This window comes from Corallococcus aberystwythensis (assembly GCF_003612165.1).
GTDB lineage: Bacteria > Myxococcota > Myxococcia > Myxococcales > Myxococcaceae > Corallococcus > Corallococcus aberystwythensis.
The window spans coordinates 1-49593 of sequence record NZ_RAWK01000027.1; the positions used below are offsets into that span (position 1 = coordinate 1).

A 49593-nucleotide genomic window follows, 5' to 3' on the forward strand; every position below is an offset into this window, starting at 1 on the left:
CACGGTGCAGAAGCTCTACAACCTCTACGGGCCCTCCGAGGACACCACCTACTCCACCGCCGCCCTCGTCGGCCGTGACGAAGTGCCTCTCATCGGCCGCCCGCTGCCCGCGACGCGCGCCTACGTGCTGGACGCTTCGTTGCAGCCGGTCCCTGTGGGCGTCGCCGGCGAGCTGTACCTCGCCGGCGAAGGCCAGGCGCGCGGCTACCTCCTGCGGCCGGAACTCACCGCGGAGCGCTTCCTCCCTGAGCCGTACGGTCCCCCGGGCGGTCGCATGTACCGCACGGGTGACCGCGTCCGGTACCGCATGGACGGACGGCTGGAGTATCTCGGCCGCATCGACTTCCAGGTGAAGGTGCGTGGCTTCCGCATCGAGCTGGGTGAAATCGAAGCGGCGCTCCGCCGCGCTCCGGGCCTCAAGGACGCCGTTGTCGTCGCCAAGGGCGAGGCCGCTGACAAGCGCCTCGTCGCGTACGTCACGCCCAAGGCGAATGCCTCGCTGGAAGTGGAAGCCCTCAGGACGCATCTGCGTCAGGGGCTCCCTGAGTACATGGTGCCCACCACCTTCGTGGTGTTGGACGCCCTGCCCCTCAACTCCAACGGCAAGGTGGACCGCAAGGCCCTCCCGGAGCCGGAGGCGCCGCAGTCGGGCAGCACCTACGAAGCACCTCGCACGGAAGCCGAGGCGAAGCTGGCGGCCATCTGGGCGGAGGTGCTGCGTCTGCCCCAGGTGGGCGTGAAGGACTCCTTCTTCGAGCTGGGCGGCCACTCGCTGCTGGCCACGCAGGTGGTTTCACGCGTGCGCTCGGAGTTCGGCGTGGAGTTGCCCCTGCGCGCCCTCTTCGAGTCCCCCACCGTGGAGGCGCTCGCCCACCGCCTGACGGGCCTCACCCGCGCCAGCGCTTCGGCCCTCACCCGCGTCGCGCATGACGGCCCGCTGCCGCTCTCCTTCGCGCAGCAGCGACTGTGGCTCATTGACCAACTGGAGCCGGGCAGCGCCCTCTACAACGTGCCCGTCGCCGTCCGGCTGGAAGGTGCCCTGCGTCCCGACGTGCTGGAGCGCGCCCTGCAGGAAGTCGTGCACCGCCACGACGCCCTGCGCACCACCTTCGTCCAGGTAGAAGGAGAGCCCGTCCAGCGCATCCACGCGGACAGCCCCCTGCCGCTGGGCCTCGTGGACCTCTCGGACGTACCCGAAGCCCACCGCGAGTCCGAGACACGGGCCCGTGTGGAAGCGGAGATGCGCAGGCCCTTCGACTTGCGCACCGGGCCCCTTATCCGCACGCTGCTCTTCAAGCTGTCTGGCGACGAGCACGTCCTCGTCGTCACCCTGCACCACATCGTCTCCGACGGCTGGTCGCTGGGGGTGCTGGTGCGGGAAGTCGCCGCCCTCTACACGACCTTCTCCGCAGGCCAGCCGTCGCCCCTGCCCGCCCTTCCCGTGCAGTACGCGGACTACGCGGACTGGCAGCGCCGCACGCTTTCGGGTGAGACGCTGCGGCAGGAAGTCACCTACTGGGAGGCGAAGCTCTCCGGCGCACCGGCCGTGCTGGAGTTGCCCACCGACTTCCCCCGTCCGGCCATCCGGAGCACCGCGGGCGCAACCCTCGGCTTCTCGCTGTCGCGAGAAGTAACGGAAGCCCTGCGCGGCTTGGCCCACCGGGAAGGCGGCTCGCTCTTCATGGTGCTGATGGCGGCCTGGCAGGGCTTGCTGTCGCGTTACACGGGGCAGCAGGACATCAGCGTGGGCTCGCCCATCGCGGGCCGTACGCGCGCGGAGACGGAAGGCCTCATCGGCTTCTTCGTCAACATGCTCGTCCTGCGAGCGAAGGTGGAGGAAGGCCAGTCCTTCCGTGCGCTTCTCCAGCAGGTGCGCACCACCGTGCTGGAGGCCTACGAGCACCAGGAGGTGCCCTTCGAGAAGCTGGTGGAGGCCTTGCAGCCCACGCGGAGCCTCAGCCACACGCCCCTCTTCCAGACGCTGCTGGCGCTCCAGAACGTTCCCACCGAGGACGTGCGCCTGCCGGGCCTTCGCATGCGAGGGCTGACGTCCACCCAGTCGACAGCCAAGTTCGACGTCAGCGTCTTCTTCACGGAAGGGACTGACGGCCTGCGCGGCACGCTGGAGTACAGCACCGCCCTCTTCCAGCGAAGCACGGTGGAGCGGATGGCCGGCCACCTGCGCACGCTGCTCGAGGCCGTGGCCGCGAAGCCCGAAGAGTCTCTGGCAGCACTGCCGTTGCTCTCCAGCGACGAGCGTCAACGCATCCTCGTGGACTGGAATGACACGGCCGTCGCCAGTCCCACGGACGTCCCCGTCCACGTCCACTTCGCCCGGCAGGCGCAGCGTGCGCCCGACGCGGTGGCCTTGGTGCTGGGAAACGCGGCACTGACGTACGCGCAACTGGACGCGCGCGCGAACCAGTTGGCCCACCACCTGCGCAACCTCGGCATCGCCCCGGGTGCGCGCATTGGCCTCGCCGTCGAGCGCTCCTTCGAGCTGGTGACGGCCCTGCTCGCCATCCTCAAGGTGGGCGCCACCTACGTCCCCGTGGACCGCAATGCCCCGGTGGAGCGCATCGCCTCCCTGCTGGAGGACGCGGACGTCCACTTCGTCGTCACCCACCAGCCCTTCGCCTCGCTGCTGCCCGCCAGCGGCACCCGCGTCTGGCTGGACGCACAGGCCGGTGACATCGCCGCGTGTCCCACCCATGCGCCCGACGTCCGCGTGGACGGCGAGGCGATGGCCTACGTCATGTTCACCTCGGGCTCCACGGGCCGTCCCAAGGGCGTCTGCGTGCCTCACCGGGGCATCATCCGGATGGTGCTCGGCAGCACCTTCATGCACTTCGGGCCTGAAGAAGTCTGGCTCCATGTCGCCCCGGTCGCCTTCGACGCCTCCACCCTCGAAATCTGGGGCGCGCTGCTCAATGGCTCGAAGCTCGTCCTCGCTCCGCCCCACTCCCTCTCCCTGGAGGAGTTGGCCGCCCTGCTGCGCCTCCACGGCGTGACGACGCTCTTCCTCACCACTGCCCTCTTCGAGCAGATGGCCCTGCACCAGGGCGAAGCGCTCGCAGGCGTGCGGCAGATTCTCTCCGGTGGCGACGTGCTTCCCGCCGACCGCGTGCGCGAGCACCTCGCTCGCATTCCCGAAGGCGCCAGCTTCCACAACGCCTACGGCCCCACGGAGAACACCACCCTCGCCACCACCTTCGCCATGCACCACGGCTCGCGCGTCGAGGGCGCGGTGCCCATTGGCCGGCCTCCCTCCAACTCCACCGTCTACGTGCTCGACGCGCACCAGCACCCCGTGCCCGTGGGCATCGCCGGTGAGGTGTACGTCGGTGGCCTCGGCCTCGCCTGGGGCTACCTGCACCGCCCCGAGCTGACCGCGGAGCGCTTCGTCCCCCACCCCTTCGCCTCCACTCCCGGCGAGCGCCTCTACCGCACGGGCGACAAGGCCCGCTGGCGGGAAGACGGCACGCTCGACTTCCTCGGCCGTGTCGACCTCCAGGTGAAGGTGCGTGGCTTCCGCATCGAGCTGGGTGAAATCGAAGTCGCGCTGCGCTCCGCCGCCGGCGTCAACGAAGCGGTCGTCGTGGCGCGTGGCACGGGCGTGGACAAGCGCCTCATCGGCTACGTCACCGCACGCGCGGGCCACTCGCTGAATGCGGACACCCTCAAGGCCAGCCTCAAGCAGCGGCTGCCCGAGTACATGGTGCCGTCGGCCTTCGTGGTGCTGGACGCCCTGCCCCTCAACGCCAACGGCAAGGTGGACCGCAAGGCCCTGCCTGAACCCGATGCCCACGCCATCGAGGCCAAGGACTTCGTCGCTCCCCGTGACGCGCTCGAGATGCAGCTCGCCCGCATCTGGGAGGACGTCCTCGGCGTCCGCTCCGTCGGCGTCCGCTCCAGCTTCTTCGAGTTGGGCGGCCACTCCCTCCTCGCGGTACGCATGGTCGCCGCCGTGCGTGAGCGCCTGGGCCAGTCCATTCCCCTCTCAGTCCTCTTCCAGCAGCCCACCATCGAGCAGCTTGCCCAAATCCTCCGCGATGACTCCCAGGCCTGGACGCCCCTCGTCCCGCTGGAGCGTGGAGAGCCCGGCCAGCGGCCTCTCTTCCTCGTCCACCCGGGCGGCGGCAACGTGCTCGCCTACTCGGAGCTGGCGCGCCGTCTGGGCCCCTCGCTGCCCGTCTACGGCCTCCAGTCGCGCGGCCTCGACGGACGCCCTGTCGCGGAATCCATCGAGGAGATGGCGGGCCTCTACATCGAAGCCATCCGCACGGTGCAACCGCACGGCCCCTACCAGTTGGGAGGCTGGTCCCTGGGCGGGCTCATCGCCTATGAGATGGCCCAGCGGCTGCGCGAAGCGGGTGAAGGGGTGGACGTGCTTGCCTTCATCGACAGCCAGGTGCCGGGCCTGACGAGGCCCTCACAGGTCGTCGCGCACCTCAACGCCGAGGCTCGCGCGAGGATCTCCTTCGCCCACGCCACCGCGACGGCTTTCGGGCAGGAACTCTCCATCTCGGACGACGTCCTGGCACAAGGCGACGACGCCATGCTGGACCACCTGCTCCAGCAAGGCCTCCGGGCGCGCATCCTTGATGCGCAGTCGGGCCCTGCCCAGCTGCGCGCCCTCTTCCACGTCTTCCGAGCCAACCTCTTCGCCCAGGAGAAGTACGTGCCCCGGCCCTACGACGGCACAGCCCTGCTCCTGAGCGCCAGTGAAGCCCCCACGGAGCTTCCGCGTCACCGCGGCTGGGAGCCCCTGATCCGCGGTGGCCTGGAAGTGCACACCGTGCCCGGAAGCCACCACGCGTTGATGCAGGATCCGCACGTCGAGGCTGTCGCCGAGCAACTGCGCGATGCGCTTTCGCGGGCGTCGGGCATCGCGCCCCGACAGACCACGGCAAGCTGACCCGGGTGGAGTGAAACAGGAGACCCACCGTCGTGGTTCATCGCGACGGTGGGTCCGTTTCGCGCGGCGCCGCCCTCGATACATGTTTCAAGGCGTGAGCCCTCCCGCCTCGACAGTGGATCGCGGCCTTCTTGAGGCGCGGAGCCTGGAGCCCGCCCCCTCCCCGACGGGGGGAGGAGACGCTGGGAGCAGGTCTTACCGTGGAGGACATCTGACGTCCTTCCGTCTCAAGGCTCAAGGAACGAGAATAATCCCCAAATGCCTGGATTCATTCGAGTGGGTGTCCAGTCGTCCCCATGACAGGGCCTCCGTAGGCAGAATAATCTCACCTACATGAATTTGACCCACCCTCGCGCTTCTCCCCGGGAGGCGATGCAGGGTGTCAATCCGGCACCAGCAACAAGCCCGAGTTCTCGCGAGCGCCACCGCCCCCAGTGGTGCTCGCACGCCATGACGTCCCTGAGTGCGGAGTACATGAGATGAGCAACGAGCTGTCGAAGCGGATCGCCAACCTCTCACCGGAGAAGCGCGCCGAGCTGCTCAAGAAGATGGCCGCGCAGAAGGCCGCCGCCGGCAACTCCGCTCAGGGCCTCATCCCCGTACAGGACCGCTCGCGCCCGCTGCCCCTGTCCTTCGCCCAGCAGCGCCTCTGGTTCATTGATCAGCTGCAACCCGGCACCTCCCTCTTCAACGTGCCCATGGCGGTGCGCCTGGAGGGCGCGCTGGACGTGGCCGTGCTGGAGCGCGCGCTGCGCGAGGTGGTGCGCCGTCACGAAGTCCTTCGCACCACCTTCCGCGAGGACGCCTCGGGCCCCGTGCAGGTGGTGGCACCGGAGCCGCTGCTCACCCTGGAGCGCAAGGACCTCACGGGCTCGCCGCCCGAGGAAGCGTGGCGCCTGGCGCGCGAAGCGGCGGCCCAGCCCTTCAACCTCGCGACGGGGCCGCTGCTGCGGGCGCTGCTGCTGACGTCCGGCCCGGCGGAGCACCTGCTCGTCGTGGTGGTGCACCACATCGTCTCCGACGGCTGGTCCATGACGCTGCTGGTGCGCGAAGTCGCGCTGCTCTACGGGGCGCTCGCACGAGGCCAGGCCGCCCCCCTGCCGCCCTTGGGCGTGCAGTACGCGGACTTCGGCGTCTGGCAGCGTGAGTGGTTGCAGGGCCCCCGCCTGGAGAAGCAGCTCGGGTACTGGAAGCAGCAGCTGGCCGGAGTGCCCTCCGCGCTGGAGCTGCCCACCGACTTCCCCCGCCCCGCCACCCGTGACGGCCGCGGCGCCCGGCATGACGTCCTGCTGCCTCGCGAGTTGACGGACGCGCTCAAGGCCCTGGCGCAGCAGGAAGGCGCCTCCCTCTACATGGCGCTCCTGACGGGCTGGCAGATGCTGATGGCCCGCTACTCCGGCCAGGAGGACGTCACCGTCGGCTCCCCCATGGCGGGCCGTACGCGCGGCGAGGTGGAGGGCCTCATCGGCCTCTTCGTCAACGCCCAGGTGCTTCGCACGCGGGTGACGCCCGACGCCTCCTTCCGCACGCTGCTGCGTCAGGTGCGGGAGACGGTGCTGGGTGCCCAGGAGCACCAGGAGCTGCCCATCGAGCGGCTCGTGGAGGAGTTGAAGCCCGAGCGCATCCCGGGGCGCACTCCCTTCTTCCAGGTGATGCTCACCTACCAGGCCTCCTTCCGCGGCGCCGCTACCGTCGAGGGCGTGAAGCTCGAAGCCCTGGAGCTCGACACCTTCTCCGCCAAGTTCGACCTCACCCTCCAGGTGCTCGAGACGGACGCGGGCCTCAAGGGCTACCTCGAATACACCACCGACCTCTTCTCCCCTTCCACCGCCGCTCGCATGGCCGAGCACCTCCGCGTGCTCCTGCACGAGGCCGCCTCGAAGCCTGACACTCGCGTGTCGTCACTGCAGTTGCTCGCGGGAGATGAACGCCAGCAGGTGCTGGTGGAGTGGAACGCCACGAAGGCCCCGTTCCCCGAAGCGTGCATGCACGCGCTGTTCGAGGCCCAGGTGCGCCGTGCGCCGGAAGCACTGGCTGCCGTGTTTGAAGGAACGCAGCTGACGTACGCGCAGCTGGATGCGCGCGCCAATCAGCTCGCCCATGCCCTTCGCCGTCGCGGTGTCGGGCCGGAGGTCCGCGTCGCACTCAGTGTCGAGCGCTCTCTCGATGTCGTCATCGGGCTCCTCGGCATCCTGAAGGCCGGTGGCGCCTGGGTGCCCGTGGATCCGCTCCTGCCCCGGGAGCGCCTGGCCTTCATGTTGGAGGACAGCGCCGCCCAGGTGCTCGTTACCCAGCAGCCGCTGGTGGACCGCTTTCCGGAGGCGCTGCATGCGCGCGCCCTCTGCTTGGACACCGAACGGGAGTCGCTGGCGGACGAGCCGACGGATGCGCCCGTGACGGGCGTGATGCCCGCGAACATGGCGTACCTGCTCTACACCTCGGGCAGCACGGGCACGCCGAAGGGCACGGCAGTGGAGCACCGCAGTGTCGCCAACCTCGTCACCCACGAAGCGGTGGCCTACGGCATCGGCCCTGGCAGCCGCGTGCTGCAGTTCGCCAGCCTCAGCTTCGACCTGTCCGTGGAGGAAATCTTCACGACGCTCTGCAACGGCGCGGCGCTGGTGCTCGCGCCGCTGGAGAAGCTGATGCCGGGCGCACCGCTGCCCGTGCTGCTGCGTGAGCAGGAATTGAGTGTCATCAGCCTCACCCCCGCGGCACTCGCGGCCACGTCCTCCGAGGGGCTGCCCAAGGTGCGCACCGTCATTTCCGGCGGTGAGGCCCTGCCCGCGGATGTCGTCGCGCGTTGGGCGCCGGGGCGGCGCTTGCTCAACACCTACGGTCCCACCGAGGCCACCGTCATCGCCACGTTCGGCGAGGTGGTCCCGGACGGGAGCGTGCCGTCCATCGGCAAGCCGCTGGCGAACGTGCACGTCTACGTGCTGGACCCGCAAGGTCAGCCGGTGCCGGTGGGCGTGCACGGTGAGCTGCACATCGGTGGCGTGGGCGTCGCGCGTGGATACGCCGGACGGACGGGCCTCACCGCGGAGCGATTCATCCCGGATGCCTTCTCCGGTGAGGAAGGGGCTCGCCTCTACCGCACGGGTGACGTGGTGCGCTGGCGCGCGGACGGACAGCTGGACTTCGTCGGCCGCATCGACGCCCAGGTGAAGGTGCGTGGCTTCCGCATCGAGCTGGGCGAAGTCGAGAACGCCCTGCGTGCCGCCCCCGCCGTGAAGGATGCCGTCGTCCTCGCCCGCGAGGATTCCCCGGGTGACAAGCGCTTGGTCGCCTACGTCGTGGGCGAAGCGCTTGACGTCACCGCGCTCCGCGCCCACCTCAAGCAGCACCTGCCTGAGTACATGGTGCCTGCGGCCTTCGTGGCACTGGAGACGCTGCCGCTGACGTCCAACGGCAAGGTGGACCGCAAGGCTCTGCCCGTTCCTGATGCGGGCCTGCTTCGTGCCTCGCACGCCTACGAAGCCCCGGCGACACCGCTGGAGGAGCAGCTCGCGGCCCTCTGGGCTGAAGTGCTGCGCATCCCCACCGTGGGCCGCACGGACAACTTCTTCGAACTGGGCGGTCACTCACTGCTCGCCACCCAGTTGGTGGCCCGCTTGCGCGGTGCGCTCAACGTGGAACTGCCCCTCCGCGCGCTCTTCGAGGCGCCCACCATCGGGGCACTCGCCGAGAGGTTGCAACGGGCCTCCACCGGCACGCGCCTGCCGCCGCTGACGCGTACGCGCACCGAAGGCCCCCTGCCGCTCTCCTTCGCCCAGCAGCGCCTCTGGTTCCTGGACCAGCTGGCGCCGGACGACGCCTCCTACAACCTCCCCGTCACGCTGCGCCTCTTGGGCCGCCTGGATGTGGAGGCCCTGCGCCGCGCTTTCGAGGCACTCGTGGCGCGTCATGAGGCGCTGCGCACCACCTTCTTCGAAGAGGAGGGCCAGCCCTTCCAGCGCATCCATGCTCCGGCCGGGTGGGCACTCCCAGTGCAGGATCTGTCTTCCCTGGACGGGTCTTCTCAAGACGACGAGACGCTGCGGCTTGCCACCCGGGAAGCGCGGCAGCCCTTCGACCTCGTCCACGGTCCGCTGCTGCGCACCGCCCTCCTCAAGCTCTCCGAGGACGCTCACGTCCTCCTGGTGACGATGCACCACATCGTTTCCGACGGCTGGTCCATGGGCGTCCTCGTCCGCGAGCTGGCGAGCCTCTACGAAGCTTTCAGTGGCGGCCGCGCCCCCTCGCTCCCGCCGTTGCCGGTGCAGTACGCGGACTTCGCGCTCTGGCAGCGCCAGTGGCTGCAGGGCGAGACGCTGGACGCACAGCTGGGTTACTGGAAGCGGCAGCTGGCCGGTGCGCCTTCCGCGCTGGAGCTGCCCACGGACCGGCCGCGCCCGCCCGTGCAGTCCCGGCGTGGCGCAACGGTGCCCGTGCACTTCCCCTCGGAGCTGACGGACTCCCTGCGAAGCCTGGCTCAGCGTGAAGGCGCCACGCCCTTCATGCTGCTGCTCTCCGCCTTCCAGCTGCTTCTCTCGCGCTACTCCGGCCAGGACGACATCAGCGTCGGCTCTCCCATCGCCGGCCGCACCCACGCTGAAGCCGAAAGCCTTATCGGCTTCTTCGTCAATACGCTCGTCCTGCGCACGCAGGTCCAGCCTCAAGCAACGTTCCGCCAGCTGCTCTCCCAGGTGAAGGCCACCACGCTCGCCGCCTATGAGCATCAGCACGTGCCCTTCGAGAAGCTGGTGGAAGTCCTCCAGCCCTCGCGCGACTTGAGCCGCAGCCCCCTCTTCCAGGTGATGCTCGTCCTGCAGAATGCCCCCGCCGAGGCGCTGCGCGTGCCAGGCATGGCCTTCCAGCCCATCCCCCTGGAGGGCAACTCCTCCCGCTTCGATTTGGCCCTCACCCTCTTCGAGGTACCCCAGGGCCTCACCGGCTTCCTCGAGTACAGCACCGACCTCTTCGACGCGGCGTCCGTCCAGCGTCTCATGGGCCACTTCGGCGTCCTCCTCGCCTCCCTCACCGCCCAGCCGGATGCACGCGTCTCCGCCCTGGAGATGTTGAGCGTCGCGGAGCGGCAGCAGCTTCTCCTCGAGTGGAATGAGACGGACGTCGCCTTCCCCCGCGACACCTGCATCCACCACGTCGTCGCCGAGCAGGCCCGACGTGCTCCGGACGCCGTTGCCGTGCGCATGGGGGAGCGCAGCGTTTCGTACTCAGGCCTCGACGCCTGGGCCCACGCGCTTGCCGCCCAACTGCATGCGGCGGGTGTCTCCCGAGGCGACCGCGTCGCCGTCCTCGCAGAGCGCTCTCCTGAGTTGGTGGCGGGCCTGCTGGCCGTCCTCAAGGGGGGTGCGGCCTACGTCCCCATCGCACCGGGTGTTCCGCCTGAGCGCCTCGCCTTCATGCTGGAGGACAGCCGTGCTTCCGTCCTCCTCACTCAGCAGCACCTCCGTTCCTCTTTGCCTTCGCTCTCCGCTCGCGTCCTCGCACTGGAAGCAGAGGAGGAGGTAACGCGGCAGCCGCTGCCAGTGCCCCCCGTGGGCCCGGAGGATTTGGCCTACGTCATCTACACTTCCGGAAGCACCGGCCGTCCCAAGGGCGTTGCCGTCCACCACCGCGCGTTGATGAACCTCGTCTCCTGGCACCAGCGCACCTACTCGCTGACCCCCCAGGACTCCACCGCCCTCACCGCGGGCGTCGCCTTCGACGCTTCCACCTGGGAGGTGTGGCCGTCGCTTGCTTCCGGCGCCAGCCTCGTCGTTCCGCCGGACGCCGTGCGTGCGGAGCCCTCCCAGCTGCTGCGGTGGATGGCCCGCGAAGCCATCACCACCTGCTTCATGCCGACGCCGCTGGCCGAGGCCGTGTTGCGCGAGGAGTGGCCTCGCCCCATGGCCCTGCGTGCCCTGCTGACGGGGGGAGACGCCCTGCACCACGGCCCACCGCCCTCCGTGCCCGCAACCCTCTTCAACCACTACGGGCCCACCGAGAGCACCGTCGTCGCCACCTTCACTCCCGTCGCGGCCTCCGCACGCGACGACGGCACGCGGCCCCCCATTGGCCGCCCCATCGCCAACACCCGCACCTACGTCCTCGACGCCCACCTTCAGCCCGTGCCCATTGGCGTCCCCGGCGAGCTCTTCCTCGCCAGTGAAGGCCTCGCATGGGGCTACCTCGGCCAGCCTGCGCTGAGTGCCGAGCGCTTCGTCCCCCACCCCTTCTCCACCACTCCAGGTGCCCGCCTCTACCGCACGGGTGACGTCGTGCGCTGGCGTGCCGACGGCCAGTTGGACTACCTCCAGCGGCTCGACTTCCAGGTGAAGGTGCGCGGCTTCCGCATCGAGCTGGGCGAAATCGAAGCCTCCCTCCTCGCTCATGCTTCCGTGCATGAAGCCGTCGTCCTCGCTCGCGAGGACGCTCCTGGTGACAAGCGCCTGGTCGCCTACGTCGTGCCCACCTCGGGCCAGGAGCTGGACACCTCCGTCCTGCGCGCGTTCCTCAAGGAGCGGCTGCCCGAGTACATGGTGCCCTCCGCCTTCCTCGTGCTGGAGGCCCTCCCCCTCAATGCCAACGGCAAGGTGGACCGGAAGGCCCTGCCGGCGCCGCAAGGCACCGCGCTCGCCTCCAGCTACGTCGCGCCGGGAACCGTCACCGAGGAACAGCTCGCGGCCCTCTTCACGCAGGTGCTGCGCGTGGAGCGCGTGGGCATCCATGACGACTTCTTCTCCCTCGGGGGCCACTCACTGCTGGCCACCCAGCTCATGTCCCGGGTGCGCGCCACCTTCCGGCGCGAGCTGCCCGTGCGTGCGCTGTTCGAAGCACCGACCGTGGCCGGGCTTGCCCGGCGCATCGACTCCGCCCAGACCTCCGCGGCGCAGGCGCCGCCAAGCATCCCCCGGGTGCGCGCCACCACGGCGCCGTTGTCCTTCGCGCAGCAGCGGCTCTGGTTCCTGGATCAGCTCACGCCGGGGGACGCGTCGTACAACATCTCCAGCGCGCTGGGCTTGAAGGGCCGGGTGGACGTGGAGTCCCTGCGCCGGTCCTTCGAGTCGCTCGTCCAGCGCCACGAGGCCCTGCGCACCACCTTCCGCGAGCACCCGGGTCAGGCCGTCCAGTCCATCCATCCAACGGGTGCGTGGACCTTGCCCCTGCATGACCTATCCACCCTCCCAGAAGCGGGGCGCGAAGCCGAAGCACGGCGCCTGATCACCGAGGACGCCCGTCAGCCGTTCCGGTTGGAGGAAGGACCGCTCCTGCGCACCGCGCTCGTGAGGCTGGGTGCGGAAGACCACCTGTTGCTGGTGACGATGCACCACATTGTCTCTGACGGCTGGTCCATGGGCGTCCTCGTCCGTGAGCTGGTGGCCTTCTACGAGGCTTTCAGCGCGGGGCGGAGCCCATCGCTCGCGCCACTGCCCATGCAGTACGCGGACTTCGCGGCCTGGCAGCGCCAGTGGCTCCAGGGCGAGACGTTGGAGTCGCACCTCGGGCACTGGAAGCAGCAGCTCTTGGGAGCGCCCGCCGCGCTGGAGTTGCCGGCCGACCGGCCGCGTCCGCCCGTGCAATCGCACCGGGGCGCCAAGGTGGACGTGCGCATCCCGCCGGAGGTCGCCCACGCCCTCAAGACGCTGGCGGGACGCGAGGGCGCCACACCGTTCATGGTGCTGCTCGCGGCCTTCCAGGTGCTGTTGTCGCGCCATGCCGCGCAGGACGACGTCAGTGTGGGAACGCCCATCGCGGGCCGGACCCAGGCGGAGACCGAAGGCCTCATCGGCTTCTTCGTCAACACGCTGGTCCTGCGGTCCCGGGTGGATCCACGGGCAACGTTCCGCCAGTTGTTGGCCCAGGTGCGCGGCACGACGCTCACGGCCTACGAGCACCAGCACGTGCCGTTCGAGAAGCTGGTGGAAGCCCTCCAGCCCGTGCGTGACTCAAGCCGCAGCCCGCTCTTCCAGGTGATGTTCGCCCTGCAGAACACGCCCACCGAGACGCTCCAGCTTCAAGGACTCTCCCTGCGGCCACTGCCCCTGGAGGCCCACTTCGCCAAGTTCGATCTCACGCTCTCCCTGCAAGAGTTCCAGGAAGGGATGTCCGGCACGTTGGAGTACGCGACGGACCTCTTCGACGCGGAGACCATCCAGCGCATGGCCGGGCACTTCGGCGTGTTGCTGGAGGCCATCGCGAAGACGCCTGACTCGCGCCTGGGTGACTTGCCCCTGCTCACTGCGTCCGAGCGCCAGCAACTCCTCGTCGAGTGGAATCCTCCTGCCTCGCACGCACCGCGCGAGCCGAGCATCGTCGCGATGGTGGAAGCACAGGTGCGCCGCACGCCGGATGCCGTGGCTGTCATCACGCCCGAGCGGCAGCTGACGTATCGGGAGCTGGATGCCAAAGCGAACCAACTGGCCCACCGTCTGCGCGGCTTGGGTGTCGGGCCCGAAGTCCGCGTCGGCCTTTGCGTCGAGCGTACCGAGGACCTCGTCATCGGTGCGCTCGGCATCCTCAAGGCCGGTGGCGCCTACGTGCCGTTGGATCCCAGCTATCCGCGTGAGCGCTTGGGCTGGTTGCTGGAGGACGCCCAGGGCCCCGCCCTTGTCGCCCACTCGCACCTGCTCCCCGCGCTGCCGGAGACCACCGCCACGCCTATCTGCCTCGACTCGGATGCGGACCTGGCGAAGCAGCCCACCACGGCGCCGGGCGTGGACATCCACCCGGGCCACCTCGCCTACCTCATCTACACGTCCGGTAGCACGGGCCGTCCCAAGGGCGTCGCCATCTCCCATGGCAACGCCGTCTCCTTCCTCCACTGGGCCCTCGCGACGTTCTCTCCGGAGGAGTTGAAGGGCACGCTCGCCGCGACGAGCCTCAACTTCGACCTCTCCGTCTTCGAACTCTTCGCACCGCTCTCCAGTGGCGGCGCGGTGGTGGTGGCACGCAACGCCTTGCATCTGGCCGAGCTGCCTACTGCCTCCCACGTCACCCTCGTCAACACAGTGCCTTCCGCCATGGCGCAGTTGCTGCGCCTGAATGCGGTGCCGCCGGGCGTACGTGTCATCAATCTCGCGGGTGAAGCCCTGCCGGAGACATTGGCGAAGCAGGTCTACGCAGTCCCCACGGTGCAGAAGCTCTACAACCTCTACGGGCCTTCCGAGGACACCACCTACTCCACCGCCTCCCTCGTCGGCCGTGACGAAGTGCCGCTCATCGGCCGTCCGCTGTCCGCGACGCGCGCCTATGTGCTGGATGCCTCGTTGCAGCCGGTGCCCGTTGGCGTCGCGGGTGAGCTGTACCTCGCCGGAGAGGGCCAGGCTCGCGGCTACCTCCTGCGCCCGGAACTCACCGCGGAACGCTTCCTCCCGGAACCCTACGGGCCCCCGGGTGGCCGCATGTATCGCACGGGCGACCGCGTCCGGTACCGCATGGACGGGCGGCTGGAATACCTCGGCCGCATCGACTTCCAGGTGAAGGTGCGTGGCTTCCGCATCGAGCTGGGCGAAATCGAAGCGGCACTCCGTCGCGCTCCAGGCCTCAAGGACGCTGTCGTCGTCGCCAAGGGCGAGGCCGCCGACAAGCGCCTCGTCGGCTATGTCACCGCGCGCGAAGGCCACTCACTGGACTCCGAGTCACTCAAGGCCCATCTCCGGCAGCAGCTGCCTGAGTACATGGTCCCCTCGGCGCTCCTCGTCCTCGACGCCCTGCCCCTCAACGCCAACGGCAAGGTGGACCGCAAGGCCCTGCCCGACCCGGGGAACCTCGCGCGTTCGTTGGATTTCATCGCGCCACGGACCGGCACCGAGGAGCAGCTTGCCGCTCTCTTCTCGGAAGTGCTGCGAGTGGAGCGCGTTGGCGCCCGGGACGACTTCTTCGCGCTGGGCGGCCACTCGCTGCTGGCCACCCAGCTCGTCTCACGCGTGCGATCCACCTTCGGCGTAGAGCTGCCGCTCCGGGTGTTCTTCGAAGCGCCCACGGTGGAGCTGCTCGCGACGAAGCTCGACGATGCCCAGCGCGCAGGCCATCGCCTGCCGCCGCTTCACCCCTCCTCGCACGAAGGGGCCCTGCCGCTGTCGTTCGCGCAGCAGCGCCTCTGGTTCCTGGATCAGCTCACCCCGGGTGACGCGTCGTACAACATCCCCACGGCGCTGCGCCTGACGGGACAGGTGGACGTGGAAGCGCTGCGCCGCGCGTTCGAAGCGCTGGTCGCCCGCCACGAATCCCTGCGCACCACCTTCCATGAGCATCAGGGCCAGGCCACCCAGCACATCCACGCGCCCGGTGCATGGACCCTGCCGCTCATCGACGTGTCCAGCCTGCCGCAGGCGCAGCGCGAGGCCGAGGCGCAGCGTCACGTCGCGGAGGATGCCCGTCAGCCGTTCCAGCTGGAGCGCGGACCGCTCCTGCGCACGGCGCTCGTCCGGCTGGGTGCGGAAGACCACCTGTTGCTGGTGACGATGCACCACATCGTCTCCGACGGCTGGTCCATGGGCGTCCTCGTGCGCGAGCTCGTGACGTTCTACGCGGCCTTCACCCAGGGCGTCGCGCCAGCACTCAACCCGCTCCCCCTGCAGTACGCGGACTTCGCGACATGGCAGCGCCAATGGCTGCAGGGCGAGACGCTGGACGCGCAGCTCGGTTACTGGAAGCAACAGCTCGCGGGAGCGCCCGCTGCCTTGGAGCTGCTGACGGATCATCCGCGGCCGTCCGTCCAATCCCACGCGGGAGCAGCCCTCTCCATCCAGCTGCCGCCCGAGCTCTCCCAGACGCTCAAGGCGCTGGCCCAGCGCGAGGGCGCCACGCCCTTCATGGTGCTGCTCGCGGGATTCCAGCTCCTCCTGGCGCGCTATGCCGCGCAGGACGACGTCAGCGTGGGCACGCCCATCGCGGGCCGGACCCAGGCGGAGACCGAAGGGCTCATCGGCTTCTTCGTCAACACGCTCGTCCTACGGGCCCACGTCGAGCCCAAGGCGACCTTCCGCGAACTGCTCTCACAGGTGCGAGGGACGACGCTCGGGGCCTACGAGCACCAGCACCTGCCCTTCGAGAAGCTGGTGGAGGTCCTCCAGCCCGTTCGGGACACCAGCCGCAGCCCGCTCTTCCAGGTGATGTTCGCCCTGCAGAACGCGCCCACCGAGGACCTGCGAGTCCCCGGCCTCACCTTCCAGCAGGTGGCATCCGGCGCGCGGTCCGCCAAGTTCGACCTCACCCTGACGCTGCAGGACTCGCCGCAAGGGTTCACCGGCTGGCTGGAGTACAGCACTGCCCTCTTCGAGCGAAGCACCGTGGAGCGGATCTCCGGCCACCTGCGCACGCTGCTGGAGGCCGTGGCCGCGAAGCCTGAACAGGTCCTGTCCGAGCTGTCCCTCCTCTCCAGTAACGAGCGTCAGCGCATCCTCGTGGAGTGGAATGACACCCGCGTGGCAAGCCCCATGGACGTCCCCGTCCACGTCCACTTCTTCCAGCAGGCCCAGCGCACGCCGCACGCCGTGGCCCTGGTGCTGGGGGACGCGACGCTGACCTACGGACAGCTCGAAGCCCGAGCCAACCAGCTCGCCCACCACCTGCGCGCCCTGGGCATCGTCCCTGGCGCGCGCGTCGGCCTCGCCGTCGAGCGTTCCTTCGAGATGGTGACGGCGCTGATTGCCATCCTCAAGGCGGGCGCGGCCTTCGTCCCCGTGGACCGCAATGCGCCCATGGAGCGCATCGCGACGCTGCTGGAGGACGCCGACGTCGGCGTGGTGCTCACGCATCAGCCCTTCGCCTCGAAGCTGCCCGCTTCCGGCACCCGCGTCTGGTTGGATGAACAGCAGGACGCCCTGGCTGCGCTGTCCACGCATGCGCCCGACGTCCGCGTGGAGGGCGAGTCTCTCGCCTACGTCATGTTCACGTCAGGCTCCACGGGGCGTCCCAAGGGCGTCAGCGTGCCCCACCGGGGCATCACGCGCCTGGCCCTGGGCAGCACCTTCATGCGCTTCGGGCCTGACGAGGTGTGGCTGCAGATCGCGCCTGTTGCCTTCGATGCGTCCACGCTCGAAATCTGGGGCGCGCTGCTGCACGGCGCGAAGCTCGTCCTTGCTCCGCCCCACGCCTTGTCACTGGAGGAACTGGCGGAGCAGGTGCGCCGCCACCGGGTGACGACGCTGTGGCTGACGACCGCCCTCTTCGAGCAGATGGCCCTGCACCAGGGTGAAGTCCTGGCGGAGGTGCGCCAGGTCCTCACGGGCGGAGATGTGATGCCCTGGTCGCGCCTGCGGGACCACCTCATCCGCCTCCCGGAAGGCGCGACGCTGGTGCATGCCTATGGCCCGACGGAGAACACGACCTTCTCCACCACGCTGCCACTGCACCGCGACACGCGTGTGGAGGGCCCCGTGTCCATCGGCCGTCCCATCCAGAACGCCACGGCCTACGTGTTCGACGCGCACCTGCGCCCGGTACCCGTGGGCGTCGCGGGTGAGGTGTACGTCGGCGGTCCGGGCCTCGCCTGGGGCTACCTGCACCGCCCTGAATTGACCGCGGAGCGCTTCGTCCCCCATCCCTTTGCCACCACGCCGGGAGAGCGCCTCTACCGCACGGGCGACAAGGCCCGCTGGCTGCCCGATGGCACGCTCGACTTCCTGGGCCGCGTCGACTTCCAGGTGAAGGTGCGCGGCTTCCGCATCGAGCTGGGTGAAATCGAAGCCGCGCTGCGCTCCGCCGCCGGCGTCAACGAGGCCGTCGTCGTGGCCCGGGGCGCGGACGCGGACAAGCGCCTCATCGGCTACGTCACCGCGCACGAAGGACGCACGCTGGACGTGGAGGGACTGCGGGCCCACCTGCGGCAGCACCTGCCCGAGTACATGGTGCCCGCCGCGCTCCTCGTCCTGGACGCCCTGCCCCTCAACGCCAACGGCAAGGTGGACCGCAAGGCCCTGCCCGATGCGGGAGATGCACCGCGCGCGGCCGTCTTCGTCGCGCCGCGCACCGCCACCGAGGAGAAGCTCGCGGCCCTCTTCGCGGAAGTCCTCCGCGTGGAGCGGGTCGGCATCCAAGACGACTTCTTCGCGTTGGGTGGCCACTCCCTGCTGGCCACCCAGCTCGTCTCGCGCGTGCGAGCCGCGTTCGGCACCGAGCTGCCGCTGCGAGTCCTGTTCGCGGCGCCCACCGTCGAAGCCCTCGCGCCAAAGCTCGAGGGAGCGTCGTCCTCCGTGCTCCGCGCTCCGCCGCTGCGGCCCACGTCTCGCGAAGGAGCCATTCCTCTCTCCTTCGCCCAGCAGCGCCTCTGGCTGCTGGATCAACTGCAGCCCGGTGATGCGTCGTACAACATCCCCACGGCGCTGCGCCTGACAGGCCGCGTGGACGTCGAGGCCCTGCGAGGCGCCTTCGAAGCGCTGATCGCCCGTCACGAGTCCCTGCGAACCACGCTCGCCGCGTCCCATGAGGCGCCGTCGCAGCGAATCCATGCGCCGGCGGTGTGGGAACTGCCCATCGTCGACCTGGTCCCGGTGCCCCAGGAACAGCGCGAGGAGGAAGCCCAGCGCATCGTGGCCGAGGCGGCCCGCCGTCCGTTCCAGCTCGCCACGGGACCGCTGCTGCGCGGACTGCTGGTGCGCATGGGAGCGGAGGATCACCTGCTGCTGGTGACCCTGCACCACGTCGTCTCCGACGGCTGGTCCATGGGCGTCCTCGTTCGCGAAATGGCGGCCTTCTATGAGGCCTTGAGCGCGGGCAGGACCCCGGCCCTCGCGCCGCTGCCGGTGCAGTACGCGGACTTCGCGACGTGGCAGCGCGACTGGCTCCAGGGCGAGGCCCTGGACGCGCAGATCCAATATTGGAAGCAGCGGCTGGCCGGTGCTCCGGCGGCGCTGGAACTGCCCACGGACCGCCCTCGTCCGCCCGTGCAGTCGCATCGGGGCGCCACGGTGGGCGTGCGGATTCCCACGCACCTCGTGGAGTCCCTCAAGTCCCTGGCCCAGCGGGAAGGCGCCACGCCGTTCATGGTGCTGCTCGCGGCCTGGCAGGTGCTCCTGTCGCGCTACTCCGCGCAGGATGACATCAGCGTGGGGTCACCGATCGCCGGCCGGACGCAAGCAGAGACCGAAGGCCTCATCGGCTTCTTCGTCAACACCCTGGTCCTGCGCGCCCAGGTGGATCCTCGCGCGACGTTCCGGCAACTGCTGGCCCAGGTGCGAAGCACGACGCTCGCGGCGTACGAGCACCAGCATCTGCCCTTCGAGAAGCTCGTCGAAGCCGTTCAACCCACGCGAGACCTGAGCCGCAATCCGTTGTTCCAGGCCATGTTCGTCCTGCAGAACATGCCGGCGGAGGTGCTGCGACTGCCGGGGCTGTCCCTGCGGACGCTCCCGCTGGAAACCCACTTCGCGAAGTTCGATCTCTCCCTGGGCCTGCGGGAGTCCTCGATGGGCATGACGGGCACGCTGGAGTACGCGACGGACCTCTTCGATGCGGAGACCATCCAGCGCATGGCCGGGCACTTCGGCGTGCTGCTGGAGGCCATCGCGAAGGCGCCTGACTCGCGCCTGGGTGACTTGCCCCTGCTCGCCGCGTCCGAGCGCCAGCAACTCCTCGTCGAGTGGAATCCTCCTGCCTCGCACGCACCGCACGAGCCGAGCGTCGTCGCGATGGTGGAAGCCCAGGTGCGCCGCACGCCGGATGCGCTCGCGGTCATCACGCCCGAGCGGCAGCTGACGTATCGGGAGCTGGATGCGAAGGCGAACCAGCTTGCTCACCGTCTGCGCGGCCTCGGAGTCGGGCCCGAAGTCCGCGTCGGACTGTGCGTCGAGCGGACCGAGGACCTCGTCATCGGTGCGCTCGGCATCCTCAAGGCCGGTGGCGCCTACGTGCCGTTGGATCCCAGCTACCCGCGTGAGCGGCTGGGCTGGCTGCTGGAGGACGCCCAGGGCCCTGCCCTCGTCGCCCACTCGCACCTGCTCTCCGCGCTGCCGGAGACCACCGCCACACCGGTGTGCCTCGACTCGGATGCGGAGCTGGCGAAGCAGCCCACCACGGCGCCGGCTGTGGACATCCTCCCGGGCCACGTCGCCTACCTCATCTACACGTCCGGCAGCACCGGCCGTCCCAAGGGCGTCGCCATCTCCCATGGCAACGCGGTTTCCTTCCTCCACTGGGCGCTGGCAACGTTCGCTCCGGAGGAGTTGAAGGGCACGCTCGCCGCGACGAGCCTCAACTTCGACCTCTCCGTCTTCGAACTCTTCGCACCGCTCTCCAGTGGCGGCGCGGTGGTGGTGGCAAGAAACGCTCTGCACCTCGCGGAGCTGCCCACCGCCTCCCACGTCACACTCGTCAACACGGTGCCCTCCGCCATGGCGCAACTGCTGCGCCTGAATGCGGTGCCGCCGGGCGTGCGTGTCATCAACCTCGCCGGTGAAGCCCTGCCGGAGACTTTGGCGAAGCAGGTCTACGCCGTCCCCACGGTGCAGAAGCTCTACAACCTCTACGGGCCCTCCGAAGACACCACCTACTCCACCGCCTCCCTCGTCGGCCGTGACGAAGTGCCCCTCATTGGCCGCCCGCTGCCCGCGACGCGCGCCTACGTGCTGGATGCCTCGTTGCAGCCGGTGCCCGTAGGCGTCGCAGGCGAGCTGTACCTCGCGGGTGAAGGTCAGGCGCGCGGCTACCTCCTGCGTCCGGAGCTCACCGCGGAGCGCTTCCTCCCGGAACCCTACGGACCCCCGGGTGGCCGCATGTACCGCACGGGAGACCGCGTCCGGTACCGCATGGACGGACGGCTGGAGTACCTCGGCCGCATCGACTTCCAGGTGAAGGTGCGTGGCTTCCGCATCGAGCTGGGCGAAATCGAAGCGGCGCTCCGTCGCGCTCCAGGCCTCAAGGACGCTGTCGTCGTCGCCAAGGGCGAGGCCGCCGACAAGCGCCTCGTCGCGTACGTTACCCCCAAGGCCGAAGCCTCGCTGGAGGTGGAAGCCCTCAAGGCGCATCTGCGTCAGGGGCTCCCCGAGTACATGGTGCCCACCACCTTCGTGGTGCTGGATGCCTTGCCCCTCAACTCCAACGGCAAGGTGGACCGCAAGGCACTCCCGGAGCCGGAGGCACCGCAGTCGGGCAACACCTACGAAGCACCTCGCACGGAAGCCGAGGCGAAGCTGGCGTCCATCTGGGCGGAGGTCCTGCGTCTGCCCCAGGTGGGCGTGAAGGACTCCTTCTTCGAACTGGGCGGGCACTCATTGCTGGCCACGCAGGTGGTTTCACGCGTGCGCTCGGAGTTCGGCGTGGAGTTGCCCCTGCGCGCCCTCTTCGAGTCCTCCACCGTGGAAGCCCTGGCCGTACGGCTGCACGGGAGCACAGGCACCCATGCTCCGAAGCTCACGCGCATCGAGCATGACGGCCCGCTGCCGTTGTCCTTTGCCCAGCAGCGGCTGTGGCTGCTGGATCAGCTCCAGCCGGAGGATGCGTCCTACAATCTCCCAGTGGCGCTCCAGCTCACAGGACGCCTGGACGCGGAGGCACTGCGCCGCGCCTTCGAGGCGCTCGTCCAACGCCACGAGGCCCTGCGCACCACCTTCCACGAGCATCAGGGCCAGCCCACGCAGCGGATCCAGGCGTCAGTGGCCTGGACACTGCCGATCATCGACCTGTCCACCCTGCCCACGAAGCAGCGAGAGGAAGAGGCCCGGAAGCGGGCCGGCGACGAAGCGAGACGGCCGTTCGACCTCGCCAGGGGTCCGCTCCTGCGCAGCTCGCTGGTGCGGCTTGCCGACGACTCGCACCTGTTGCTGGTGACGATGCACCACATCGTCTCCGACGGCTGGTCCATGGGCGTCCTCGTCCGGGAGCTCGTCTCGCTCTACGCCGCGTTCCAGGATGGCAAGGAGCCCACCCTCACGCCGCTGCCCGTGCAGTACGCCGACTTCGCGACGTGGCAGCGCGACTGGCTCCAGGGTGAGGCCCTGGATGCGCAGATCCATTATTGGAAGCAGCAGCTCTCTGGAGCGCCCGCCGCGCTGGAGCTGCCCACGGACCGCCCGCGTCCGCCCGTGCAGTCGCACCGGGGCGCCACGGTGGACGTGCGGATTTCCACCCCCATCGCGGAGGCCCTCAAGTCCCTGGCCCAGCGTGAAGGCGCCACGCCGTTCATGGTGCTGCTCGCGGCCTGGCAGGTGCTGCTGTCTCGCTACTCCGCGCAGGACGACATCAGTGTGGGTTCGCCCATCGCGGGCCGCACCCAGGCGGAGACCGAAGGTCTCATCGGCTTCTTCGTCAACACCCTGGTCCTGCGCGCCCGGCTGAACCCGCGCTCGACGTTCCGGGAGCTGCTGGCGCAGGTGCGAGGCACGACCTTCGCGGCGTACGAGCACCAGCACCTGCCCTTCGAGAAGCTCGTCGAAGCCGTGCAGCCCACGCGGGACCTCAGTCGCAGCCCGCTCTTCCAGGCGATGTTCGTCCTGCAGAACACGCCCACCGAGGCGCTGCGTCTGCCCGGATTGTCCTTCCAGGCCCTCCCGCTGGAAGCACACTTCGCCAAGTTCGACCTTTCGCTGGCTCTTCAGGAGGTCCAGGCGGGACTTGTCGGCACGCTGGAGTACGCGACGGACCTCTTCGACGCGGAGACCATCCAGCGCATGGCCGGGCACTTCGGTGTGCTGGTGGAGGCCATCGCCACGAAGCCAGACACGAAGCTGGGCGACCTGCCGCTGCTCACTGGCTCCGAGCGTCAGCAACTCCTCGTCGAGTGGAATCCGGAAGCAGCCCTGGCGATTCGTGAGTCCAGCATCCCCGCGATGGTGGAAGCCCAGGTGCGCCGCACGCCGGATGCACTCGCCGTCATCACGCCCGAGCGGCAGCTGACGTATCGGGAGCTGGATGCGAAGGCGAACCAGCTCGCCCACCGTCTGCGCGGCCTCGGAGTCGGGCCCGAAGTCCGCGTCGGCCTCTGCGTCGAGCGTACGGAGGACCTCGTCATCGGCGCTCTCGGCATCCTCAAGGCCGGTGGCGCCTACGTACCGCTGGATCCCAGCTATCCGCGTGAGCGTCTGGGCTGGCTGCTAGAGGACGCGCAGGGTCCCGCCCTCGTGGCGCATTCGCATCTCTTGAAGGCCCTGCCTGAAACGTCCGCAACGCCGGTGTGCCTCGACTCAGACGTGGAGTTGGCGAAGCAGCCCACCACGGCGCCGGGCGTGGACATCCTCCCGGGCCACCTCGCCTACCTCATTTACACTTCCGGAAGTACGGGCCGTCCCAAGGGCGTCGCCATCTCCCATGGCAATGCCGTGGCCTTCCTCCACTGGGCGCTGGCGACGTTCTCCCCGGAGGAGTTGAAGGGCACGCTCGCCGCGACGAGCCTCAACTTCGACCTCTCCGTCTTCGAACTCTTCGCTCCGTTGAGCAGCGGCGGCGCGGTGGTCGTGGCAAGAAACGCTCTGCACCTCGCGGAGCTGCCCACCGCCTCCCACGTCACCCTCGTCAACACGGTGCCCTCCGCCATGGCGCAGTTGCTGCGCCTGAATGCGGTGCCGCCGGGCGTGCGTGTCATCAACCTCGCGGGCGAAGCCCTGCCGGAGACGCTGGCGAAGCAGGTCTACGCCGTCCCCACGGTGCAGAAGCTCTACAACCTCTACGGGCCTTCCGAGGACACCACCTACTCCACCGCCGCCCTCGTCGGCCGTGACGAAGTGCCCCTCATCGGCCGCCCGCTGCCCGCGACGCGCGCCTACGTGCTGGACGCCTCGTTGCAGCCGGTACCCGTTGGTGTCGCAGGCGAGCTGTACCTCGCGGGTGAAGGCCAGGCGCGCGGCTACCTCCTCCGTCCGGAACTCACCGCGGAGCGCTTCCTCCCGGAACCCTACGGGCCCCCGGGTGGCCGCATGTACCGCACAGGCGACCGCGTGCGGTACCGCATGGACGGGCGGCTGGAGTACCTCGGCCGCATCGACTTCCAGGTGAAGGTGCGCGGCTTCCGCATCGAGCTGGGTGAAATCGAAGCGGCGCTCCGTCGCGCTCCAGGCCTCAAGGACGCTGTTGTCGTCGCCAAGGGCGAGGCCGCTGACAAGCGGCTGGTCGCATACGTCACGCCCAAGGCCGAGGCCTCGCTGGAGGTGGAAGCCCTCAAGGCGCATCTGCGTCAGGGGCTTCCTGAGTACATGGTGCCCTCGGCGATCGTCGTCCTCGACGCCCTGCCTCTCAACGCCAACGGCAAGGTGGACCGCAAGGCCCTTCCCGAGCCCGATGCCCACGCCATCGAGGCCAAGGACTTCGTCGCTCCCCGTGACGCGCTCGAAATGCAGCTCGCCCGCATCTGGGAGGACGTCCTCGGCGTCCGCTCCGTCGGCGTCCGCTCCAGCTTCTTCGAGTTGGGCGGCCACTCCCTCCTCGCGGTACGCATGATCGCCGCTGTCCGTGAGCGCCTGGGCCAGTCCATTCCCCTTTCCGCCCTCTTCCAGCAGCCCACCATCGAGCAGCTTGCCCAAATCCTCCGTGATGACTCCCAGAGCTGGACGCCCCTCGTCCCGCTGGAGCGCGGAGAGCCCGGCCAGCGGCCTCTCTTCCTCGTCCACCCGGGCGGCGGCAACGTACTCGCCTACTCGGAGCTGGCGCGCCGTCTGGGCCCCTCGCTGCCCGTCTACGGCCTCCAGTCGCGCGGCCTCGACGGACGTCCTGTCGCTGAGTCCATCGAGGAGATGGCGGGCCTCTACATCGAAGCCATCCGCACGGTGCAGCCGCACGGTCCCTACCAGCTGGGAGGCTGGTCCCTGGGTGGCGTCATTGCCTATGAGATGGCCCAACAGCTGCGCGAAGCCGGAGAAGCGGTGGACGTCCTCGCCCTCATCGACGCCCACGTGCCCGGCCTCACTCAGCCCTCCGAGATGGCCGCTCGATTCTCTTCCGAAGCCCGGGTGAGGATCGCCTTCGCCCAGACCACCGCGACGGCCTTCGGCCAGGAGCTCTCCGTCTCCCCCGAAGCACTGGCGCAGGGCGATGACGGCGCGATGCTCGACCACCTGCTCCAGCAAGGCCTCCGGGCGCGCATCCTCGACGCGCACTCAGGCCCTGCCCAGCTGCGCGCCCTCTTCCGCGTCTTCCAGGCCAATCTCTTCGCCCAGGAGAAGTACGTGCCCCAGCCGTACGACGGCACCGCCCTGATCCTGAGCGCCAGTGAGGCCACGACCGGGCTCCCGCGCCACCGTGGGTGGGCGCCCCTTATCCGCGGCGGACTGGAAGTGCACGACGTCCCCGGCAGCCACCATGCGCTGCTACAGGACCCACACCTCGAGTCCGTCGTGGAACAACTGCGTGGGCTCCTCGCCCGGACGGCGAGCCGCGAAGCTCCAGCGCCCAAGGGAAGTTGAACCCCGTCCGCCCCGCGCCTGACCTTTCCAGGCGCGGGGATTCAACCCGAGCGTGCAAGGCGCTCGGCACGGTGCATTCCGCCGGATTTGTTGGTGGCGGCCCCAGTTCTCCGGAGGCCCCAGCAACGCCCGTGGCCTGCCGCCTGGGTCGAGCGGGCGCTCCGAAGTCGGAGCCCCTACCTATGATGGGGCCTGTAAACGCAAGGATTTATTGAAACACCGGGCGCGGATCCGGAGCGCGGCGTCGTCCTCATGACACGTCACGTCGTCACGGAATAATGTAACCACCGCGATTTTGCCCACCGCCGCGCTTCTCCTGGGAGAGCGGTGCAGGACGGCAACCCAGCATCAGCAGCAGATCAGAATTTTCACGAGCACCACCGCCCCCAGTGGTGTTCGTGCGCCATGACGTTCCCGAGTGCGGAGTACATGAGATGAGCAACGAGCTGTCGAAGCGGATCGCCAACCTCTCACCGGAGAAGCGCGCCGAGCTGCTCAAGAAGATGGCCGCGCAGAAGGCCGTCGCCGGCAACTCTGTACAAGGCCTCATCCCGGTGCAGGACCGCTCGCGCCCGCTGCCCCTGTCCTTCGCCCAGCAGCGCCTCTGGTTCATTGATCAGCTGCAACCCGGCACCTCCCTCTTCAACGTGCCCATGGCGGTGCGGCTGGAGGGCTCGCTCGACGTGGCCGTGCTGGAGCGCGCGCTGCGCGAGGTGGTGCGCCGTCACGAAGTCCTTCGCACCACCTTCCGTGAGGACGCCTCGGGCCCCGTGCAGGTGGTGGCACCGGAGCCGCTGCTCACCCTGGAGCGCAAGGACCTCACGGGCTCGCCGCCCGAGGAAGCGTGGCGCCTGGCGCGCGAAGCGGCGGCCCAGCCCTTCGACCTCGCGACGGGGCCGCTGCTGCGGGCGCTGCTGCTGACGTCCGGCCCGGCAGAGCACCTGCTCGTCGTGGTGGTGCACCACATCGTCTCCGACGGTTGGTCCATGACGCTGCTGGTGCGCGAAGTCGCGCTGCTCTACGGCGCACTCGCGCGAGGACAAGCCGCGCCCCTGCCCCCGCTGGGCGTGCAGTACGCGGACTTCGGCGTCTGGCAGCGCGAGTGGTTGCAGGGCCCCCGGCTGGAGAAGCAGCTCGGGTACTGGAAGCAGCAGCTGGCCGGAGTGCCCTCCGCGCTGGAGCTGCCCACCGACTTCCCCCGCCCCGCCACCCGTGACGGCCGCGGTGCACGCCATGACGTGCTGCTGCCGCGCGAGTTGACGGACGCGCTCAAGGCCCTGGCGCAGCAGGAGGGCGCCTCCCTCTACATGGCGCTCCTGACGGGCTGGCAGATGCTGATGGCCCGCTACTCCGGCCAGGAGGACGTCACCGTCGGCTCCCCCATGGCGGGCCGTACACGCGGCGAGGTGGAGAGCCTCATCGGCCTCTTCGTCAACGCCCAGGTGCTTCGCACGCGGGTGACGCCCGACGCCTCCTTCCGCACGCTGCTGCGTCAGGTGCGGGAGACGGTGCTGGGCGCCCAGGAGCACCAGGAGCTGCCCATCGAGCGGCTCGTGGAGGAGTTGAAGCCCGAGCGCATCCCGGGGCGCACTCCCTTCTTCCAGGTGATGCTCACCTACCAGGCCTCCTTCCGCGGCGCCGCTACCGTCGAGGGCGTGAAGCTCGAGGCCCTGGAGCTCGACACCTTCTCCGCCAAGTTCGACCTCACCCTCCAGGTGCTCGAGACGGACGCGGGCCTCAAGGGCTACCTCGAATACACCACCGACCTCTTCTCCCCTTCCACCGCCGCTCGCATGGCCGAGCACCTCCGCGTGCTCCTGGAAGGCGCGGTCGCACAGCCGAATGAGGCAGTGGCCCGACTGCCGCTGCTGACCCCGGCGGAACAGAACGAAATGCTGGTGGCGTGGAACGCCACGAAGGCTCCGTTCCCCGAAGCGTGCATGCACGCGCTGTTCGAGGCGCAGGTGCGCCGTGCGCCGGAGGCGCTGGCCGCCGTATTTGAAGGAACGCAGCTGACGTACGCGCAGCTGGATGCGCGCGCCAATCAGCTCGCCCATGCCCTTCGCCGTCGCGGTGTCGGGCCGGAGGTCCGCGTCGCACTCAGTGTCGAGCGCTCACTCGATGTCGTCATCGGACTGCTCGGCATCCTGAAGGCCGGTGGCGCCTGGGTGCCGGTGGATCCGCTCCTGCCCCGGGAGCGCCTGGCCTTCATGTTGGAGGACAGCGCAGCGCAGGTGCTCGTCACCCAGCAGCCGCTGGTGGACCGCTTCCCGGAAGCACTGCATGCCCGCGCCCTCTGCCTGGACACCGAGCGGGAGTCGCTGGCGAACGAACCGACGGATGCACCCGTGACGGGCGTGACGCCCGCGAACATGGCGTACCTGCTCTACACCTCGGGCAGCACGGGCACGCCCAAGGGCACGGCGGTGGAGCACCGCAGCGTCGCCAACCTCGTCACCCACGAAGCGGTGGCCTACGGCATCGGCCCTGGCAGCCGCGTGCTGCAGTTCGCCAGCCTCAGCTTCGACCTGTCCGTGGAGGAAATCTTCACGACGCTCTGCAACGGCGCCGCGCTGGTGCTCGCCCCGCTGGAGAAGCTGATGCCGGGCGCACCGCTGCCCGTTCTGCTGCGCGAGCAACGCCTCTCCGTCATCAGCCTCACCCCCGCGGCCCTGGCGGCCACGTCCTCCGAAGGCCTTGCCGAGGTGCGCACCGTCATCTCCGGCGGTGAAGCCCTGCCCTCGGACGTCGTCGCGCGTTGGGCGCCGGGGCGGCGCCTGCTCAACACCTACGGCCCCACCGAGGCCACTGTCATCGCCACCTTCGGCGAGGTGGTCCCGGACGGGAGCGTGCCGTCCATCGGCAAGCCGCTGGCGAACGTGCGCGTCTACGTGCTGGACCCGCAAGGTCAGCCGGTGCCGGTGGGCGTGCACGGTGAGCTGCACATCGGTGGCGTGGGCGTCGCGCGTGGATACGCCGGACGGCCAGCTCTCACCGCCGAGCGCTTCATCCCGGACGCCTTCTCCTCCACTCCGGGCGCCCGTCTCTACCGCACGGGCGACGTGGTGCGCTGGCGTGCGGACGGCCAGCTGGACTTCGTTGGCCGCATCGACGCCCAGGTGAAGGTGCGCGGCTTCCGCATCGAGCTGGGCGAGGTCGAGAACGCCCTGCGCGCCGCTCCCGCCGTGAAGGATGCCGTCGTGCTCGCTCGCGAGGACGCGCCCGGCGAGAAGCGCCTGGTCGCCTATGTCGTGGGTGAAGCGCTCGACGTCACCGCCCTCCGTGCCCACCTCAAGCAGCACCTGCCCGAGTACATGGTGCCCGCTGCCTTCGTCTCCCTGGAGACGCTGCCGCTGACGTCCAACGGCAAGGTGGACCGCAAGGCCCTCCCGGCTCCGGATGCGAGCCTGCTTCGTGCTTCGCACACCTATGAAGCCCCAGCGACGCCGATGGAGGAGAAGCTCGCGGCGCTCTGGAGCGAAGTGCTGCGTGTCCCCACCGTGGGCCGCACGGACAACTTCTTCGAACTGGGTGGCCACTCGCTGCTCGCCACCCAGCTGGTGGCCCGCGTGCGCGCCGCGCTCGACGTGGAGTTGCCCCTTCGTGCCCTCTTCGAGGCCCCCACCATCGCCGCCCTGGCTGAACGCCTCCAGCGCGCCGCGACCGGTCCGCGTCTGCCATCCCTGACGCGCACGCGCACCGAAGGCCACCTGCCGCTCTCCTTCGCCCAGCAGCGCCTCTGGTTCCTCGACCAGCTGACCCCGGACGACGCCTCCTACAACCTCCCTGTCGCGCTGCGCCTCGTGGGCCGTCTGGACGTGGAGGCCCTGCGCCGCGCATTCGAGGCGCTCGTGGCGCGGCATGAAGCGCTGCGCACCACCTTCTTCGAAGAAGAGGGCCAGCCCTTCCAGCGCATCCATGCGCCGGCTTCCTGGTCACTCCCCGTGGAGGACCTGTCCGGGCTGGACGAATCCGCGCGCGAGACAGAAACGCTGCGGCTTGCCACCCGGGAAGCGCGGCAGCCCTTCCACCTCGTCCGCGGGCCGCTGCTGCGCACCGCCCTGCTCAAGCTTTCGGAGGAGTCCCACGTCCTCCTCGCGACGATGCACCACATCGTCTCCGACGGCTGGTCCATGGGCGTTCTCGTGAAGGAGCTGGCGGGCCTCTACGCGGCCTTCAGTGCGGGACAGGCCCCGTCACTCCCGCCGCTGCCGGTGCGGTACGCGGACTTCGCCCTCTGGCAGCGCCAGTGGTTGCAGGGCGAGACGCTCGAAGCGCAGCTGGGTTACTGGAAGCGGCAGTTGGCGGGAGCACCTGCTGCATTGGAGCTCCCCACGGACCGCCCGCGGCCGGCCAGCAAGTCCCTGCGCGGCGCCACGCTGCCCGTGCACTTCCCCTCGGAGCTGACGGACTCGCTGCGAAGCCTCGCCCAGCGTGAGGGCGCCACGCCCTTCATGCTGCTGCTGTCCGCCTTCCAGCTGCTCCTCTCGCGCTACTCCGGCCAGGACGACATCAGCGTCGGCTCCCCCATCGCGGGCCGTACCCACACGGAGGCGGAAGGCCTCATCGGCTTCTTCGTCAACACCCTGGTCCTGCGGGCCCGAGTGGATCCGCGCGCGACGTTCCGCGAACTGCTGGCCCAGGTGAAGGCCACCACGCTCGCCGCCTATGAGCACCAGCACGTGCCCTTCGAGAAGCTGGTGGAAGTCCTCCAGCCCTCGCGCGACCTGAGCCGCAGCGCCCTCTTCCAGGTGATGCTCGTCCTGCAGAACGCCCCGGCCGAAGCGCTGCGCGTTCCAGGCATGGCCTTCCAGCCCATCCCCCTGGAGGGCAACTCCTCCCGCTTCGATTTGTCCCTCACCCTCTTCGAGGTGCCCCAGGGCCTCACCGGCTTCCTCGAGTACAGCACCGACCTCTTCGACGCCTCCACCGTCCAGCGCCTCATGGGGCACTTCGGCGTCCTCCTCGGCGCCCTCGCGGCCCAGCCGGACGCGCGTGTCTCCGCGCTGCCCCTCATGACGGCCGCGGAGCAGCAGCGGCTTCTTGTGGAATGGAACGAGACGGACGCCGCCTTCCCGCGCGACAGCTGCATCCATGAGGCCTTCACGGCCCAGGCCCTTCGCACGCCGGAAGCCCCGGCCGTCATCTGCCGTGATCAGCAGCTCACGTTCCAGGAACTGGAGGCGCGCTCCAACCAACTGGCGCACCGGCTGTTGAAGCTGGGCGTCGGGCCCGACGTGCGCGTGGTGCTCTGCGTGGAGCGCTCCGTGGAGGCCCTCGTGGGCCTCCTCGGCATCCTCAAGGCCGGCGGCGCCTACGTGCCCGTGGACTTCCGCTACCCGCGCGAGTGGCTCGCTCACGTCCTCACCGACACCGGCGCTCCCGTCGTCCTCACCCAGCAGCGCGTGCGCGACGTGCTTCCCCCGCATACGGCCCAGATTGTCCTCCTCGACCCGGAGGCGGCGGAGTTCGCGGCCGAGTCCCGCGAAGCGCCCGGCGTGGCCGTCTCCGCCGAGCAACTGGCCTACATCATCTACACCTCCGGCAGCACCGGCCGCCCCAAGGGCGTGATGATCCAGCACCGCTCCGTGATGAACCTGCGGCAGGGGTTGGCCACCACCGTGCACCAGGGCCGGGGCGAGGCGGAGCGGGTCAGCGTCAACGCTCCGCTCTCCTTCGACGCCTCCGTCCAGCAGCTCGTCCAGGTGCTCGACGGCCACACCCTCTGCATCGTCCCGGAAGAGGCGCGTGCGGATGCCGGTGAGCTGGTGAAGCGCATCCGGCAGGACGCGCTGGAGGTCTTCGACTGCTCGCCCGCGCACCTGCGCCTGCTGCTGGATGAAGGGCTGCTGGAGCGCCAGGCCCTCCCGCGCCGTGTCCTCGTGGGAGGCGAAGCGGTGGATCCCGCCACCTGGCGCCACCTGGCCCAGGCTCCGCACCTGCGCGCCTTCAACGTCTACGGGCCCACCGAGTGCACCGTCGACGCCACCGCCTGCGCCTTCGACGCCTCCCCTACGCCCACCATCGGCAGGCCCCTGCCCAACGTCCGCGCGTACGTGTTGGACAGGTCCCTGCGTCTGGTACCCGTGGGCGTCGCCGGCGAGCTCTTCCTTGGCGGTGAGGGCGTGGGCCGCGGCTACCTCAACCGGCCGGAGTTGACGGCGGACCGCTTCATCCCGGACGCCTTCTCCTCCACGCCCGGAGCCCGCCTCTACCGCACGGGCGACGTGGTGCGCTGGCGCGCGGACGGGATGCTCGACTACCTGGGCCGCGCGGACTTCCAGGTGAAGGTGCGCGGCTTCCGCATCGAGCTGGGCGAAATCGAGTCCACGCTCCTCAAGCACCCCCAGGTGCACGCCGCCGTGGTGCTGGCACGCGAGGACATCCCCGGCGACAAGCGGCTCGTCGCCTACGTGGTGCCCACGGAAGGCACGGGCTCCGCATTGACGGCGGACGCCCTCAAGGACTGGCTCAAGCAGTCCCTGCCCGAGCACATGCGGCCCTCCGCGTTCCTCGTGCTGGAGGCCCTGCCCCTCAACGCCAATGGCAAGGTGGACCGCAAGGCCCTGCCCGTCCCGGATGCCGCGCCTCTCGCCGACTTCGTCGCCCCTCGCGACGCCACCGAGGAGAAGCTCGCGGACGCCTTCGCCCAGGTCCTGCGCCGTGAGCGCGTGGGCATCCACGACGACTTCTTCGCGCTGGGCGGCCACTCGCTGCTGGCCACCCAGCTCGTCTCCCGCGTGCGCACGGCCTTCGGCGTGGAACTGCCCCTGCGCGCCCTCTTCGAGGCCCCCACCGTCTCAGCCCTCGCAGAGCGTCTGCGCACCGCCCCCTCCGGCCCGCGTCCGCCGCCGCTGCCTTTCACTCCCCACGAAGGCCCCCCGCCCCTGTCCTTCGCCCAGCAGCGGCTGTGGCTGTTGGATCAACTCCGGCCGGGCAGCGCCGCCTACAACATCCCCGCCGCACTTCGCTTGAAGGGCCAGGTGGACGTGGAGGCCCTGCGTCTTGCCTTCGAGACCCTGGTCGCCCGGCATGAGACGCTGCGCACCACCTTCTTCCAGCACCACGGCGAGCCCGCGCAGCGCATCCACTCGCCCGCGACGTGGGCCCTGCCGCTGCTCGACGTCTCCTCGCTGTCCGAGGCCCCGCAGCGGGACGAAGAGGCACGCCGCCTCGCGAACCTCGAGGCCCGTCGTCCCTTCGACCTGGAAACGGGGCCCCTCCTTCGCACGTCGCTGGTGCGCCTGAGTGACGCCGAGCACCTGCTGCTGGTGACGATGCACCACATCGTCTCCGACGGCTGGTCCATGAGCGTCCTCGTTCGTGAGCTCACCGCGCTGTACGCGGCGTTCCACGCGGGTCAACCGCCCACCCTCGCGCCGCTGCCCGTGCAGTACGCGGACTTCGCCGTCTGGCAGCGCGACTGGCTCCAGGGCGAAACGCTGGAGACGCAGCTCGGCTACTGGAAGCAGCAGCTGTCCGGAGCGCCCGCCGCGCTGGACCTGCCCACGGACCGCCCGCGCCCGCCCGTGCAGTCGCACCGGGGCGCCACGGTGGACGTGCGTGTCCCCACGCAGGTCTCCGACGCACTGAAGGCCCTGGCCCAGCGTGAAGGCGCCACGCCCTTCATGCTGCTGCTCGCGGCCTGGCAGGTGCTCCTGTCGCGCTACTCCACGCAGGACGACATCAGCGTGGGCACGCCCATCGCGGGCCGCACGCAGGCGGAGACCGAGGGCCTCATCGGCTTCTTCGTCAACACGCTGGTGCTGCGGGCCCAGGTCCAGCCGCAGTCGACCTTCCGGGAGTTCCTCGCCCAGGTGCGCGGCACGACGCTCGCGGCCTTCGAGCACCAGCACGTCCCGTTCGAGAAGCTGGTGGAGACCCTCCACCCCGTGCGCGACCTGAGCCGCAGCGCGCTCTTCCAGGCGATGTTCGCCTTGCAGAACACGCCCGCGGAAGCCCTGCGCGTGCCGGGCCTGTCATTCGAGCAGCTTCCGCTCGAAGCGAACTCGGCGAAGTTCGACCTGACGCTGACGTTGCAGGACTCGCCGCAGGGCTTCATGGGCGTCCTGGAGTACAGCAGCGACCTCTTCAATGCCTCGACCATGCAGCGCATGGTGGGGAACCTGGGTGTGTTGCTGGAGGCCATCGCCGCGCAGCCGGACTCAACGCTCGCGGGCCTGCCGCTGCTCACCGCTCCGGAGCTGCAGCAGCTCCTCGTCGAGTGGAACGGCCCCCGTGCGGAGTTCCCGCGCGACCTCTGCCTCCACGACGCCTTCAGCGCCCAGGCCCGTCTCACCCCGGACGCCCCGGCCGTCATCTGCCGTGATGAGCAGCTCACCTTCCGCGAGTTGGACACGCGCGCCAATCAGCTTGCCCACCGGCTGGTGAAGCTGGGCGTCGGCCCAGACGTGCGCGTGGTGCTCTGCGTGGAGCGCTCCGTGGAGGCCCTCGTCGGCATCCTCGGTACGATGAAGGCCGGTGGTGCCTACGTGCCCATCGACCCCAGCTACCCGCGTGAGTGGCTCGCTCACGTCCTCCAGGACACCGGTGCGCCGGTGGTGCTCACCCAGGAGCGCCTGCGCGACTCACTGCCGCCCCACTCCGCCCACGACCTCTGCCTGGACTCCGGCGCCGCGGAGCTTTCCCGCGAGCCTTCGCACGCGCCAGCCACGGGCGTCACGCCGGAGCACCTGGCCTACATCATCTACACCTCTGGCAGCACCGGCCGCCCCAAGGGCGTGATGATTCAGCACCGCTCCGTGCTGAACCTGCGCGTCGCGCTCGCGGCCACCGTGCACGCAGGCGCCCAGCCTGGAGAGCGCGTCAGCGTCAACGCGCCGCTGTCCTTCGACGCCTCCGTCAAGCAGCTCATCCAGGTGCTCGACGGCCACACCCTCTGCATCGTCCCCGACGAGGCCCGCGCCGACGTGGGCGAGCTCGTCAACCGCATCGAGAAGGACGCGCTCGACGTCCTCGACTGCTCTCCCGCGCACCTGCGCCTCTTGCTGGATGAAGGCCTGCTGAAGCGTCAGGCCATCCCCAACCGCGTCCTCGTGGGCGGCGAAGCCGTGGACCCGGCCACCTGGCGTCACCTGGCGCAGGCCCCGCGCCCGCGCGTCTTCAACGTCTACGGCCCCACCGAGTGCACCGTCGACGCCACCGCTTGCGCCTTCGACGCCTCCCCCACGCCCACCATCGGCCGCCCCCTGCCCAACGTGCGCGTCTACGTGCTGGACCGCACGCTGCGCCCGGTGCCCGTGGGCGTCGCGGGTGAACTCTTCATCGGCGGTGAGGGTGTCGCCCGCGGCTACCTCAACCGGCCGGAGCTGACGGCGGACCGCTTCATCCCGGATGGCTTCTCCTCCACTCCAGGTGCCCGGCTCTACCGCACCGGCGACGTGGTGCGCTGGCGCGCGGACGGGATGCTCGACTACCTGGGCCGCGCTGACTTCCAGGTGAAGGTGCGCGGCTTCCGCATCGAGCTGGGTGAAATCGAGGCGGCCCTCCTCAAGCATCCCCAGGTGCATGCCACCGTCGTGCTGGCACGCGAGGACATCCCCGGCGACAAGCGGCTCGTCGCGTACGTGGTGCCCACGGAAGGTGCTGTTCCCGCCCCTACGCCTGACGCCCTCAAGGACTGGCTCAAGCAGTCCCTGCCCGAGCACATGCGGCCCTCCGCATTCCTCGTGCTGGAGGCCCTGCCGCTCAACACCAACGGCAAGGTGGACCGCAAAGCGCTGCCCGCGCCCCAGAGCGGTGCGGCCGCATCCACCTACGTCGCGCCGCGGACTCCCACCGAGGAGCAACTCGCGGCCCTCTTCACCCAGGTGCTGCGCGTGGAGCGCGTGGGCATCCACGACGACTTCTTCGCCCTCGGTGGCCATTCGCTGCTGGCCACCCAGCTCGTCTCGCGCGTGCGCGCCACGTTCCGCCAGGAGTTGCCGCTCCGGGCCCTCTTCGAAGCGCCCAACGTGGCCGCGCTCGCCGAGCGCCTCCAGTCCCAGACACCGAGCCTCCGCCTCCCTCCGCTCACGCGGACCCATGCGAATGGCCCCCAGCCGCTGTCCTTCGCCCAACAGCGCCTCTGGTTCCTGGATCAGCTCACGCCGGGCGATGCGTCGTACAACATGCCCACGGCGCTCCGGTTGACGGGACATGTGGACGTGGAGGCACTGCGCCGCGCCTTTGAAGCGCTGGCCGCGCGCCACGACTCCCTGCGCACCACCTTCCGCGAGCATCAGGGGGAGGCTGCCCAGCACATCCACACGCCCGCCACGTGGGCGTTGCCGCTCATCGACCTTTCCGGCCTGCCCGAAGCGCAGCGCGAAACCGAAGCCCAGCGGAAGGTCGAAGCGGAGGCACGTCAGCCATTCGACCTGCGGAACGGTCCGCTGCTGCGCACCGCGCTCGTGCGGCTGGCAGCCGAAGAGCACCTGTTGCTCGTGACGATGCACCACATCGTCTCCGACGGCTGGTCCATGGGCGTGCTTGTCCGCGAGCTGGTGGCCTTCTACGAGGCCTTCAGCGCCGGTCAGACGCCCGCGCTCGCCCCACTACCCGTGCAGTACACGGACTTCGCGACGTGGCAGCGTGACTGGCTCCAGGGCGAAACGCTCGACACGCAGCTGGGCTACTGGAAGCAGCAGCTCGCGGATGCTCCGGCCACGCTGGAGCTGCCCACGGATCATCCCCGCCCGGCCATCCAGTCCCACGCGGGCGCAACCCACTCCGTCCAGATTCCCCTGGCGACGTCCGATGCGCTCAAGGCGCTGGCCCAGCGCGAGGGCGCCACGCCCTTCATGGTGCTGCTCGCGGCCTGGCAGGTGCTCCTGTCGCGTTACTCCGCACAGGACGACATCACCGTCGGCTCTCCCATCGCGGGCCGCACCCAGGCGGAGACCGAAGGCCTCATCGGCTTCTTCGTGAACACGCTCGTCCTGCGCGCGCGCGTGACGCCAGAGGACTCCTTCCGCAAGCTGCTCGCCCAGGTGCGCGGCACGACGCTCACAGCTTTTGAGCATCAGCACGTGCCCTTCGAAAAGCTGGTGGAAGCCCTCCAGCCCGTGCGGGACACGAGCCGCAGTCCGCTGTTCCAGGTGATGTTCGTCCTGCAGAACGCACCTGCCGAAGCGCTGCGAGTTCCGGGCCTCACCTTCCGGCCGGTCGTCGCGGAAGGGCACTCCGCCAAGTTCGATCTCACCCTGACGCTGCAGGAGTCGCCGCAGGGTTTCATCGGCTGGCTGGAGTACAGCACCGCGCTCTTCGAGCGGAGCACCATCGAGCGGATGGGCAGCCATCTGCGCACGCTGCTGGAGGCCGTGGCCGCGAAGCCCGAGCAGCCCGTGGCCGAGCTGTCCTTCCTCTCCAGCGACGAGCGCCAGCGCGTCCTCGTGGAGTGGAATGACACGGCCGCCGGCAGTCCGACGGACGTTCCTGTCCACATCCACTTCGCCCAGCAGGCCCAGCGCATGCCCGACGCGGTGGCGCTAGTCCTGGGGGACGCAACGCTGACCTACGGACAGCTCGAGGCCCGTGCCAACCAGCTCGCCCATCACCTGCGCGCCCTGGGCATCGTCCCCGGCGCGCGAGTCGGTCTCGCCGTCGAGCGCTCCTTCGAGCTGGTGACGGCCCTGCTCGCCATCCTCAAGGTGGGCGCCGCCTTCGTCCCCGTGGACCGCAATGCACCCGTGGAGCGCATCGCTGCCCTGCTGGAGGATGCGGACGTCAGCGTAACGCTCACGCACCAGCCCTTCGCCTCACTGCTGCCCGCCAACGGCACCCGCGTCTGGCTGGATGCGCAGCAGGACGTCATCGCCGCGCTGCCCACGCACGCCCTCGATGTCCGCGTGGACGGCGAAGCCCTGGCCTACGTCATGTTCACGTCGGGCTCCACGGGCCGCCCCAAGGGCGTCTGCGTGCCGCACCGGGGCATCACCCGCCTGGTCCTGGGCAGCACCTTCATGCGGTTCGGGCCCGACGAGGTCTGGCTCCAGGCGGCACCCGTCGCCTTCGACGCCTCCACGCTCGAAATCTGGGGCGCGCTGCTGCACGGCGCGAAGCTCGTCCTCGCTCCGTCCCACTCCCTCTCGCTGGAGGAGTTGGCCGCCCAGCTGCGTCACCACCGCGTGACGTCCCTGTGGCTCACCGCGGCCCTCTTCGAGCAGATGGTCCTGCACCAGGGTGAAGCCCTCGCCAGCGTGCGGCAGGTCCTCGCGGGTGGCGACGTGCTGCCTGCCGCTCGCGTGAAGGAGCACCTCGCTCGCATTCCTGAAGGCACTGCCCTCATCAACGGCTACGGCCCCACGGAGAACACCACCTTCTCCGCGACGTTCGCCATGCAGCACGGCACGCGCGTGGAGGGCGCGGTGCCCATTGGCCGGCCGCTCTCCAACTCCACCGCCTACGTGCTCGACGCGCGCCTGCGCCCGGTGTCCGTGGGCGTCGCCGGTGAGGTGTACGTCGGTGGCCAGGGCCTCGCCTGGGGCTACCTGAACCGGCCCGACCTGACCGCGGAACGCTTCGTTCCCCATCCCTTCGCTGCCACTCCGGGCGAGCGGCTCTACCGCACGGGAGACAAGGCCCGCTGGTTGCCTGACGGCACGCTCGACTTCCTGGGCCGCGTCGACTTCCAGGTGAAGGTGCGTGGCTTCCGCATCGAACTGGGTGAAGTCGAAGCCGCGCTGCGCTCCTCCACCGGCGTCAACGAGGCGGTCGTCGTGGCTCGGGGCGCCGACACGGACAAGCGCCTCATCGGCTACGTCACCGCCAGCGAGGGCCACACGCTGGACGCTGAGTCGCTCAAGGCGACCCTCAAGCAGCGGCTGCCCGAGTACATGGTGCCCTCCGCGTTCCTGGTGCTGGACGCGATGCCCCTCAACGCCAACGGAAAGGTGGACCGCAAGGCCCTGCCGGAGCCGGGGGAAGCCTCAAGCACCGCCGCCTTCGTCGCCCCCCGCAACGCCACGGAGGAGCAGCTGGCCGCCCTCTTCGCCGAGGTCCTCCGGGTGGAGCGCGTGGGCATCCACGATGACTTCTTCGCGTTGGGTGGCCACTCGCTCCTGGCCACCCAGCTCGTCTCGCGCGTGCGCGCCACGTTGGGGCGGGAGTTGCCCCTGCGGGCCCTCTTCGATGCCCCGACCGTGGCTGCCCTTGCGTTGAAGCTCGCGGACGCGCGGCCCGCGGTCCAGGGGGCGCCTTCGCTTCGGCTCGCACCGCGCGCGGGAGGCATTCCGCTCTCCTTCGCCCAGCAGCGTCTGTGGTTCCTGGATCAGCTCACGCCGGGAGATGCGTCGTACAACATCCCGACGGCGCTGCGGCTGAAGGGCCAGGTGGACGTGGAGTCGTTGCGTCGCGCCTTCGAAGCGCTGGTCGCCCGTCACGAGTCCCTGCGCACGACCTTCCACGAGCAGGAAGGGCAGGCCGTGCAGCAGATCCACGTGCCGGACGCGTGGACGTTGCCGCTCGTGGACCTGTCCTCGCTGCCCGAAGTGCAGCGCGAAGCCGACGCCCAACGCCGGGTCGCGAAGGAAGCGAGCCAGCCCTTCCACCTGGAGCGAGGGCCGCTGCTGCGCACGACCCTTCTGCGACTGGCGGCCGAGGAGCACCTGTTGCTGATGACGATGCACCACATCGTCTCCGACGGCTGGTCCATGGGTGTGCTCGTCCGGGAGCTGGTGGCCTTCTACGAGGCCTTCAGCACGGGGAAGACACCCAAGCTGGCCCCGCTGCCCATGCAGTACGCGGACTTCGCGGAACGGCAGCGCCATTGGCTCCAGGGCGAGACGCTGGAGGCACAGCTCGGCTACTGGAAGAAGCAGCTCGCGGGCGCTTCATCCGCGCTGGAGCTGCCCACGGATCATCCGCGTCCGGCCATCCAGTCCTACCAGGGCGCGGCCGTCGCCATCCGGATTCCCCAGGGGACGTCCGAAGCGCTCAAGGCGCTGGCCCAGCGTGAAGGCGCCACGCCTTTCATGTTGCTGCTGGCGGCCTTCCAGGTGCTCCTGTCGCGTTACTCCGCGCAGGACGACATCAGCGTGGGTTCGCCCATCGCGGGCCGCACGCAGGCGGAGACCGAGGGCCTCATCGGCTTCTTCGTGAACACGCTCGTCCTGCGTGCCCACGTGCAGCCGCGGTTGACCTTCCGTGGGTTCCTCTCCCAGGTGCGCGGCACGACGCTCGCGGCGTACGAACACCAGCACCTCCCGTTCGAGAAGCTGGTGGAAGCGATCCAGCCCGTGCGGGACGCGAGCCGCAGTCCGCTGTTCCAGGTGATGTTCGCGCTCCAGAACGCCCCAGCGGAGGAGCTGCGCGTTCCCGGCCTCACCTTCCAGCAGGTGACCACCGAAGGGCGCTCCGCCAAGTTCGACCTCAACCTGGCACTTCAGGATTCACCGCAGGGCTTCATCGGTTCGCTGGAGTACAGCACCGCGCTCTTCGAGCGGAGCACCGTGGAGCGGATGGGCAGCCATCTGCGCACGCTGCTGGAGGCCGTGGCCGCCAGGCCCGAGCAGCCCCTGTCCGAGCTCCCCCTCCTCTCCAGCGATGAGCGCCGGCAGCTCCTTGTCGAGTGGAACCCGGAAGCAGCCCTGGCGATGCGTGAGCCCAGCATCCCGGCGATGGTGGAAGCCCAGGTGCGCCGCACGCCGGACGCGGTCGCCATCATCACGCCCGAGCGGCAGCTGACGTATCGGGAGCTGGATGCGAAGGCCAACCAGCTCGCCCACCGTCTGCGCGGCTTGGGCGTCAGGCCCGAAGTCCGCGTCGGCCTCTGCGTTGAGCGTACCGAGGACCTCGTCATCGGTGCGCTCGGCATCCTCAAGGCCGGTGGCGCGTACGTGCCGCTGGATCCCAGCTATCCGCGTGAGCGTCTGGGCTGGCTGTTGGAGGACGCCCAGGGCCCTGCCCTTGTCGCCCATTCGAACCTGCTCTCCGCGCTACCTGAAACCACCGCCACGCCGGTGTGCCTTGATTCAGATGCGGAGCTGGCGAAGCAGCCCACCACGGCGCCGGGCGTGGACATCCACCCGGGCCACCTCGCCTACCTCATCTACACGTCCGGCAGCACCGGTCGTCCCAAGGGGGTCGCCATCTCCCATGGCAATGCCGTGGCCTTCCTCCACTGGGCGCTGGCGACGTTCGCTCCGGAAGAACTGAAGGGCACGCTCGCCGCGACGAGCCTCAACTTCGACCTCTCCGTCTTCGAACTCTTCGCACCACTCTCAAGTGGCGGCGCGGTGGTGGTGGCACGCAACGCCTTGCATCTGGCGGAGCTGCCCACCGCCTCCCACGTCACCCTCGTCAACACGGTGCCCTCCGCCATGGCGCAGCTGCTGCGCCTGAATGCAGTGCCGCCGGGCGTACGTGTCATCAACCTCGCGGGCGAAGCCCTGCCGGAGACGTTGGCGAAGCAGGTCTACGCCGTCCCGACGGTGCAGAAGCTCTACAACCTCTACGGGCCTTCCGAGGACACCACCTACTCCACCGCCTCCCTCGTTGGCCGTGACGAAGTGCCCCTCATTGGCCGCCCGCTGCCAGCGACGCGCGCCTACGTGTTGGACGCTTCGTTGCAGCCGGTGCCCGTCGGTGTGGCAGGTGAACTGTACCTCGCCGGTGAAGGCCAGGCGCGCGGCTACCTCCTGCGTCCGGAACTCACCGCGGAGCGCTTCGTCCCCGAACCCTACGGGCCTCCCGGCAGCCGCATGTACCGCACGGGAGACCGCGTGCGGTACCGCCTGGACGGACGGCTGGAGTACCTCGGCCGCATCGACTTCCAGGTGAAGGTGCGGGGCTTCCGCATCGAACTGGGTGAAATCGAAGCCACGCTCCGCTCCGCCATCGGCGTCAACGAGGCGGTCGTCGTGGCCCGGGGCACGGACGCGGACAAGCGCCTCATCGGCTACGTCACCGCGCGCGAAGGCCACTCGCTGGACTCTGAGTCACTCAAGGCGACCCTCAAGCAGCGGCTGCCCGAGTACATGGTGCCCTCCGCGCTCGTCGTCCTGGACGCGCTGCCTCTCAACGCCAACGGCAAGGTGGACCGCAAGGCCCTGCCGGAGCCGGGGGAAGCTTCGAGCACTGTCGCCTTCGTCGCCCCGCGCAGCGCCACCGAGGAGCAGCTGGCCGCCCTCTTCACCGAGGTCCTCCGGGTCGAGCGCGTGGGCATCCACGATGACTTCTTCACGCTGGGAGGCCACTCGCTCCTGGCCACCCAGCTCGTCTCGCGCGTGCGCGCCACGCTGGGGTTGGAGTTGCCCCTGCGGGCCCTCTTCGATGCCCCGACCGTGGCCACCCTCGCGCTGAAGCTCGCGGACGCACGGCCCGCGGCGGCACGGGCTCCCCTGCTGCGGCCTGCGTCGAGGCAAGGCGCCATTCCGCTCTCCTTCGCCCAGCAGCGCCTCTGGTTCCTGGATCAGCTCACGCCGGGAGATGCGTCGTACAACATCCCGACGGCGCTCCGGCTGAAGGGCCAGCTGGACGTGGAGTCGTTGCGTCGCGCCTTCGAAGCGCTGGTCACCCGTCACGAATCCCTGCGCACCACCTTCCATGAGCAGGAAGGACAGGCCGTGCAGCAGATCCATGTGCCGGACGCGTGGACGTTGCCGCTCGTGGACCTGTCCGCGCTGCCCGAAGTGCAGCGCGAAGCCGACGCCCAGCGCCGGGTCGCGAAGGAAGCGAGCCAGCCCTTCCACCTGGAGCGAGGGCCGCTGCTGCGCACGACCCTTCTGCGACTGGCGGCCGAGGAGCACCTGTTGCTGGTGACGATGCACCACATCGTCTCCGACGGCTGGTCCATGGGCGTGCTTGTCCGTGAGCTGGTGGCCTTCTACGAGGCCTTCGGCACCGGGCAGACGCCCAAGCTCGCCCCGCTGCCCGTGCAGTACGCGGACTTCGCGGAACGGCAGCGCCATTGGCTCCAGGGCGAGACGCTGGAGGCACAGCTCGGCTACTGGAAGAAGCAGCTCGCGGGCGCATCATCCGCGCTGGAACTGCCGGCCGATCATCCGCGTCCGGCCATCCAGTCCCACAAGGGCGCGGCCATCGCCGTCCGGATTCCCCAGGGGACGTCCGACACCCTCAAGGCGCTGGCCCAGCGTGAAGGCGCCACGCCCTTCATGGTGCTGCTCGCGGCCTGGCAGGTGCTGCTGTCGCGTTACTCAGCACAGGATGACATCACCGTGGGTTCGCCCATCGCGGGCCGCACGCAGGCCGAGACCGAAGGGCTCATCGGCTTCTTCGTCAACACGCTCGTCCTCCGCACGCGCGTGACGCCGGAGGACTCCTTCCGCAAGCTGCTTGCCCAGGTGCGCGGCACGACGCTCGCGGCGTACGAACACCAGCACCTTCCGTTCGAGAAGCTGGTGGAAGTCATCCAGCCCGTGCGGGACGCGAGCCGCAGTCCGCTGTTCCAGGTGATGTTCGCGCTCCAGAACGCTCCGGCCGGCGAGCTGCGCGTTCGAGGCCTCACCTTCCAGGAGGTGACCTCCGAGGCGCGCTCCGCCAAGTTCGACCTCACCCTGGTACTTCAGGACTCGCCCCAGGGCTTCTTCGGTTCGCTCGAGTACAGCACCGCCCTCTTCCAGCGAAGCACGGTGGAGCGGATGGGTAGCCACCTGCGCACGCTGTTGGAGGCCGTGGCCGTCAGGCCCGAGCAGCCCGTGGCCGAGATGTCCCTCCTCTCCAGCGACGAGCGTCAGCGCATCCTCGTGGAGTGGAATGACACGGCTGCCATCAGCCCAACGGACGTCCCGGTCCACGTCCACTTCGCGCAGCAGGCTCAGCGCACGCCGCATGCCGTCGCGCTGGTCCTCGGAGACGCGACGCTGACGTACGCGCGACTGGACGCGCGCGCGAACCAGTTGGCCCACCACCTGCGCAACCTCGGCATCGCCCCGGGTGCGCGCATTGGCCTCGCCGTCGAGCGCTCCTTCGATCTGGTGACGGCCCTGCTCGCCATCCTCAAGGTGGGCGCCACCTACGTCCCCGTGGACCGCAATGCCCCGGTGGAGCGCATCGCCTCCCTGCTGGAGGACGCGGACGTCCACTTCGTCGTCACCCACCAGCCCTTCGCCTCGCTGCTGCCCGCTTCGGGGACTCGCGTGTGGCTGGACGCCCAGGCCGGTGACATCGCCGCGTGCCCCACCCATGCCCCCGACGTCCGCGTGGACGGCGAGGCGATGGCCTACGTCATGTTCACCTCGGGCTCCACGGGCCGTCCCAAGGGCGTCTGCGTGCCTCACCGGGGCATCACCCGGATGGTGCTCGGCAGCACCTTCATGCACTTCGGGCCTGAAGAAGTCTGGCTCCATGTCGCCCCGGTCGCCTTCGACGCCTCCACCCTCGAAATCTGGGGCGCCCTGCTGAATGGCTCGAAGCTCGTCCTCGCTCCGCCCCACTCCCTCTCCCTGGAGGAATTGGCCGCACTGCTGCGCCTCCACGGCGTGACGACGCTCTTCCTCACCACTGCCCTCTTCGAGCAGATGGCCCTGCACCAGGGCGAAGCCCTCGCAGGCGTGCGGCAGATTCTCTCCGGTGGCGACGTGCTGCCCGCCGACCGCGTGCGCGAGCACCTCGCTCGCATTCCCGAGGGCGCCAGCTTCCACAACGCCTACGGCCCCACGGAGAACACCACCCTCGCCACCACCTTCGCCATGCACCACGGCTCGCGCGTCGAGGGCGCGGTGCCCATTGGCCGGCCTCCTTCCAACTCCACCGTCTACGTGCTCGACGCGCACCAGCACCCCGTGCCCGTGGGCATCGCCGGTGAGGTGTACGTCGGTGGCCTCGGCCTCGCCTGGGGCTACCTGCACCGCCCCGACCTGACCGCGGAGCGCTTCGTCCCCCACCCCTTCGCCTCCACTCCCGGCGAGCGCCTCTACCGCACGGGCGACAAGGCCCGCTGGCGGGAGGACGGCACGCTCGACTTCCTCGGCCGTGTCGACCTCCAGGTGAAGGTGCGTGGCTTCCGCATCGAGCTGGGTGAAATCGAAGTCGCGCTGCGCTCCGCCACCGGCGTCAACGAAGCGGTCGTCGTGGCGCGTGGCACGGGCGTGGACAAGCGCCTCATCGGCTACGTCACCGCACGCGCGGGCCAGTCGCTGAATGCGGACACCCTCAAGGCCAGCCTCAAGCAGCGGCTGCCCGAGTACATGGTGCCGTCGGCCTTCGTGGTGCTGGACGCCCTGCCCCTCAACGCCAACGGCAAGGTGGACCGCAAGGCCCTGCCGGAGCCTGGAAACACTCCCCGGAGCTCCGACTTCGTCGCGCCGCGCACCGCCACCGAGGAGCAGCTGGCCGTCCTCTTCGCCGAGGTCCTCCGGGTGGAGCGCATCGGCGTGCGGGACGACTTCTTCGCCATGGGAGGCCACTCGCTGTTGGCCACCCAGCTCGTCTCGCGCGTGCGGTCCACCTTCCGCGTGGAACTGCCGCTCCGGGCCCTCTTCGACGCCCCCACCGTCGAAGGCCTCGCGCCGAGGCTCGAAGGAGTCCAGTCCTCCGGGCTCCGCGCACCGCCCCTGCGGCCCCTGCCGCGCGAAGGCGCCATTCCGCTGTCCTTCGCACAGCAGCGCCTCTGGCTGCTGGATCAGCTCCAGCCCGGAGACATCTCGTACAACATCCCCACCGCCCTGCGGCTCACGGGGCAGGTGGACGTGGAGTCGTTGCGCCGCGCCTTCGAGGCGCTGGTGGAGCGTCACGAATCGCTGCGCACCACACTCTCCACGGCCCAGGAGGAACCGTCGCAATCCATCCAGGACGCCTCCAGCTGGGAGCTGCCCCTCATCGACCTGACCTCCCTCCCCGAGTCGCAGCGGGAGGAGGAGGCCCAGCGCGCGGCGGCCATGGAGGCCCGGCGTCCCTTCCAACTCACGACGGGCCCCTTGCTGCGCAGCACCCTGGTGCGGCTGGCAGCCGAAGAGCACCTGTTGCTGGTGACGATGCACCACATCGTCTCCGACGGCTGGTCCATGGGCGTGCTCGTCCGGGAGATGGCGGCCTTCTACGAAGCCTTCAGCACCGGCCGGGAGGCCTCCCTTCCGCCGATGCCCGTGCAGTACGCGGACTTCGCGCTGTGGCAGCGAGGCTGGCTCCAGGGCGAGGCCCTGGACGCGCAGCTGGGCTATTGGAAGAAGCAGCTGTCGGGGGCACCTTCCGCGCTGGACCTGCCCACGGACCGCCCGCGTCCGCCGGTGCAGTCACGCCGTGGCGCAACGGTGGACATCAGCGTTCCGCCGCAGGCCTCGCAGGCCCTCAAGACCCTGGCCCAGGCTGAAGGCGCCACGCCCTTCATGCTGCTGCTCGCGGCCTGGCAGGTGTTCCTGTCCCGCTACTCCACGCAGGATGACATCAGCGTGGGCACGCCCATCGCGGGCCGCACGCAGGCGGAGACCGAAGGCCTCATCGGCTTCTTCGTCAACACGCTCGTGTTGCGTGCTCACGTCCAGCCGCGGTCGACCTTCCGTGAGTTCCTCGCCCAGGTGCGCGGCACGACGCTCGCGGCCTACGAGCACCAGCACCTGCCCTTCGAGAAGCTGGTGGAGGTCCTCCAGCCCTCGCGTGACCTGAGCCGCAGCGCGCTCTTCCAGGCGATGTTCTCCCTGCAGAACGCGCCCACGGAAGCGCTGCGCCTGCCCGGGCTGTCCTTCCAATCCGTCCCGGTGGACACCCGGTCCTCCAAGTTCGACCTGACGCTCACCCTCGTCGAGTTGCCCCAGGGCTTCGTCGGAACGCTGACGTACGCCACGGACCTCTTTGACGCCTCGACCGCGCATCGCATGGCGGGGCACCTGGGCGTGTTGCTGGAGGCCATCGCCGCGCAGCCGGACTCGACGCTCGCGGGCCTGCCGCTGCTTACTGCTCCGGAGCGCCAGCAGCTGCTCGTTGACTGGAACGGCCCCAGCGCGGAGTTCCCGCGCGACCTCTGCCTCCACGACGCCTTCAGCGCCCAGGCCCTCCGCACGCCTGAAGCCCTCGCCGTCATCTGCCGTGAGGAGCAGCTCACCTTCCGCGAGTTGGACACGCGCGCCAATCAGCTTGCCCACCGGCTGGTGAAGTTGGGCGTCGGCCCAGACGTGCGCGTGGTGCTCTGCGTGGAGCGCTCCGTGGAGGCCCTCGTTGGCATCCTCGGTACGATGAAGGCCGGTGGTGCTTACGTGCCCATCGACCCCAGCTACCCGCGTGAGTGGCTTGCTCACGTCCTCCAGGACACCGGCGCTCCGGTGGTGCTCACCCAGGAGCGCCTGCGCGACTCACTGCCGCCGCACTCCGCGCATGACCTCTGCCTGGACTCCGGCGCCGCGGAGCTCTCCCGCGAGCCTTCGCACGCGCCGTCCACGGGCGTCACGCCGGAGCATCTGGCCTACATCATCTACACCTCCGGTAGCACCGGCCGCCCCAAGGGCGTGATGATTCAGCACCGCTCCGTGCTGAACCTGCGCGTCGCGCTCGCGGCCACCGTGCACGCGGGGGCCCAGCCTGGAGAGCGCGTCAGCGTCAACGCGCCGCTGTCCTTCGACGCCTCCGTCAAGCAGCTCATCCAGGTGCTCGACGGCCACACCCTCTGCATCGTCCCCGACGAGGCCCGCGCCGACGTGGGCGAGCTCGTCAACCGCATCGAGAAGGACGCCCTGGACGTCCTCGACTGCTCGCCCGCGCACCTGCGCTTGCTGGTGGATGAAGGCCTGCTGGAGCGTCAGGCCACTCCCAACCGCGTCCTCGTGGGCGGCGAAGCCGTGGACCCCGCCACCTGGCGTCACCTGGCGCAAGCCCCGCGCCCGCGCGTCTTCAACGTCTACGGCCCCACCGAGTGCACCGTCGACGCCACCGCTTGCGCCTTCGACGCCTCCCCCACGCCTACCATCGGCAGGCCCCTGCCCAACGTGCGCGTCTACGTGCTGGATCGCACGCTGCGCCCGGTGCCCGTGGGCGTCGCGGGTGAGCTCTTCATCGGCGGCGAAGGCGTTGCCCGCGGCTACCTCAACCGGCCGGAGCTGACGGCGGACCGCTTCATCCCGGATGGCTTCTCCTCCACGCCCGGTGCCCGCCTCTACCGCACCGGCGACGTGGTGCGCTGGCGCGCGGACGGGATGCTCGACTACCTGGGCCGCGCCGACTTCCAGGTGAAGGTGCGCGGCTTCCGCATCGAGCTGGGTGAAATCGAGGCGCGTTTGCTGGGACATCCCGCCGTGCATCAAGCCGTGGTGCTGGCGCGCGAGGACGTGCCCGGAGACAAGCGGCTCGTCGCGTACCTCGTGCCGGAGGAAGGCCAATCTCTCGACGTCACGGAGCTGCGGACCTTCCTCAAGCAGCACCTGCCCGAGTACATGGTGCCCTCCGCGCTCATGGTGCTGGAGGCCCTGCCGCTCAACACCAACGGCAAGGTGGACCGCAAGGCCCTGCCCGCGCCCCAAGGCACCGCGCTCGCTTCCACCTACGTCGCGGCGGGCACTCCCGCCGAGGAGCAGCTCGCCGCCCTCTTCATGCAGGTGTTGCGCGTGGAGCGCGTGGGCATCCACGACGACTTCTTCGCCCTCGGGGGCCACTCGCTGCTGGCCACGCAGCTCGTCTCACGCATCCGCTCCACCTTCCGCGTGGAGTTGCCGCTCCGGGCGCTCTTCGAGGCGCCCACCGTGGCCGCCCTCGCGGAGCGGATCCAGGCCATCAAGCCGAACGTCGCTCACCTGCCTCCGCGCACCCGGACTCACGTGGGTGGCCCGCGGCCGTTGTCCTTCGCGCAGCAGCGGCTGTGGCTGCTGGATCAGCTCCAGCCTAGGGACGCGTCCTACAACATCCCCACCGCGCTCCAGCTCTCGGGAAGCGTGGACGCGGAGGCCCTGCGCCGTGCGTTCGAGGCACTCGTCCAGCGCCATGAAGCCCTGCGCACCACCTTCGGCCAGCATCAGGACCAGCCCATCCAGATCATCCACGCTCCCAGCGGATGGGAACTCCCGCTCGTGGACCTCTCCTCTCTGCCTGAAGCACTTCGGGAGAACGAGGCGCGGCGGCTGGCTGACGAGGAGGCACGGCGGCCGTTCGACCTCGCCAGGGGTCCGCTGCTGCGCAGCACGTTGGTGCGGCTGGCCAATGACTCGCACCTGCTGCTGGTGACGATGCACCACATCGTCTCCGACGGCTGGTCCATGGGTGTCCTCGTCCGGGAAGTGGCGACCTTCTACGCGGCCTTCTCCACGGGCCAGTCGCCTTCTCTTCCTGCACTGCCCGTGCAGTACGCGGACTTCGCGACGTGGCAGCGCGACTGGCTCCAGGGCGAGGCCCTGCAAGCGCAGATCGACTACTGGAAGCAGCAGCTCGCAGGGGCTCCGGCGGCGCTGGAGCTGCCCACGGACCGTCCGCGGCCGCCCGTGCAGTCGCACCGGGGTGGCACGGTGCAGGTGCACATCCCCAAACACATCTCGGAGGCCCTCAAGTCCCTGACCCAGCGCGAAGGCGCCACGCCCTTCATGACGCTGCTGGCGGCGTTCCAGGTGCTGCTGTCGCGCTACTCCGCGCAGGATGACATCAGCGTGGGTTCGCCCATCGCCGGCCGTACCCAGGCGGAGACCGAAGGCCTCATCGGCTTCTTCATCAACACCCTGGTCCTGCGCGCCCAGCTGAACCCGCGCGCGACCTTCCGTGAGCTGCTGGCGCAGGTGCGAGGCACGACGCTCGCGGCCTACGACCACCAGCACCTGCCCTTCGAGAAGCTCGTCGAAGCCGTGCAGCCCACGCGCGACCTGAGCCGCAGCCCGCTCTTCCAGGCCATGTTCGTCCTGCAGAACGCGCCCACCGAGGCGCTGCGTCTGCCGGGCCTGTCCTTCCAGTCCCTGCCACTGGAAACCCACTTCGCCAAGTTCGACCTCTCCCTGGGTCTGCGCGAAGGGAAGGACGGCTTCGTCGGCACGTTCGATTACGCGGCGGACCTCTTCGACGCGTCGACCATCGAGCGCATGGCCGGGCACTTCGGTATGTTGCTGGAGGCCATCGCGAAGAAGCCGGACACGAGGCTGGGCGACCTGCCCCTGCTGACCGCCACGGAGCGCCAGCAGCTCCTTGTCGAGTGGAATCCGGAAGCAGCCCTGGCGATTCGTGAGCCCAGCATCCCCGCGATGGTGGAAGCCCAGGTGCGCCGTACGCCGGATGCCGTGGCTGTCATCACGCCCGAGCGGCAGCTGACGTATCGGGAGCTGGATGCCAAGGCGAACCAACTGGCTCATCGCCTACGCGGTTTGGGCGTCGGGCCCGAAGTCCGCGTCGGCCTCTGCGTCGAGCGTACCGAGGACCTCGTCATCGGTGCTCTCGGCATCCTCAAGGCCGGTGGCGCCTATGTGCCGTTGGATCCCGGCTACCCGCGTGAGCGGCTGGGCT

General features: G+C 69.6%; 3 protein-coding genes. All 3 read left to right on the top strand.

The features are described 5' to 3' along the window. Nucleotides 1-4918: non-ribosomal peptide synthetase (locus D7W81_RS06390; RefSeq protein ID WP_147445363.1), on the top strand; the 4918-nt coding region annotated here is incomplete at its 5' end. A 479-nt stretch (nucleotides 4919-5397) separates the two neighbouring features. Beyond that, entirely contained in the window at nucleotides 5398-25233 is a 19836-nt protein-coding gene (locus D7W81_RS06395) for a non-ribosomal peptide synthase/polyketide synthase (protein WP_120554430.1), read from the top strand. A 434-nt stretch (nucleotides 25234-25667) separates the two neighbouring features. Continuing rightward, nucleotides 25668-49593, top strand: a 23926-nt coding sequence (locus D7W81_RS06400; RefSeq protein ID WP_120554431.1) for a non-ribosomal peptide synthase/polyketide synthase, incomplete at its 3' end; no start/stop codon positions are given.

Coding starts and splice junctions, on each gene's coding strand:
- D7W81_RS06395 (WP_120554430.1), top strand. CDS start 5,398: ATGAGCAACGAGCTGTCGAAGCGGATCGCCAACCTCTCACCGGAGAAG.